Raw genomic sequence first — 57,671 nt, 5'->3', positions numbered from 1 at the left:
ATTCATCTGATTGCATTTCCAGCAGACGTGAACGGGTCCGTTCAATCTCGAAAGCCAGTTTTTCACCTTGGTAAATGTCAACGATATTGTCTTCAGAAGTGAGTAGCAATTTCACACCACGGTCATAGAATTCATCTACCAGGTAAATGAAACGGCGTGTACCATCATTCAAGAAGTCGGTCAGGTGCGGCACATTGCTGACCAGCACAGTATTATAGATATTGGCGATTTCAATAAAGTCAGCCGGACTACGCGGTTTCAGGCACAGTTCTGCAAATTCACACCATAATACATCTTCGGTATGTGCCACAGTTTCGACAATACGATTATTGATGATGATCGGTTCATCAGAATGCTGCTGGGTCTGGGTTAGTGCGCTAAAACGCTGTGCCATCCAGTTTTTATTATCATGCGTCAACGGGAACCTGAATAACTGTGCCTGTTTAAGTACACGCAAACGATAATCCACACCTGCATCGACATTTAGAATCACACAATTCTTTTTTACCAGCTCAATGGTCGGAATAAAACGGTCACGGTGGATGCCATTTTTATATAGGCCATCTGGGGCAATATTCGAGGTCGCGACCAAGGTAATGCCGCGCTCAAACAGTTTCTGAAACAGATCACTAAGGATCATGGCATCGGTTACATTCGATACGAAAAATTCATCAAAACAGATGACCACGGCATCTTTATAAATCTGGTCTGCCACTAAATCTAGCGGGTTACGTTGACCAGATAATTTGTTCAGCTCACGATGCACATGCTGCATAAAGTGGTGAAAATGCATGCGGATTTTACGGCGAAATGGAATGGAATCGTAGAACTGATCCATCAGCCAGGTTTTACCACGACCTACACCACCCCACATATACACACCCTTCGGTGAGGTTTGACGGCGGAAACGGCGGAATGCTTTCTTGGAAGCCTTAAAGCGTTGAATTAACTCCACCCAGACACGGTCTAGCTCATGTACTGCAATCGCTTGTGCATCATCCGGCATGAACTGCCCCGAAGACAGTGCCTGTGCATAACGTTCTGCAGGAGATAAGGGGCTAAAGGCGTTGTGCTGATGTGAATTTAAGTCGGACATAAGGTTCATTACTATTGAGATTCATAAAAATTATAGCGAAGATTTAACTTCAAGCCATAACACTTTGGCATTAGCAAACTTAGGCTATTTTACATATTGGCGCGGACTCTGACCAAACCAGCGTTTAAATGCGTGATTAAACGCCGCCGGTTCAGAATATCCTAGCAGTTCTGCAATCATTTCAATTGAATATTGTTTATATTCAATCATTCTTAAGGCTTTATCCTTAATGATATCCTCACGGATCTGCTTATAACTGGTATTCAGCTGCTGTAGCTGATGCCGTAAGGTCCGTTCCGGAATATTCAAGGCTTGCGCAGTTTCTGCCATGGTCGGCATTCCTCCACTTTGCAGCTCCAGATAGTCCTGCACCCGTTGGATTAATGAAGGTGTCTTTTCATCTTCACGCAATCGTTCCAGTTCAGCAATACACTTCTTTTCATACAGCTTGAAGGTCATCTCATCTGCTGAAGGAATCTTGACATTTAACACCGCTTCATCAAACCAGAAAGCGGCCTGATCGGCATTGAACTGTACCTGATGCCCATAATAATCATGGTAGAGCTGTAACTGTTTTAACTCTTCCGGCTTTGGAAATGGCAATTCAATCCTTACTTCAGGCACCGAAAGTCCCATCATCTTGTACAGGTCCTGAATAAACTTGTAAGTCCCAGAGATTTCAGCCTGCGCGACCAGCTGACCTAATTGGTCCTGCAAATTACTCGGACGATAACAAAGTGCAATGCGATGCCCCGCCTGCTTGAAACTCATTTCCCCAGTCAGATGGGTTAACTGCTGAAAACGGATACCATGAACTAGTGCATCTCTCACAGTAGGGCTAGTCACCAGTAGCATGAGCAGCGGGCCATATCCTGCCAGTGCATAATGCTGTCCGATCAAGATCCCTTTTTCTGGTACAACTCCCTCACCTACAACTTTGAGTACATCATATTCCAGACTGGGATGAATGATCGACGTAGGATCAAGGTCATCTATACGCAGCCCGATATTGTCCAGCTTATGCTCCAATGCAATGCCTGCCTTGCGCATCCCCTGAATCAAGTACATCAAACTGAGTATCGATCTCTTCATTGCGATTTGAATTTAATAGGATTGTTCCTGTTTTACTATAAATTTTAAAAATTCTCTATTGCCGTTTTGATCAATTTTGTCGTCTTATTAATCATGTTTGATCTTAGAACTTTACAATATTCTAATAAATCTGGATATGCACGGATTGCACGGCATGAATACTACAAAGAAAAATAACACAACCAAAATTGCTATTATTGGTGCAGGTTTTGGCGGAATTGCAATGGCCATTCGTTTGCAACAACAAGGAATTACAGACTTTATAATTCTTGAAAAGTCCAATGATTTTGGCGGTACTTGGCGTGAAAATCAGTATCCGGGTGCAGCCTGTGATGTGCAATCTCACATGTATTCTCTATCTTATGCACCGAAAGCTGACTGGTCAAAAAGATATGCAGAAGCGCCGGAAATCTTTGCCTATATTCAACAACTGGTCAAAGAATTCAATGTTCCTGCATTTACCCGTCTAAATACTGAAGTTAAAGCTGCACATTATGATGAAAAGCGTTGTCGCTGGGCATTAACTTTAAATGAAGATGAACAGCTGGAAGCACAATATGTCATTTTTGCATCCGGCCCTTTGCATGTCCCGCAAATTCCGAAGATTAGCGGAATCGAAAAATTTAAAGGTAAAGTCTTCCACTCCTCTCAATGGGATCACAGCTATAACCTCACTGGTAAAAATGTCACTTCGATTGGAACAGGTGGCAGTGAGTGCTATTCAGTACATTCCAGAAATCGCTCCACAATGCAAACAGCTCTATGTAATGCAGCGCACTGCAGCCTGGGTGATTCCACGTGATGAGCGGCTGTATCATGATTTGGAAAAGAAGCTTTTTGCACGCTTTGACTGGTTTCGTAAATTACATCGTATTCGTCTGTACTGGTCGAATGAATCCCGTGTCGTCCCTATCGTAAAACCGACCGTGATGAAATATACACAGAAACTGGCTGAAGCTTATATCCGCTATCAGGTCAAAGATAAGGAAGTTGCACAAAAACTGATTCCAGATTACATCATGGGTTGTAAACGGATTCTGGTTTCCAATAAATATTTCCCCACCTTTAATCGGTCTAATGTCGAACTGGTCACTAACACAATTCAGGAACTGACGGAAGACAGTATTATTACTGCAGATGGTAGAAAACGGCCGATTGACTGCCTGATTTATGGCACAGGTTTTATTACTGATCCGCGTATTTATCTGAAAAACTTTGAATGCACTGGTTTAAATGACATCAAGCTCAATGAGGTCTGGAAAGATGGTGCAGAAAGCTATTATGGTATCTGTATCAAGAGTTTCCCGAATTTGTTCCAGCTGCTTGGTCCAAATACTGTGCTGGCGCATAACTCGGTCCTGTTTATGATCGAGTCACAAGTAGAATATATTCTGCAGTTAATCCAGATGGTTGAACGATCGCATACCGAGGCAATCTTGATCAAAGATGAAGTACATGATCAGTTTAACGCACAGGTACAACACATGATGGAGAATACTGTCTGGCAATCGGGCTGCGTGAGCTGGTATCAACAGGATGGTGGCAAAAATTTTGCCTTATGGCCCACCTATACCTGGAAATACTGGCTGAAAACCAAGTGGGCTAATCCATCAGATTACCATTTACTGAGTAAAGCCAGTTAAAGCAACAACATATTCGTTAAAGGGATGGCATAATATGGAAAATTTTTATTTTTCCTGATTATGCAATCCTTTTGGCTTATCTTCCAATTACTGTTTTGTCTGGCGATCGGCTTTCTGTATGCCAGAAAGTTGCCTCAAACTGTTGTTAAAGTATCTTTTGCCGTTCTACCCTATTTTAGTTATGTGCTACTGATCTCGATTGCTTTTGAGTTTTCACAACTTCTCGATGAACTAAAGCACCCTTATCAAATTCTGAGTACCTCTCTCAGTATTGCAGCGATCACTTCACTCGGTGCCTTTACCTGTTGTTATCTACTGTTTAAGTGGGCAGGCTATCAACCTTCCTCAGGACGGGTTTCTACACAACTGGTAATTAAATCACTCATCAATATCAGTTATGCCTTTATTGCGCTCGGCATGGGTTATTTGCTGCATGCGGGTTTAGGTAGCTTAAATATTCAGGCACAAATCAGTACCTGGCATTTACTGCTTGTGTTTATGTTCCTGATCGGACTCGATCTTGCCTATTCCCCACTTGACCGCTCATGGCTAAACTGGAAAATTCTGCTGGTACCACTCGGTTGTATTCTTGGTTCACTACTGAGTGTACTGCTCTATGCGACATGGCAATCTGATATCAGACTTCAAGACCTGATTATGCTATCGCAAGGTTATGGCTTCTACTCGATGAGCGGTATTGTGGTAACTGAACTCAGGAATGCTGAATTGGGCAGTATTGCACTGATGAATGATCTGTTTCGGGAAATCTTTGCAATTCTACTGATGTATTGTCTTGGCTGGCGCTATCCACGTGCCGCAATTGCAGCTGCAGGTGCAACATCCATGGATGTCACCTTACCGATGGTAAAACAGGCCTGTGGTAATGATTTTATTCCGCATGCCATGTTAAGCGGTTTTATTTTGTCGGTATTGGCACCGATGATGGTCAGTGTTTTAGCAGCCATCTAATTCATTAACTTTCTTTAAATCTCTCCCAAAGAGAGAGAAGCGAAGCTTAAAATAATAGAATAAAGCCCCCCTTGGGAAATGAAGAGCCTCAAAATATATTTTGAGTTCGCAAAGGTGAGGGAAAATATTGAAGAATCATAATCAAATATTTAAGTTAATCTCCTGATAGCTCTTCCACTGTATCAACCATCTCTGAAGCCAGTTCCACAATATCAACACCATCAAGACGCGACATCCAATTCCATGAACTCGCAGAGTTATACTGTTTCTGGAGTCGTTGCTGTTCAAGCTGATCTGCTATTTTTTCCAATTCATGATTTTGTTCCAGTAATTTTTGTTCTCGCGTTTTCATTGTAAATTCCTTTTTTATTTTTATACTGTTTTTTCAATGTATAAAAAAAGCCTTTCGTTTGAAAGGCTTTTTATCGAATTGATAGAATTACAAGGTTGCCAGAATATCTTTTAAAGTCTGACGCATATTTTCAGATTTGGTAATTGGACGACCAATCACCAAATGTGTAGAACCATCCAACATTGCTTGTTTCGGTGTCACAATACGCTTTTGGTCGTCTGCATTTGAGCCTTCCGGACGGATCCCCGGCGTCACCAATGCAAAGTCTGCACCAAGTGTTTCGCGCAGCATTTTTGCTTCTTGCGCAGAACACACCACACCATCTAGACCACTGTCTTGGGTCAAAGCAGCAAGACGTTTCACATGTTCAAAGGGTTCAATATCCAGACCTATATCTTTTAAATCTTCACGGCCCATTGAAGTTAATACCGTTACCGCGATCAGTTGGGTATTATAATTCCCAGCTTTAAGACGCTCAACACAGGTTTCCATCATTTTACGACCGCCAGAAGCATGTACATTCACCATCCATACACCCAAGTCTGCGGCTGCACATACTGCCTGCGCAGTAGTATTTGGAATATCGTGAAATTTCAAATCAAGGAAAACTTCAAAACCTTTATCTTGCAGTGCTTTGACGACTAATGGGCCTTCATGGGTAAATAACTCTTTACCAACTTTTACACGGCAAAGCTCAGGGTCTAATTGCTCAGCAATCGTCAATGCGTCATATTGGCTTTTTGCATCCAAGGCAACGATAATACTCATAACAAGACCCTTCAAATTGACAAAATTAAGGCATTATACGGATTTCAGCTGTATGAACAAATATATAAATTATGAAAACTGTTTCTTAATTCAATTTAAATCTCTTATTTGTAAAACAATTTTTTTAATTAATTTTATTTTTAATGGGTTTATAAAACTTAAAGCATAAAAAAGCACCCTGAGCAAGAATCAGAGTGCTTTAAATATAATCAGGAGAAGTTTAAATAGTCAAAGTTATGACATCACATCCTTATAAAGGTGTCGAAGGTCGATCCTGAGGATGGATATCAACAACTGTCTTTTCATGGCGTGAATGAGCAGCTGCTTCTGCTGCCATCAGTTTCGCTGTATTCAGCTGCTCTTTACGAAGATGGTCTATGTCTTTACGCAGTCGCTTAATTTCCCAGCTGTTTTGGAAAACTTTAAATACCTGTACACCCAGCAGTAGGCCAAGAATGACACCCAATGACAGTGTCAACAACAATAACAGGCCTAAACGCATTGCAGGAACCTGAGTAAATAACAGGTCTACAGATAGTTCAGTTCCATTTTGCAATACCAGTGCCAGTGAATACCCAAATACAACGAGTAATAAAACGACGAGTACGTAACGCATAACACGCCCCTTGAATTATTTGTTTGCTGATTCGTTTACAGCATCACGTAGTGCCTTACCTGGTTTGAAGTGTGGAACCGCTTTTGCTGCGACTTCAACAGACTTACCGGTTTTCGGGTTTCGGCCAATACGTGGCTCGCGATGATGCAATGCGAAGCTGCCAAACCCACGAATCTCAATACGGTTGTCTGTCGATAATGCTTCGATCATTTGATCGATCATGATCTTCACAGCTTCTTCAACTAAAGGCTCAGCTAAATGCGGGTTCTTTAGGGAAATACGCTCTATTAAATCAGACTTATTAAGTGCTTCAGTAGTCATCTGCGACCTCTTTAATTATCAAGCTACTTGGACTCTCTATGGCGATAATAACCTGTTTAAATACAAAACGGTAGCGCAATAATTAAATACTACGCTACCGTTTACAGTAATCGTTCAGAAAATATTAGTTAACTTACATTAACAATACATTTCCTGTGCTTACTTAGTTGCTCATTTGCGCCTTAATCAGGTCACCAATAGTCTTAGGACCATTTTCTTGACCAGCAGCAGCTGTTTTCAAGTTAGCAACAGCTTCTTTCTCTTCAGCTTCGTCTTTCGCTTTGATAGACAAATTGATAGAGCGAGATTTACGATCTACATTGATGATCTTAGCTTCAACTTCTTGACCAACTTCAAGGAACTTAGTTGCATCTTCAACGCGGTCGCGGTTGATTTCAGATGCTTTAAGAGTCGCTTCAACTTCGTCAGCTAACTTAACTGTAGCGCCTTTAGCGTCAACAGCAGTTACAGTACCTTTAACAAGTGCACCGCGTTCGTTAGCAGCTAAGAAATCGTTGAATGGATCGCTGTTCAATTGTTTGATACCAAGGCTGATACGGTTGCCTTCAGCGTCTACAGACAAGATAACCGCTTCAACTGTGTCACCTTTCTTGTAACGACGAATCGCTTCTTCGCCTTGTTCGTTCCAAGAGATGTCAGACAAGTGAACTAGACCATCGATACCGCCTGGTAAACCGATGAAGATACCGAAGTCAGTGATAGACTTGATCGTACCAGATACTTTCTCGCCTTTGTCGTGGTTCTTAGCAAACTCTTCCCATGGGTTAGCACGAGTTTGTTTGATACCAAGAGAAATACGACGACGCTCTTCGTCTACTTCAAGAACCATAACGTCAACTTCGTCACCGATCTGAACTACTTTAGATGGGTGGATGTTTTTGTTAGTGTGGTCCATTTCAGACACGTGTACTAGACCTTCAACGCCTTCAGCGATTTCTGCGAAACAGCCGTAGTCAGTTAGGTTAGTTACGCGAGCTTTAACGATAGAACCTTTAGGGTAACGGCTCATGATCGCTAACCATGGATCTTCGCCTAATTGTTTAAGACCTAAAGATACGCGGTTACGTTCGCGGTCGAATTTAAGTACTTTAACAGTAACTTCTTGACCAACTTCCACAACTTCTGATGGGTGCTTGATACGTTTCCAAGCCATGTCAGTGATGTGAAGAAGACCGTCGATACCGCCAAGGTCAACGAACGCGCCGTAGTCAGTAAGGTTCTTAATCGTACCAGTAACTGTTTGACCTTCTTCAAGCTGAGCAAGAAGCGCTTCGCGGTCAGCTGAAGATTCAGCTTCCATAACAGCACGACGTGAAACAACAACGTTGTTACGTTTAGCGTCAAGCTTGATTACTTTGAATTCTAGCTCTTTGCCTTCTAAGTGAGTCGTATCACGAATAGGACGAGTATCAACTAAAGAACCAGGAAGGAACGCACGTACTGGACCGATGTCAACAGTGAAACCGCCTTTAACTTTACCAGAGATAACACCAGTAACGATTTCGCCGTCTTCAAAGATTTTTTCAAGTTTAGTCCAAGTCTCAGCGCGTTTAGCTTTTTCGCGAGAAAGAACAGTTTGACCCATACCGTTGTCAAGTGCTTCAACAACTACGTCTACAGTGTCGCCAACTTGAACTTCAAGTTCGCGTTGTTCATTTAAGAACTCAGCACGGTCAACAACGCCTTCAGATTTAAGGCCAGTGTCAACAGTTACCCAGTCAGAGTCGATGCTTACTACAACGCCTTGGATGACTGCACCCTTTTCAACGTTGAGGTTTAATTCGCTTTCTTCAAAGAGGGCTGCAAAAGATTCGGTCATGATATTTCCGATAAAGTCAGCGGTCTTGGATCAGACAAGGCCGGTTTAGTTAAGCGTCTACATAGTCCCATATAAAACTGATCGAGCTATGCGTCTGCTGAATTTGATAATTCGGTTAATGAGCTAACTGGCTGTCGATATAAGCGGTCATCAGATTAAATACTTCATCGATACCCAGTTCTGAGCTGTCGATGATATAAGCATCTGTTGCCGGCTTGAGCGGAGCGACCGTGCGTTCCATATCTCTTTTATCTCGAGCCTGTATATTAGCTAAAATGTCGCTTATTTTAGCATCCAGCCCCATGCCCTGCAACTGCTTTACTCGTCTGTTCGCACGTGATTCAGCCGATGCGGTCAAATATATCTTGGCTTGGGCATTCGGAAAGATACTGGTTGCCATGTCACGACCATCTGCCACCAGACCTGGTTCTTGTGCAAAAGCATGCTGACGACCCACTAAAGCAGCTCTAAGTTCAGGAATTGCGGCAACTTTTGAGGCAAACTCACCAACACGTTCAGTACGGATAGTATGGGTCACATCCTCACCTTCTAACCATACCTGTATTCCGGTTGCAGTACTTGTAAACTGGATGTCTAAATTTGTAGCAATGTGTACGCATTTTTCCAGTTCATTATCTAATGAGTCCAGCAAATCCTGCTGCTGCAATGACAATCCAAGCAGGCGATATAACGCACCTGAATCTAACAGATGGAAACCGTAATGTGCTGCAATTTTCGCAGCGAGTGTCCCCTTGCCCGAACCACTTGGTCCATCAATGGTAATAATTTGAACTGTCATTGCTTTTCCATTGTTGTTTAAACAGATTTTGCGAGTTTCGCGAAGCCTAGTTTAATCCCTGCTTTTAGCTGTGCAAGGATTAATTTGCTGACAAAGGGTGCACGAGTCTGTAATTCAATAGTATAGGTCACCAGCGTTTTATCATCTGAAACTGCTTCAAACTCAATAATACCCAAGTGATGTTTCACCAGCGGATTTTTAATAATTTTATATTCAATCCGCGAATTCGGCTCAAGCAGTGTGATCTGTTCCTTTAACGGTTTGATCGGCCCAATGCCCAGGCTACGAATTGACCCCAGACCATCAGGACGTTCAGGATCCGCAGAATCCTTGATACGTTCCACCTGAATCGGGGCAAAGGCTACATTATAAGTTGCGTGTTTAGACAACAGGTCAAACACCTGCGCTAAAGGTGCAGGAAATTCTTTTTTTACTTGTATGGCGTTCATCATAAGTCCTGGTTGGGGTTGTTATTTTTAAGGGCTAATATTAAACAGAATTCAGGCCTGATTCTGAGCATTCATTTGCCTTTCTTGTAACTTTAATTGTCTTTTCTGTTCCCGGCGCATTCTAAAGAAATCGCTGAGCTGCCCGGCACACTGAGCTTGCAAGCATCCCGATTCAAACTCAAAAACATGATTGTAGTAGCCAGTTTCAAAGAGCTTACGTGCACTGATCAGTGAGCCTGCTTTCGGCTCTGTGGTACCAAAAACCACGCGGGAAATCCGTGAATGTACCAGTGCCCCTACACACATGGTGCAAGGCTCCAAAGTCACGTAGAGAACTGCATCATCAGGCAGGCGGTAGTTTTGAATGGACTGACAGGCTTCACGAATGGCCACAATCTCTGCATGTGCGGTAGGGTCATTTAATGAAATTGGAGAATTGAAGCCTTGACCAATAATCTGGTTATTACTGACAATAATTGCACCCACAGGAATTTCTCCCTGCGCTGCTGCTAATGCAGCCTGCTCGTAGGCAAACTGCATCCATTCTGCATCGGTTTTAATATATTCAGTCATGAATCAGCTGATGACACCATACTGTCTTAATAGCGCATTCCAGCTGTCAATTTGAGTAACGGGTGGATTATTGCCAAAGATACCTTTCAGACTCAGGTCAGTACCTTTCTCCCATTCCGGAGATAGATCCTTATCGACCAGACGTGCCCGCACACCTTCGACAAAGTCCGGATGACGAATTTTCCAGTCGGAAATCTGGATTTCCAGCTCAAAAACTTCATTCCAGGAATGTACCTGTTTACCCCATTGCCATAACAGCCAGGTTAAAGCAGCAGTTGCTGGAGAGCCTTTTTGAAGATTTTCACTGGCTTGACGCAGCCAGTCGCTGCGCGCATCCCTTAAACCAACAATAGCTTCATAATCATGTTCAAAATTAACGCCACGGCAGACACTATGAATAACATCAAGTGAATTTTGCAATGGTCCAGGCCCTACAGGACGATGCATACTGTTTAACGTATCATCAATAGCGCGGAAATCTCCCGCCGGATAATGCTCCCAGTCAACATTGACCATTTTGTGCAGAACAGCATCACGCTGCATATCGCAGATATGGGTAGCCCAACCAATACCATACGCGCCAGCCGCGGTCATGATTGAACCTGTTAAACCGGTAAATAAACCAATTGCACCACGGTCTGCCAGAAAACGCGTTGCACCAACGTCTGGATACAGACCGATATTGATTTCAGGCATCGCCAGACGAGAATATGGCGTTACCAGGCGGAACGGTGCCGCCATAAATAAACCTAGACCACCCCCCATCACATAACCTTCGCCCCATACCAGCACTGGTTTGGCATAGTTATGTAGCAACAGATCTAAAGCATATTCCTGCTCAAAGAATTTGTTCGCAGTTGCAACTTCATCATTGATGACTAACTGACGCAATTTACGTACATCCCCACCTGCACAGAATGCTTTAGGGGTGGTCGAATCAAACCAGATTGCTTTTACATTGTCATCGTGATGAAAATCTTCAAAAACCTCAAGCAAGGCCGATGCAATGGTTTCATCCAGTGCATGTAGTGATTTCGGACGATTTAATCGAACGATGCGCCATCCATTTTGGGCTTCTTCGACAATCAGATCCGAGTGATATTGTTTTGATACAGGAGAATATGTCATGCGTCCAGCTGCCAATCTATAGGCTCAATGCCATGTTGTTTAAGATAATTGTTTGCTTTGGAAAATACCTTACAACCAAAGAATCCGCCACGGTTTGCCGACAACGGCGACGGGTGTGCGGCTTTAAGTACAAGGTGTTTATTCTGGTCAATGCGTTGTCCTTTACGCTGCGCGTAAGCACCCCAAAGAATAAAGACTACATTTTCACGTTGTTCATTAATGACATCAATCACGTGATCAGTAAATTCTTCCCAGCCACGTTTTTGATGTGAAGTCGGCTGGCCCGCTTCTACGGTTAATACTGCATTCAGGAGCAATACACCTTGCTCTGCCCAATGGGTCAAGTTGCCATGTTTAGGAATAGGCACGCCCAGCTCCGAGTGCAACTCATGAAAAATATTACGCAAAGATGGAGGCAATGCAACCCCTTTTTGCACCGAGAAACTCAAGCCATGTGCTTGATTTGGACCATGATAAGGATCTTGCCCTAAAATCACCACTTTCACCTGATCCAGCGGTGTCGTATTTAGCGCATTAAAAATCAGATGATTCGGTGGATAAATAACTTTATCTGCTTTTTTTTCTTCAATCAGAAAATTTTTAAGTGCATCCATTTTTGCACCGAGTAAAAAATCACTCAGGCTATATTTCCAGCTTTCATCCAGCTGGACTTTATTCAGTTTTGCAATTTGCTGTTCAGTTAATAAAGACATTTTTTCATCCTAAATTGATGTCATGCAGTTTAAAACTGAAACAGCTTAAACTTTTACCTGTAAGTCTACGGTTGGATTGTGGAATGGAATCCCCTGTTTCAACTTGCTGAACATATCAGGATCAGTCCATTCAGCTTGTACCTGTTCAGAAAATTCAATCTGATCCAGGTTAAGTAGCCCCATTTGCTCATTTTCGATATCTTCCAAAAAGCTTTGCGCGTAACCGGTATCGGTTTCATGCACAATCACGGAATACACCTCGACATCTCCTTCACCATTCTGGGTAATGGTTGAAGCCAGCACTTGCTGCGCTAAAAAGAAGAAAATACGCGAGAACTGTTCAGCAGACGGCGATACTGGCAATGACACCCAACGTGCACTAAAATTCTTGCAGGCCTGAATGTATTCGGGATTATCGTCCTGCCAAAAGCAGATAGCATGATCGAATGAATCAAAAAAGTCCTTGATGACACCTTTTAGCAAGCCAAAGTCATATACCATCTGACCATGATCGAGCTTAGAGGCTTTCAGTAATAATTCTACTTTATAACTATGACCATGGATCGAACGCTTACAGCGATCCGATGTGCAATTTCGCACGATATGAGCATTTTCAAACTTAAATAGCTTACGAATTAACATGTGCCGTAATGTCGTCAAAAAATAGGTGAATTCACTACAATTATAAAGCAAAACTAGAAGAAGGAGGATTAATTTTGCAGTTCACGTTAATAGACAAAACGGATCATATACAGCTTCTACGCACTCTGGCTGAAGTATGAAGATAATTTAAAATGGCGCCATACTGCGATACGAGACATAGACCTGCTTATCTTGCCGTATCAGATCACTGCTAAACTGACGCTTACGCTCATTCAGCATCACTTCAATCCGTGCTTTAAAGAACTGGGACTTTACGCCCAATAGTGTGGCAAACTGGTTACGATTTTCAGCAGCTATCTGATCAAAAGGAGCAACTTGCCAAAGTTCAGATACATTAGAAAAGTGCTCCTGTTTACCAAATTTAAGATCCAAAGCTTGTTGCACAGCATTCACATCCAGCTTGTCATCCAGACTTGCCAGCAAAGCCGCTGGTGCCGTATTGATATTCACTTGCGTATCCTTTAGCGGGGCTGCCGTTACGTATGGTAGCAGCAGTTTATAGCGGTTCTCTTCAAAACCTCGTACCAGCTTGAGTTGTTCTATACTATGAAAATTGGCATTGGGTGGCAATGCAGCATTTGGCAAACCTTGATAATGAATGGATTCTGCTCCCATAGCACCAATTGGCAGTTCATCTTGATCCTGCCAGTCAATCACTGCTTCACTTAATTGTTCCGGTAATCCAACCCGTTTCAAAATCAGTTCAAACCATTTTTTCGCCGGTTCATTTACGGTTCCATCTTCAGCCACCAGACTGTTCAGATTAAACTTGCCCGACTCATCCTCTAGCCTGCCAGCAATATAGCCATCATCCACAGGAAAAGGTGGCATCTGTTGTGCCCAGGTTTCGTTCAGATGATCAATATCAGCGGCATTTTCAGCATCATCTACAAGCAACTCGGAAAAGAAGGCTTCAGCACTTTTGGCATACATCAAGGACTGATTTTGGCGCATCAGATAAGCTGTACTTTCCGCAGTCGCAGCCTGACGTTTGGCAATCGTTGCCGCCAGGATGGTTGCCAGTGTAACCATCACCAGAATGGTTATTAATGCGATGCCATGTTGCTGCTTCATACTTTGATCCTATGAGCTGCCTATATTATTGGTATTATTTGACAGATAATCTGTGTTCAGCAGACTGAATAACCATTCATATTGCACACCCTGTACAATCAGATTGATCTTGATGCCTTTCGGTAAAAGCTGCTTGTTTTCAGTACGATTTAAATCCAGTCCACTTTCCGGCCATTGTGTGATTTCATTTGGATTCAGTGCAGTAATTTGAAACTGTTCTACATCGCTCAGCAATATGCTCGATTCCGGTTGATCGCGTCCGGTCTGGTTCAGGTTCCTGAATTTAAGCCGATAGACTTTTTGCTCATCCGCCCGATATTGATATTCCACCCGCTCATCCGGCGCGATGCCTTGTTCCAGCGGATCCGTAACACCAGTCTTACTAAAATTAAAACGACCATCTTGCAATACTAAAGCTGGCTGAATATCACCATTTACATTTGCGGTTAAGGGTACTGTTTGCACCATATCACGCAGAATCTGCTGATAGCCCTGCTGTAATTGATTTAGCTTTTGTTCATGAAGGGTATTTTGATCGCGCGTGACCCGAATATGATCAAAGACCTGCCATCCCAATGCAGACAATACAGCAAAGATCGCAATCGCAACCAGCAGCTCAACCAGGGTAAATCCATTTTTTTTCATTGTGTCTGATTCACCCGATGATTAAAAAACACCAGACTACTGACACCAGATTCCAGTTGCCCAGTATCAGCATCGACAATACCGACCTGAATATCAACACGCTGTACATTTGGGCTAATAGTTGGTTCAGATTTCTTATCAATCTGCCAGGACTCACCCTGCTGGGTAATCTGCCGGGATGAAGTTCCTGTTAGCCATTCCTGATTGACTTCCATTTGTGCTGCTTCATTTAAAGCAACAAACTGAGCTTTGGTGCGTAAGATGGCATGGGAAGTCGACTGGGTATATTGCATTGCCACTTTAGTCAGTGCCATGGCTGCGGTAGCAAAGATTGCCAGTGCGACCATGACTTCCAGCAAAGTAAAACCTGAGGCACGATTAAGTCGAGTAACACTCGACCTGAGTGGCATCGTCGCGCAAGAAAGTCCGAAAGCTATGCTTGAGGAGCAGCGATAAACAAAACAACGTTTCGTTCGAGCGCAAGATGACGAACTCTGTTCGGAGTGCATACGATTAAATCGAGCAATACTCGACTTGAGCGGCATTGTCGCACAAGAAAGTCCGAAAGCTGTGCTTGAGGAACTGCGATGAGTGTAATGCTGCTTCACCGCTGTGTAAGATAAAGAGCTATGCTCGAGGTACACATAATGAAATTGATCAGCACTCGCCTTAAATGACTTGATTGCATCAGCTCCAGCACTCTGCTTGAAATATTTAAATTTCATTGATTTTACCCAAGTGGTCGATTTCAATCGCAGAACCGACTTCATTATTATCAAGATAAAACTGAATCCGTACCGGCTTCACTTCCCCATTGCCGAGCCAAATCAATTTTGGCGCATCCTGCATAGTCAAATCCCGGTTTTGTGCATTTTCATAACGCTGGTCCAAGGGCTGAACCTGCAAAGATACTTTATCTGGCAAAGCTTGGGTCTTAAATTCAGTATAGTGAATCCATTTCTGTGATGTGCTACTTAAGCTAAAATCAGTATTGGCAGAATTTTTTTGATATTCCACCACAGTGTATTGAAATGGGCTGACATCCGTTGCCGGCTGGGTCTGCAAGGCGAGCACCCGAGCCTGATCATTCGCTTCACGTAAAATACGTTGTAAATCCAGCATAAACACTTCACGTGCCTGCATCGCTTTACGCTGATCTACCCCACCTATATTCAGCATCACCAGAGATGCTAGAATTCCCATAATGACAATCACCACCATCAATTCAATGAGTGTAAAACCACGATTTGATGATAGAGACTGGATTTTCATGGAATGCCTTTAAGCAAACTGCTCAACCGAATTAATTTTTTTGGGTAAAGCCAGAGCCTGGTCGATATAGGCCACACGTAAAGTATCACGAGAACCAAGGTAACGCTGATAGAAACTGGAGTTCAGGATTGCAGCTGCACCATGAGTTAGCGACCAGATCGAAGCAAGATAATCACGTACTGGCATACTGCTTTGAATTGATTCCAGATAGCTTTCTGTCATGCGAATAATCAGACGTAAACGCTGTTTCCGGATCTGGTAAAGCTCAGTAAATAATTGCTGAATACCCACCCCAGTCGTCGATAAGCGCTCCTCAATCTGATGAAACAGTACCGTACGCTCCGGATGATGCAGATGATGCAACATGAAGAAAGCCAAATGTTCTGGAAAAGCCTTTTCCGCATCCTGGATCATTTCCAGCAGCATACGTTCATTACGGATAATGAGCAGCATGTACAGCTCATCTTTGCTTTGGAAATGTTTATAGAGTGTGCCTTTAGCCAAATCCAGTTCTGCAGCCAACGCATCTAGCGTCATACCGGCTTCACCATTTTCAAGTAGCAGCTGTTCTGCCACTTGAAAAATCAAGGTTTCTCTTGCTCGAAACTGAGCCTGACGATCCATCTTCACCCTATAACTCTCTTCTGCTCTTATTTAATTCGTATTACTTAAAACTTAGAAGATTTTCAAAATTCTGCATTGTGATTGCAGCCATTTCTTCCAAGCTCTTATCATATACATCACATAAGGCTTTGGCTACAAATGGAACGTATTTCGGTTCATTTGATTTACCCCGATAAGGCACGGGTGCCAGATAAGGACTATCTGTCTCTATCAACACGCGATCCAGTGGAACCTGTTTCGCCACATCACGTAAATCCTGCGCATTTTTGAAAGAAACAATGCCTGAGAAAGAGACATAATAACCACAGTCAAGAACTGCTTTGGCTGTTTCCCAGTCTTCGGTAAAACAGTGCAAGATGCCATGTGTAGATTTTTCAGCGCGAATGATATCTACTGTGTCATGCTTGGCTGAACGGGTGTGGACCACCACCGGTTTTTTCACGACTTGTGAAGCATGGATGTGGCGTGCAAAACATTCTTTCTGTTCCTGGATAAAATCAGTGCTATGGAAATAATCCAGACCTGTTTCACCTAAAGCCCAAACTTTTTCTGGTTGTGCCAGCTCAACCAGATAATCCGTAGTTGCGCGCGCCATGGTTGCAGCATCTTCACAAGGATGCACACCCACGGTGTAGCCTACATCAGCATGTCGTGCCGCAATCTTGGCCAGTTCGATATGATCATCAAGATCTACCGAAATACTCATAAACTTGGAAACACCTGCTTCACGTGCCTGTGCCAATGCTAGATCCAGATCACCGCTGTAAGGCGTTAGGTCGAGTAAAGTTAAATGACAATGCGTATCTACAAACACGGTGTAGTCCTTTTCAGCAGGGAGAATCTACATAGTGTAGCTTCTACGCCCTGCAGATTTAAGCCCCGTAATCAGTCGTTCGGCCTCATTTTTAAAGAAAACGCCTTTATCACCGCTTAACTGGATACCAAAACCTTGTGGTTTAATGCCATTTTGTTTTTGTGATACCCAGATGACTTTACCGGTTAAAGGAATTTTTTGTGATTGTTCAGGTAAAGTCGTCAGGACGAAAACCTCATCTCCGAGCTTTACTGTCTGATTGGAAGGAATAAAAAGACCACCGCCTGCAACAAATGGCATATAACTGGCAAATAGAGTTTCAATATCAGGAATATTCGCCTGAATAATACCCCCCATACGTGATTGCATATTCTTCTCCTTCTTCGTTAAAGATTCATCAGTCGAATACAGAGTTGGTCCAGAACCAGATTGCTTTGTACATTCTGTTCCAGATACTGTTTGGACTGCTGAAATTCCCCGTAAATATCAAAAAGCTGTTCTAATGAATAATATTCAGCCAATACCTCAAATTCCAAATCGATGTTTTTAATGGCCTGATTTAGCTTGACACAAATCAAATCCGACAACAAGTATTCAAACATCTGCCCAAAATCATTAAAACTTAGGCTTTTGTTCCATCGCGTCGCAATTGCGATCGGCATATTTTTTTCTATGACCAGTTTTTTCCAGTCTTGCAAAAAATCCTGACGCATCGGCATCCAGGCACTCTGAGCCACTTCAATCGCCTGTAACGGCATCTGATTGGCCAGATTCATTAATAATTGCTGTTGGGAAGATCCTGCATCTGGTAAATATTCATTTAAATAATTTGTGGCCTGATCTGATGTAATGCGATCCAAAGCAAAATGCTGTAAACGGCTGCGAATTGTCGCGGGTAATTTTAAGTAATGATCAGCCAGCAGAATAATGACAATATTTTCACCTGGCTCTTCCAGGGTTTTCAGCAAAGCATTGGAAGAGGCAATATTCAGTGCTTCAGCAGGCTCTATGACAATAACACGCCAACCATCAACAGTTTGCTGCACAAATGGCAATAAATCCCGGATCTTTTCAATCTTGATTTTGGCATTCTGTTTTTTGTTTTCTTCATCGGTACTGATATAAACATAATTGGGATGAGTATCTGCTTTAAGCCACTGACAACTGCCACATTCACCACATGGCAAATTGCGCACATGACGATTTTGACATAGTACCCATGCCAGAAATTGCTGGGTAAAAGCTTCCTTACCACAGCCCTTTTTGCCATAAAACAGTAGTCCATGCCCAAGCCGGGGAAAACGCCCAGTAAGCGTATCCCAGACTTGTTGTTGCCAAGGATAGATTTGTGCGGTGGCATCAAGCGGCATGCTAAATTCTCAAATTAGGCGAATACAGATGGATCAAGCTGGTTCAGACGATCCAGATCTTGCTGGGTATCTACACCAGGGGGCAAACTCACTTCAGCAACAGAGATGGCAATACGGTGACCATTTTCCAGCACACGCAACTGTTCTAAAGATTCCAGCTTTTCCAGAACGCCCATTTCCCAAGTTACATATTCCTGAAGCAACTTCACCCGATAAGCATACAGCCCCAAATGGCGATAGGCTTGATCATGCAGTTTCTGCTCAGCTTGTTTTGCTCCATCACGGTCATAAGGAATCGTTGCACGGCTAAAATACAGCGCCTGATTGTGCTTTGATATCACCACTTTTACGATACTGTCACGCTGAAATTCTTCAAGCTGATGAATCGGCTCACAAAGTGTCGACATAGACGATTCTGGCTGATCGACCAGTAGCTGAGCCACCTGCTGAACCAGTTGCGCAGGTAATAACGGTTCATCGCCTTGGACATTAACGATAATATCATCACTTGCCCAACCTTTAATTTTTGCTACTTCACTTAGGCGGTCGGTTCCCGATGGATGATCAGGTGAAGTAATGACAACATCCACACCTTCAGCACGACATACTGCTGCAATATGTTCATCATCCGTCGCCACACATAGATCATCAAAACCTTCTACTTTACGCGCCTGATCAACCACACGCAGAATCATTGGACGACCATGAATCTCTAATAAAGGTTTACCCGGCAGACGTGAGCTGGCAAAGCGTGCAGGAATAACAATGTGTTTCATAATGAATAAACCTTAAGAAATAGAAATACCGTATTCACCAAGTTGTTGCTGCAAGGTCGCATAACAGGCCGGCGATAATATTGCCTCAACAGGCACCACCCAGATATCACGATTAAATTCCGGATTCTGTTTGAGTAAAGCCATAATCTTTACTGCATCTTTTTCAGTGGTAATGATCGGATAATTATCTTCAAACTGCAGATCTTCAATTTCATAGTCATGATGATCCGGAAACTCATGGCACTGGAATTGCTGAATACCCAAGCTCTCCAAGGTCTGATAGAAACGCTGTGGAAAACCAATCCCGACGACGGCATAAAAAGGTAAGTTCGGATCAAAAGTCTGCGACCCTGCCCGATTGAGTAAATACGGCTGTGAGGGAGCCAAATGCATATGCAAGTCAGATTGCGGATGAGCCGTATGCTCAATTACAGTACCGGTTTCTAGACGTTCAACCGGCTCACGTAAATAACCTTCAGGTAAAAGTTTCTGATTGCCCAGACCACGATTATTATCTAGTACGATCCACTCAATCTGACGATTCAAAGCCCAATGCTGTAAACCATCATCACAAATAATCAAATCCAGATTATGTTTGGACAATAGCAGCTCTATACTCTGCTGACGATTAGGACCAACAGCCATCGGTACACCCGTCGACTGGACAATCAGTGTGGGTTCATCCCCCACATTTTCTGCGGTCGCCTGTGTATCGACATAGCAAGGAAATGGACCTTTACCTCCATACCCCCGGCTGATCACGCCAACCCGGACATTTTGTTTTTCTAGATATTCAACCAAATGAATCAGTAATGGAGTTTTCCCACTCCCACCCACAGTGATATTACCAATCACCATCACAGGTACAGGTGCGGTATAACTTGCTTTAAAACCTTTATCATATAAGGCTTTATTTAAGCTAAATCCGATCTGGTACAGCCAGGACAATGGCCGAAATATAATGAGCCATTTAGCCTGTGTATTCCAGGCATCCTGAATGACCTGTGCCAGTGACATACTTATTGTTCCTCGAAGTTGCGTTGATGCAACTGGTAATAAGCACCCTTGCGGTTGATCAATTCCTGATGGGTTCCCTGCTCCAGAATGCGACCTTGATCCATGACGACAATACTGTCGGCATTTTCAATCGTAGATAAACGGTGAGCAATAACGATAGTGGTACGATCCTGCATTGCCGCATCAAAAGCACGCTGAATGAAGTATTCAGATTCATTATCCAGCGCACTGGTTGCTTCATCCAGAATTAAAATTGGTGCATTTTTCAGAATAGCACGCGCAATCGCAATACGCTGGCGCTGACCGCCAGACAGATTCAGACCTTGTGCGCCCAGCTCAGTATCATAACCATTTGGCAAAGCCATAATAAAGTCATGGGCATAAGCAGCTTTAGCCGCGGCAATAATATCTTCTTCTGCAGCATCTTCCAGCTGACCATAAGCAATGTTTTCACGCACGGTACGGTTAAATAGCACCACTTGCTGGTTTACCATCGAAATCTGGGTACGCAAAGCATTCAGCTCAAAATCTTTAATATCTTTGCCATCAAACAGGATTTGACCGGAGCTTGCTTCCTGATAGCGCATTAAAAGGTTCACCAGTGAAGTTTTACCTGCACCTGAGCGACCTACCAATGCTACTGTTTGTCCGGCTTTTACATCAAGATTCAGATCGGTTAATGCCTGGTACCCATCAGAATAAGTCAAGTTCACATTTTTCAGCTGGATATTACCTTTTAAAGTATCTTTAAAAGTACCTGCATTTTTTTCTTCCGGCATATCCAGTAATTCAAACACTGAATAAGCTGCCGCCATACCACGCTGAATTTTTTCATTGACTTCAGTAAGTGCCTTGATCGGTTTAGACAACATACCTGCCACGGTAATATAAGCGACAAATTCACCTGCAGTCGTGTCACGTAAAATTTCCGGGCGCAAAGCCAGGAACATGACAATACTCAGCGCAATAGACATAATGAGCTGTACGATCGGGCTGTTGAGCTCTTTCACCACAACCATTTTCAAGCCACGACGCAAGTTTTCTAAAGAGTGCTTTCTAAAACGTTCCTGCTCGTACGTTTGACCGCCAAAGGCTTTTACCACCATATTGGCATTTACAGATTCCTGTACCACATGGTTCACATCCCCCATGGTGTTCTGCACTTGCTTGGACAGCTTACGCATACGCTGTGCAGCTTTGCGAATAAGCAGACCAATGATCGGTGCAAAGATCAGAATAATTAACGTTAAACGCCAGTTTGTATAAAGCAGATAACCAATCAGCGCGATTGTGATCAGACCTTGCTGCACAATCACTTTAAGTGAATCACTTGAGGCAGCAGTCAGCTGCTCAACGTTATACATAATTTTAGCAGTAATATGCCCACTGGTATTATCCAGAAAATATTGCGAAGGCAGACGCATCAGCTTGGCAAAGACTTCCTGACGAATATTAAAGACCAGATTTCGGGAAATGACTGCAGTAAAATAGCCACCCAAAAACAAACCCACACCGCGGAAAAAGATCAGCAAGACCACCAGAAACGGGAAGATCGTTGTAAAACCCTGATCACGAGTCTGAATCGCTTCAATAATATATTCCAGCAACTTGGCAACGGAGACTTCTGTTGCAGCATTGATGGCAAAACCCAGGATAACCAGTAAGGCCAATCCCCAAAATTGTTTTAAATAACTGAGAAGACGTAAATAGACTTTTAAATCTTGCTTCACTAATAACCTCGGGTAGGTACTTTCGTACTGATGTTGATGTTCACAAAGCCAAGTTGCCCTGCAACATCCATAACGCGAATCACATCCTGATGTGCTGCTTTTGCATCAGCAGCAATCACGAACATTAAATCACGTCGTTCGTTAGAAATCTGTTTAATTGCGGTATTTAAATCAGCCACTTCTTTGCTCGCCAGTGACTGCCCATTCACTGCATAGTGCCCATTTGCATCCACAGTGACTTCAACCTTTTGATCAAAGTTTTTCGGTGGAACTCCTTGCGCGTCTGGCAAGGTCAAATTCATACGGCTGAGTTGACTGAAAGTCGTAGAAAGCAATAGAAATACCAAGATAAATAACAGACAGTCAATCATCGGAGTGAGGTTGATATGAACATCTTCAACCTGATTGCGTTTGAATTTCATGACTCACCTCAGCTCGCCTTCTGAAGACTTTCATCCGCTTCTGAAGCATGCGAATAAAACAGGTCAGCATGAAATAAAGTCGCCTGCTGCTCCAGCTCGGCCACATATTCCTGTACCAGACGCTGGAAATAACGATGTGCAAATAAGGCAGGGATCGCGATCAGCATCCCGGCAGCTGTCGTAATTAACGCCTTGGAAATCCCCGGCATCATCAGCACTGGGTCGCTGGTAGTACCCACGTCAATCATAAGAAAAGATTCAATAATTCCGATCACTGTACCGAGCAAACCCAGCAAAGGTGCAACTGCACTTAAAGTTCCCAAAAAATTAATATTTCTTTCCAGATAACCAATTTCCTGCGAAGCAACGACTTCCATCTGGGCACGTGCATATTGCTCGGTCTGTTGCTGGCTGGCAGCACCTGCTGCAAAAACACGGCCTAATGTACTCCCTTGCAGGGATTTATCTACATTTAGTTTTTGCATCACCTGATTGGCATTTTGCCCGGGACCTATCAAAAGCGCTTTAGGTAATATCAGGCTCTTTTTCAGGCGAATAAATCGCTCTAACGAGATGGCCACCATGAAAATCGAACATAATACGAGGGGTAGCATCAGCCACCCACCTGCTTTTACCAATTCCCACATCTGATTTATCCCCAATCAAGAATCAAGTTTTATTCGTCATCCAGGATCGAAAGAATACCGTCTAGCTCTTCCAGTGAATGATAGCTAATGACCAGTTTGCCTTTGCCCTGCTTGTTATAATCAATTTTTACTTCTGCACTAAAACGTTCTGACAGACGTTGTGTCAGTTGTTGAATATCCGGCGCTACGACTGGCTTTGGTTTATCCTGTTTTGGGGTATTGAAATCACGCACTAATTGCTCAGTCTGGCGTACGGACAGGCTCTTCTCAATTACCATTTCAGCCACTTTCAGCTGGTCTTTGGCTTTCAAAGTCAGGATCGCACGCGCATGCCCCATATCAAGCAGCCCTTGCTGCATAAAGTCTTTGACCTCTTCAGCCAAGGTCAGCAAACGCAGTAAATTACTGACTGTCGTACGCGCCTTGCCTACTGTATCGGCAATCTCCTGATGGCTTAGACCAAATTCTTCATGGAAACGTTGCAGCGCCATCGCCTGATCAATTGGATTCAGGTCTTGACGCTGGATATTTTCAATCAAAGCCAGCGCAATTGCCACCTGATCATTCAGATCACGCACAATCGCAGGAACTTCTGTAAGGCCTGCCAATTGTGCTGCACGCCAGCGACGCTCACCCGCAATAATTTCATAAGGATGGCGTTCATCATCTACCGGACGGATGACGATCGGCTGCATGATGCCATGCTTCTCAATTGAAGCAGCCAGTTCCTGCAAATCCTGTTCATTGATATAGCGACGTGGCTGGTATTCGCCACGTTTCAGCAGATTCACATCAATCTGTTTCAGCTGGCCATGATCCAGACCTTGTGCTTCAAGTTGTAATTTTTCTTTTTGAATTGACCCCAGTAATGCATCCAAACCACGACCTTTGGCGAGTCCACGTTTCTTCACGGTCATGCTTTACTTCCTTTTTTCACTTTGCTTTTCTTTAACATTTCAGCCGCCAGATTGAGGTAAGCAACTGCACCCTTGGAACTTTTTTCAAAATAAATCACTGGCAAGCCATGTGCTGGTGCTTCAGCCAGACGGATATTACGTGGAATCACGGTGTCGTAAAGTTTCTTGCCAAAATATTGTTGTAATTCTTCAGAGACATCACGTGTCAGTGCATTACGCGCATCATACATGGTACGTAATACACCCACGATTTGTAGATCAGGATTTAAAGCCTGCTGAATCCGGTCAATGGTCTGAGTCAAGTCAGCCAATCCTTCTAATGCATAATACTCACATTGCATTGGAATAATCACGCCATCGACGGCAGCTAAGGCGTTCACGGTAATCAGGCTTAAACTTGGTGCACAATCTACAATAATATAATCAAATGATTTTTCAATTTCCTGCAGGGCATCACGCAGAATAAATTCACGGCCTTCCTGTTCGGCAATTGCCAGCTCTACGCCAGCCAGATCACGGTTAGCACCTAATACTTTATATCCAACTTCCGCCTTGGTAATTGCCGTTTCAATCGGCACTTCACCAAGCAACACATCTGTTACTGAATAAAGTAAATCATTTTTCTGTATGCCCGAGCCCATCGTAGCATTACCTTGTGAATCCATATCCACAAGCAGCACACGTTTTTTTAATACTGCGAGAGATGCCGCCAAATTTACTGCGGTTGTGGTTTTGCCAACGCCACCCTTCTGGTTTGCAATCGCAATAATTTGTGCCATGTTGACCCCAATTCCTTTGAAAATCTTAAATACGTTTTAATAAAAGTAAATGACGTTGTTCGTCTAAACGCGGAACTTTTAGTTCAATAATCTCACAACTGAATTCATCTTTTAAAGCACTAACTTCATCTTGTGGAATCAGACCTTTCATGGAAGCAATAATACTTTGCTCATGCATATAAGGTTTTGATGCATCTACAAAATCGGTCAATGATGCAAAGGCACGACTGGTAATCACATCAAATTGACCGAGTTCATTAATACTGTCTTCATTTTCAACGCGTGTTTGCACCGCAATCACATTTTGCAATTTCAGGTCAGCAATAAATTGCTTCAGGAAACGGATTTTCTTGCCATTTGAATCTAATAGTACGCAGTTACGTTCCGGCTGACATAATGCAATGATCATGCCTGGCATCCCGCCGCCGGTACCAATATCGAGCAGACGGCCTGATGGTAGATCCTTTAAAATGCTTAAGCTATCTAGCAGATGCTTGACCAGCATTTCTTTCGGGTCACGAATGGCAGTCAGATTGTATGCCTTATTCCACAGCACCAAAGCGTCCTGGTACTTGAGTAATAAATTTAAAGTTTCATCACTCAATGCTAAACCTAAAGCCTGGCTACCCTGCTTTAATTCCTGAAAAAACGTATGCATAAACAATTAACGCTCGAAAAAATTAGAAGAAAGTATACCGCTTTCTCTATATTGGCACAGTAGGGAGTGCTTAGTGAATATTCACTTAAGCATATTTCCCTTCACGAATTTCAGCATCTAGTGCAGCTAAACGCTCTGGCGTCCCTACATCAACCCAATTACCCATCAGCTTTGATGCAGCAACCTGATTTGCCAGCATCGCCTCTTTAAGTAATGGCGCCAGTGGGCGCTTACCTGCTTCCAGACCTACAAACATTTTTGGATCAATCAAAGAGACACCACTAAAGGTCAGATTTTCACCCTGAACATTCTGATCAAAGGTATAAGCTTTACCTTCAGCCAGGCTAAAATCCCCTTGTGGGTGCTGAGGTGGATTTTGCACCAACACCAGATGTGCCAGGTTTTCACCCAGCTCCACTGTCAATAATGGCGCAAAATCCATGGTGGTCCAGACATCACCATTCACCAGAATAAAAGGCTGATCCCCCAATAAAGGCAAAGCGTTGATAATACCACCAGCAGTTTCCAGTCCCTCACCTTCATGTGACCATAAAATCTTGACACCAAACTGCGAACCATCACCCAAAGCTTCCACAAGTTTTTCACCGAGCCATGCAGTATTGATGACAATTTCATTGACACCGATCGCCGCCAGCTTTTCGATATGCCAGACGATCAGAGGCTTGTCACCTACTTCCAAGAGTGGCTTTGGTGTATGCAGCGTTAAAGGGCGCATGCGATTACCTAGGCCTGCAGCCAGAATCATCGCTTTCATTTATGCAGCCACCTCATATGAACCATATTTTTCTTCAAAGGCTGGCAATACGCGCTCATTGAGAAATTGCATAAATGGCTGCAATTCTGCATAAGGTTTACTTTCTTCCAGCAGATACCACATCACACGCGGCAAATCTTTCAAATATCCCGATTTACCATCACGCTCAAACAGGCGCACAAAAATACCCAGGATCTTGATATGGCGTTGAATTGCCATCATATCGGCATCTTTCTTGAACTGTCCAAAATCACGACCCTCTTTGGCAGAAGCCGGCAATAAATTGTAGAAAGTTTCAAACCAGCGATAGACACGGTCAGCATTCCACTGCACATAGGCATCGCGGGTAATCGAGATTAGATCATAGGTATCCGCACCAATCACGGCATCCTGAAAATCGATCACGCCCAGATCTGTTTCACCCGCTATCTGCATCAGGTTACGGCTATGGAAATCACGGTGCACAATCACTTGAGGTTGGGCTAATGCTGCATTCGCCAGAATGGCAAAGGTACGCTTAATCAGCGCACTTTCCGCTGCGGTCGGAATGACTTTTAAAGCCGGTAACATCCAGTCAGTTAACAATTCCATTTCCGAGATCAGTTTCTCATAAGAATACTCAGGGAAATGACCTTGGCCTTGAATAGACTGTAACTGAACTAACTGTTTAAAACTCTGCTCATAATAAGCATCGACAGTGTCGTTATTGAGCAGATCAGACAGCATTACATTGCCGAAATCTTCGAGCAGTAATAGACCATTTTCCAGATCCTTCGCCACAATGTGCGGCACGCGAACACCATTCGCATCAAGAAATTCATCTATCGTCACAAAAGGCACACAATCTTCTTTTTCTGGTGGTGCATCCATTAGCATAAATGTTTTATTATTCAGTTTGATTCGTGCATAACGACGAAAACTGGCATCGCCTGCTAAAAAATGAGTTTCAAATTGATCTGAACCGAGTACAGAAGCAATCCAAGATTGTATCAATTGTTCGCGTTGAGTATTCATTTGCAATAAATTCTAGTACAGGCTGAGTTTTTAAAGTGCTAAGTGTAGCTACTTATCAACTTTTTCTCTATGATGCGACAATAATTAATTGCGATAAAAGCATGATTGGTTAATGAGACAAATGAAGCATCAGTTTAAATATAATCCTTTAGCGACTGCGATCTTAACTTTGTTATGTGGTAGCTCAATTTCAAGCTATGCTGCAGAAAATGACTCATCCAATAGCAACAATCAGCAGCTTAAACAAAGCTTACAGGAAACCTATCCTGGTGAAGCATTTTTCTCTCAATATTATGTTGACAAATCCACGCCTGAAGCACAACAACGACAGGGGCAGTATTTAAGTTCTGCTTATTGTCAAGGCACCTGGATTACTCCAGTTTCACCTGAAGTTGAAGCAGTTGCTCCAGATCAAGCAACCTCTACTGTTACTGCTGACTATGGCCACTATAATCCGAATGGCGATTCCTACTTAGAAGGCAATGTCATCATTGATCAGCAAGGTCGTCAGATTCGTGCAGATCAAGTGACTATTGACCAGACCCAGACCTACGCCAAAGCTCAAGGTCGAGTACAGCTAGCACAAGCAGGTCTGCTCTCACAAAGTGATGACATTAATTACAACCTAAAAACCCAACAAGGCGACTTAAATAACAGCTTTTATATTGCAGAAGAACAACATGCGCATGGGCGTGCAGAAAAGATCGCCAGAACTTCCACTGAAACAGTTGAACTGGAAAATGCGACCTATACCACCTGCCCACCTGAACAAAAGCCAACCTGGAAAATTAAGGCGGATCGCATCAAGCTGAATCAGGAAACAGGTCGTGGTGAAACTCGTAATACCAAAATATACGTTAAAGATGTGCCTGTTCTTGCAGTACCTTATTTTAACTTCCCGATTGATGATCGTCGCACCACCGGGATTCTGACCCCTAGTTTTGGTTTTACCAATGATGGTGGTTTAGAACTGGGCGTTCCAGTATATTTAAATCTAGCACCAAATTACGATGCTACCATTACACCACGTTATATCGCTGACCGTGGTGCAATGCTGGATGGACAGTTCCGTTATTTGACCGAGAACTTTGGCTATGGTCAAATCTGGGGGGGTATTTTACCTTCAGATCGTAGCTATGATGATCAAGACCGTAAAGACCTGCATTTCCGTCATGACTGGCAGATTAACGAGCAGTTCTCAACCAATCTTGAATATAACTATGCATCAGATAAAGATTTCTTCTCAGATCTAAATAACAACCCAAATTCTAAAACTGATCTGAATTTACGTCGTGCCTGGGAAATTAACTATAAAAATGGTATTCCTGGCTTAAAAGCACAGTTAAAAGTAGAAGATTTCCAGACCCTAGACCCAGAAGTTGCAGATGAAGACCGTCCTTATGCGCGTTTGCCACAATTCCTGGTCAACTATAAAACGGGTAACCCACTCGGCTGGCAATTCGAAGCCAATCACGATACTGCCTATTTCAAAAAAGATGTTAATAATATAAATCCAGCTACAGGCAGCTACGAACCGAGTGGTACACGTATCTATAACGATCTGGCAGTTCGCTATAATCATCGAACACCTGGTTTATTCCTGCTTCCTCAATTGTCTTTGCGCAACATTAATACCTTCTATGACAAGGACACAATTGATCTTTTAGACCAGAACCAAACTAATTCTTCAAGTGAAGATAAATCTATTGTGGTACCAGAATTCACTCTCGATGCTGGTTTGATTTTTGAAAAAGAAGGTCGCTATTTACAGACACTAACACCTCGTCTGTTTTATGCTTACGCACCTTACGAGAATCAAGAAGGTCAGCCAAATTTTGACTCAGTGAATGCTTCGATCAGCTATGATCAGCTATTCAGCCCACGTCGTTTCTATGGTCATGACCGTTTAGAAGACAATAACTTTGCATCCGTAGGCTTAAGCTACAGCCTGTTCAATGATGTTGGTTTAGAACGCCTGCGTGCCAGTATAGGCCAAAGTTTCTTCTTCGAAGACCGTCGCGTGACTTTAGAACGGGATATTGATGAATATGACCGTGAAACGCATACTGGCCCTGTAATTCAACTATCCAGCCAGCTTTTCAATAATTTCCATGTCAACTTTAACTCAGCATGGATGTCGAATGGGCAGAATGCACAACGCGATGTGCAAGCCTATTACACTGGTGAACAAGGTAACCTCTACAATGTAGGCTATTTCTATCGCAAAGAAATTACTGACCGTCAAAAAAGCTACGATCAGGTGGTTGGTTCATTCATTCAGCCTGTTTTCAATAACTGGCGTCTGATTGGTCATGCTCAATACGATCTGGAAAACAACGTTGCACGTGAATATTTACTTGGCGTGAACTATGAGTCATGCTGTTGGGGTGTTTCCGTCTATGGCCGCTCATATTACAATGATCTGGATGACATCAATGAAGCGGGTGTTAAACCAAAACGCATGATCATGGCAGAACTCAGCCTGAGAGGCCTGGGTGGATTCAACAATAAATTGGCATCACTACTGGAAAACCGTATTCTGGGCTTTAATAATATCAATCAGACTTGGACAGAACGTTAATGAAGACAAAACAGTTAAAACATTTTTTTAAAGCAACCACACTTGCGCTATGCCTTTCTGCAGCAATACCTACTTTTGCTGTTGCACAGACCAAGGATGAAGTTGTAGCTGTTGTCGACAATAGCGTGATTCTTCGCAGTGACCTAGATCAAAGCATTGCAGAGATTTCTCATCAACTCGAAAAGCAAAAGAAGCCTGCGCCGTCACAACAAATCCTGCAACAACAAGCTTTGGAACAACTGATTTTGCGTCAGGCTCAACTTGAACAGGTAAAGCGTTATAATGTTCGTCCTGATGAAAAAGCGCTTAATGATGCAGTATTAAAAGTTGCACGCGACTCTGGTTCTTCCAGCCTGGAAGCTTTCCAGCAAAAGCTGGATTCAATTGCACCAAATACTTATGCTGCTCTACGTAACCGTATCGCAGAAGACCTTGCGATTAACCGTTTACGTCAACAGATTGTGACTTCCCGTATCAAAATCAGCGATCAGGATGTGGAAAACTTCCTGAAAACCCCGCAAGGTCAGGCATTACTCGGTAGTCAGGTTCATGTACAACATGTCCGTGTTTCTGGTGACAATACAGCTCAAGTTGCAGCAGAGGTAAAGAAAGAGTTAGAAAGCTCTACCGACCTGAAAGCAATTGAGAAGAAATACTCCAAAAATGGTGTCAAAGTTGAAGCTGCTGACATGGGCTTCCGTAATATTTCAGATATTCCAGATGAGCTCGCATCACGTGTAACCAGCCTTCAGCCTGGTCAAACTTCTGAACTGATTGAAGCCCGCGATGGTGCTCACATCCTTAAGCTAATTGATCGTAAAGCGGGTGAAAAGCGTGCACTCGTACAACAATATCAAACGCGTCATATTCTGATTCAGCCTTCGGAAGTAGTGAGTCCTGAAAATGCCAAACAGATGATTGACAGTCTGTATACCCGCCTAAAAAATGGTGAAGACTTTGCCGTACTGGCGGCTACCTTCTCCAATGATCCTGGTTCAGCACGTGACAGTGGTAGTCTAGGCTGGGTGAATCCAGGTGTGATGGTCCCAGAATTTGAAGAACGTATGAAAAAAACACCTGTGGGCCAAATCAGTGAACCGTTCCAGTCTCAGTTTGGCTGGCATATTCTACAGGTGACAGATACGCGCCAACAGGATATGACTTCAGAATACCAGGAACGTATGGCACGTCAGCTTTTAGGCGAACGTCAGTTTGATACAGAACTGGATAGCTGGTTACGTGAGACCCGCAGTAATGCCTTTGTTGAGATTAAAGATCCACAACTGGACCGTAAAAAGAATTAATATTCAGCATCTTTAAAAAAACCGGCTTTTGGCCGGTTTTTTATTATCTATATAAGACTATTACCATAAAAAAACCTCTCATTTCTGAGAGGTTTTTTAGATTCTTAAATCAGATTAACGGTTGTTTTCGTCATCTTGAGAATCTTCGAATTTTGCATCGTCACTAAAGCCAGCACCTTGACCACCAAAGCCGCCTTGACCACCGAAGCCGCCTTGACCACCAAAGCCGCCAGGTTGACCGCCACCGAAGCCACCTTGACCACCGAAGCCGCCAGGTTGACCGCCACCGAAGCCACCTTGACCGCCGAAGCCGCCAGGTTGACCGCCACCGAAGCCACCTTGACCGCCAAAGCCACCAGGTTGGCCGCCACCGAAGCCGCCTTGACCGCCGAAGCCAGCACCTTGAGGACCAGCAGGAGCACCAGCAGGACGTGGGTTACGTGCAGGAACTACGGTAGAAATTGCATGTTTGTAAACCATTTGGCTTACAGTATTTTTTAATAATACAACGTATTGGTCAAATGATTCGATATGACCTTGTAGTTTGATACCGTTAACCAGGAAGATAGAAACAGGAATACGTTCTTTACGTAGGGAATTCAAGAACGGATCTTGTAAAGTTTGACCTTTAGACATGTTATAACTCCAAAAAATTTTAAAATCAGCGCAAAAAACTATCTTTATTTTTCAATTAAAAATTATAAAAAAGATAGTCTGTAAATTTTGCTTTATCCGTAACAGTTTCGCAAGTCTTCTTGAGCCTGCTGTGCGGTAAAATATGTAGTAAATTTATGCTTATCTTGCAAAGATCTTAACCATGTGTATTGACGTTTAGCCAGTTGTCGTGTTGCAAACAATGCTTTGTCTTCCATTTCTCGCTGTTTTTCAACACTTCGATCACTGTTTTTTATAAATTCGATCGCCTGACGGTAACCAACGGAACGCATGGATGGAAGATTTTCATCAAAATCGTATTTTTTCATCAAGCTTTCCACTTCATTTAAAAAACCGATTTTCCACATAATTTCTAATCGTTTTTCGATATGCTTGTGTAATTCTACTCGGTCTGGGATCAGCGCGTAATTATGAAAACTGTAACGATATGGTTGATTTTTTGGTTGTTCTGCTTGTAGTTTTGTTATAGCTCGGCCAGTCAGCTTATAAACCTCTAAGGCACGAATAATACGCTGTTTGTCACTTACTTTAAATTTTTGCCCTGCAATTGGGTCTACCGTACATAATTCCGCATAAACTGCTTCCCACCCTTCCCGTTCGGCTTTTGCTTCAATTTCCGCACGTACCTTATAATCTGCACTGGGTAGATTATCAGATAATCCTTCTAATAATGCTTTGAAATAAAGCATTGTTCCACCAACCAAAATTGGGGTTTTGCCACGTGCATGCATATCATCAATCAGGCGACAGGCATCTTCGACAAAATTGGCTGCTGAATAGACTTCTAAAGGACTAATAATATCAATCAGATGATGCGGATATTGCTCTAATTCTGCTTTGGTTGGCTTGGCTGTACCAATGTCCATTTCCCGGTAAACCAGTGCAGAATCGACGGAAATCAGCTCAAAATTTCCTTGCTCATAGAGTTCACATGCCAAAGCGGTTTTACCACTTGCAGTTGGTCCCATTAAGTTGATGACCGGCAATTGATTTGACATGTACCACTACTCTCCTCGAGCAAAAAGTTTATCTAGTTGAGCCAGTGGGAAAGCACGCCATGTTGGACGTCCATGATTACACTGGCTGGCAAATTCAGTTTGTTCCATCTGACGCAATAAGGCATTCATTTCAGACAGGCTTAAAATACGGTTTGCACGTACCGCACCATGACAGGCCATGCCCGCCAAGATCTGGTCACGCTTTTGCAACAGGCCTTGCGCCTGATCCGTTGGGTCCAGATCATCCAGTAATTCAGGAATCAAGGCATCAAAATCTGCCTTGTGCAGGATCGCAGGAACTCCGCGCACGATCACCTGTTCATCACCATACTGGTCAATCTCCAGACCAAATCGGGCCAGCTGTTCCTTCAACTCTTCTACACGCATGGCCTGCATACGACTGATAGACACCACCTTAGGAATTAAAAGCTGCTGCGATGTCCAGAACTCCGGTTTATCCCAGGCAGACTTCATTTGCTGCAAGACGATACGTTCATGTGCTGCATGCATATCTACAATAATCAGACCTTCTGTGTTTTGTGCAAGGATATAAATCCCATGCAGCTGTGCAATCGCAATGCCTAAAGGATGCTCATCTACTTTGGCCTGCACATGTGTGTGAAAAGACTGCTCAGGGCTCAGCTGCTCAGTTTCAGAGTTTGCTCTAAGTGGTGCCAAATAGCTTTGTAAGGCATTGTTAAGCTGCTGTGAACCACTATAAGGCTTGGTATAATCCTGCAGATAATGCACAGTTTTTGGACGCGATGATTCAAAGTCAGTCAGCACATCTGAAGCTTCAGCTTCTATATATTTATGTGTATTATGAGGATGTAGATGCTGCTGAACTGCATAAGGTTCAGGAGGGGACTGCGATGCAGCCTGATGCAGGCTAAATTGTTCCTGATAACGCGGCTGAGGCGTAAGTGGTACAGGCTCCTCAGTTTTCATTGCATCAGCCAGATTAGCTGTTGCGGTCTGGAACTGTGCTAGCGTTTCTTTGGCATAATGACGTACAAACTCATGTACTTCACGCTGATTTAGGAAACGGATTTCATGTTTGGTTGGATGTACATTGACATCAATATTTTCCGGATCCACTTCCAGAAACAGCAAATAAGCTGCATGCTGGTGTCCATGCAGAATGCCGTCATACGCCATACGCAATGCATGAGAAATGGTCTTGTCTCTTACGATACGACCATTTACATAGACATATTGCATATCGGCTTGCGCACGCGCATCCGAAGGATGACCGAGCCAGCCAGACAAACGCATGTTGATACTGTCTGCATCCATCCAGTAAGCATTTTCAGTAAATTGGCGCCCCAATAACTGCTGCACACGCTGGAAACGTAATGCTCCACTGTCTGCCACAGGCAGATTCAGCTTGATACTTTCATTATGTTCCAGCACAAAACGGATATCGAAATGGGTCAGTGCCAGACGGCGTACAATCTCTTCAATATGACCAAATTCAGTGCCCGGTTTTTTCAGAAATTTACGACGTGCCGGTACATTAAAGAACAGATCCTGCACCCGGATATGGGTACCACGTGAAGTAGCAACTGCCTGAATTTCCTGATGGTCAAAAGCAGTACCATTCACTTCAACCTGATAACCAATGCCATCTTCGCTTTGGCTACTGGTCAAGGTTAGACGCGATACGGCTGCAATCGAAGCCAGCGCCTCACCACGGAAACCCAGACTGGTGATGGCATGCAATTCCTCTGCTGTCTGAATTTTACTGGTGGCATGACGCATGACCGCCAGCGCTAAATCTTCCGGGTGAATTCCTCGACCATTGTCAATAATTTCGATCAGTGTACTACCGCCCTGTTCTACACGAATCACCAGTTCAGTCGCACCAGCATCAATCGAGTTTTCAAGCAGTTCTTTCACTACAGATGCAGGTCGTTCAATCACTTCACCCGCTGCAATCTGGTTCGCCAGTGCAGGATCAAGTGAACGAATACGGCGTACGCTTAAATCATTCGACATGTGGAAATTGCTGCTCCAAAGCCTGCTGTAATACTGAGTTTGATGAAGTCAACGCTGCAGTCCGAGTCAACTCATCTTCGGATTTAAGAATTTCAATGATCAGATCTGCTTCAGGTATTTCACTGCCACCTTTAGAGGGCCATTCAAACAAGAATAATGCCTTTGGGGTTTCAAGATAATCCCGAATGCCCATTAGTTCCAGTTCATAGGGATCATTTAAACGGTACAGGTCAAAGTGGAAAATATCCTTTCCTTGAATATTATAAGGCTCTACCAGTGTATAAGTTGGACTTTTGACCGAGCCCTGATGACCGAGCTGTTGTAAATAATAGCGCGTCAATGTCGTCTTGCCTGCTCCCAGATCACCGATCAGATAGATCACTCCCGTACTAAAATTCGCGGCCAATACCTTAGCCAGCTGTTGGGTATCTTCTTCATGATTTAAGGTGACAGTAAATGAATAAGGCATATGACTCACGACATGATTCAAAGGAACAAATATGATAGCATCGCCGCAGTTTAAAAGCCTATTCCGCCGCATGAGAAACTGTATTTTTTCATAGCATTTGTTTCCTGAATGAGATCCACTTCCCCATATGAATACTTCTGCTGAATTTATCCCACCGATGATCAACGGCGTCAGTGCCAGCAAAGTTTTCTTGCAACCATCCACTGCTGCAACAGTGTATGAATATTTATGTACACAGTTTCCACATATCGAGACCAGTGAATGGCAATCCCGTTTTCAGGAGGGTCTGGTTTATGATGCACAGGGAAATAGCTTAAATCTAAATAGCCTCTTTCAGGCGAATAGCCACTGTTTTTATTATCGCTTTCTGGTACACGAAGTGCATGTTCCTTTCGAACACCAAATCCTGTTCGAAAATGAACATTTTATGGTGATTGATAAACCACATTTTCTGACCATGAGCCCGACCGGACAATATGTACAGGAAACCCTGCTGGTTCGTCTAAAGAAACAGACCGGAATCGAACATCTCACTCCGATTCACCGACTGGATCGGGAAACGGCTGGCGTAGTGCTTATCTCTAAAAATGTAGCTTCTCGTGGACTTTATCAGCAGTTGTTTGCTACACGCCAAGTACAGAAAACCTATCATGCGATTGCAGGTTATCGTGAAGGACTTCGCTTTCCGCAAATTGTGCGTTTACGCGTGGATAAAGGTCAGCCTTTCTATACTATGCAGGTTTTAGAAGGTGAGCCTAATAGTGAAACCGAAATCACCTTATTAGAACAGAAAGATCATTTAGCCAAATACGAACTGAAACCGTATACCGGCAAGCAGCACCAATTACGTGTGCACTTAAACTTTTTAGGTATACCGATTCTGAATGATCCGTTTTATCCTAGCGTTGCACATAAAGCAGATAATGATTTTTCTGCGCCCTTACAGTTATTGGCCAAATATATCCAGTTTGTTGACCCTATTACCCAGCAATTGATGCAATTTTCTTCCGAGCAAGTGCTGACACTGTAATGCAGCTGTCATTACGATTTATTTTCAGAATTGATTCGTATAAGGATTGTATTTCAAATGTAATGGATTAAAATGAATGCGAAAAGTTAAGTATTTTAAAGTCTTGAATATATTATGAGAAAAACTGAAGTCTACCAAATACGCCTGGATTCTCAAGAAAAGAAACAAGCCTTTGCCGTATTTAAGCAATTGGGAATTACACCAGCTCAAGCAGTCCGCCTGTTTTTTAAGCAGGTAGTGCTGACTAAATCTATCCCCTTCTCTATTGAAAATCAGAATATCAACTTGGAACAATTAATCAAGCTGCGCAAACTAAAGCAAAGCGAATCCAAACCTGCATCTGCCGGATTGATTGCAGACACTGCAGAACAGGAAGCATTGGATCTACATGCTGATGATGATCATTTTGATTTATTTGAAGAACTGAATGCCATTCTGGGTGAAAGTGACAAAATTTAACACTGTCGCATTTTCAAACAATTTCATACGCTACTCCTCCCCAAAATTTCGTTATGCTCCATGAATACATAATAATAAGACATGGAGTAAGGAATGCTTGTTCGACGTGCTCAGGTAGAAGACCTGCAACAGCTTTCAGTTTTATTTGATGAATATCGCCAGTTTTATGGAGCTTCCTCAAATCAGGAACTTTCTTATCAGTTTCTAAAACAGCGATTTGAAGACCAACAGACGGTGATTTTTATCAACACCAAGGATGATATTTTTACCGGATTTATCCTGCTTTATTTAAGATTTTCCTCAGTAGCTTGTTCAAAGTTTTATGTGCTGGATGATGTGTATATCACTCCACTGTATCGCCGTCATGGCGCTGCACGACAACTGATTGATACCGCTATTTTATTTGCCCGACATGAAAATGCACTTCGCATTAGCCTGGACACCCAGAAAAACAACCACCAATCGCATAAACTGTATGAATCAATGGGATTTATGCGAGATGATGAATTTGTCACTTTCCATTGTTTTCTTAAGTAAATCCTAAACTTTATTCGGCACGGTATTTAGCTTGAATCACTTGATCTTCAGTTAAATAAATCCACTCTCCTTCTGGCAAATCATTCAAGGTTAATTGACCTATTTGAGCCCGATGCAGTTTTTCAACTTTATTCCCCACAGCTGCCAGCATACGTTTCACCTGATGATAAACACCTTGATGAACCGCCATTTGCAAGCGCTTTTCTTCAAGACGAATGACATCTGTAGCAGCATAAATACCTTTTTCATTACGTAGCTCAACACCTTGTTCCAGCTGCTTGATCTGCTCATCCGTAACAGGGTCTGCGGTATCCATCTGGTAAACCTTGGCAACATGCTTTTTAGGATGAGTTAATGCCTGCAAAAATTGACCATCATCAGTCAGTAACAGCAAGCCTGTCGTATCCTGGTCTAAACGACCTACACACTGAATTCCACGATTCATGAGCAAGTCATCAAACAACTCAAAGACACTAAAATGATGGGTTGCCTGATGCGAACACTCATAACCTTGTGGCTTGTTTAAGGCAATATAGACTTTTTCCCGATATTGATAGATTTCGTCATACACATTGAACTCTAGCTGATCCAAATCAAGTTTATGTTTTGGATTATCAATGATTTCACCCTGGATGCTCACAGCGCCATTCTTGATCATTTGCTGGCAATACTTACGCGAGCCAAAACCTTGTGACTGCAACATTTTTTCCAGAAGCATCTGTTCATACCTGTATCGAGTGAAGACCTGTGCATTCTATCCTGAAACAATCATGATTTTGTTTTCTTCCGCTGTTTTCTAGGTATCATGCGTTGAAAAGCTCTACAATAGCTTTATTTTTCACTCTATCTCTTCCACTTATGTCGCAACTTGATCTAAATCTGATTGTTCTTTTGGTTTTACTGGCTTGCGGTATTTTTAGTCATAATAGTGCCGTCACCATTGCTGCAGCGGTGTTAATCGTTTTAAAAATCACGCCTCTCAGCAGTTTATTACCCTATGTACAGGCGCACGGTTTAAATATCGGGATTATTATTCTGACCATTGGTGTTCTGACACCGATTGCCAGTGGCAAAATTTCAGGAGAAAGTATTCTCAAATCTTTCCTGAGCTGGAAGTCTTTACTGGCAATCGCCATTGGCGTCTTTGTCGCCTGGCTGGGAGGACGTGGAGTGAAGCTGATGTCCAACCAGCCAGATGTGGTAGCCGGACTATTATTAGGCACAGTGGCAGGTGTAGCAGTATTACGCGGGGTTCCTGTCGGTCCTTTAATTGCGGCTGGAATTTTATCATTATTGATTAGTACGCAATAAGTTTGAAATAAAATTTCTATTTAGTTAACCCTAACTCAAACATCCATTCTCCCAGGATTTGTAAAAATACTTCGATATCAAATCATATGACTAGCGGCATCGAAGTCGCACATTGATTGCCTTTCGCAAGCTATAAAGCAGTAATTAAAGCTTGCTCAGGATATGCTGTCAGATCAATAAAGGGCTTTTATCTTGCGAAACGATGTTTCTCATGGCCTGTCAAAAGTAAGATAATTACAACCTGCCAAATCTTGAACTTATTAACTAAGAATAAGCAAATGATAATAATTACTACAATTACCCTACAAGCTAGAAATCCATCACGCTCATAGAAGTTTTTATATCAAATAGCTTTTCTTATTCAACAAACAATAGCGCCAAACGCACCTGATCATAGCCCATACGCGGACTGGTTAACTCGACAATCGGACGCAGTTTAATAAACCCATCATCATTGAAATGATCGGTATCCTGGCGCTTGGTCAGACGTTTATAGATTTTACGCACTTGTTCAACCACTTCCTCACCCGGATGAGCGACAGATATATCTAAACCTTGCTCTTTATGCAGTCGACCTAAATGGTTGATAATCGTTGCCGGCGTTAAACCACGCTCAGTGGCGATATCGGCAATATCATAACCTTCTTCAAACAGTTCACGCGTTTCATCCAGCGTTGCGGCAGCATAATTCTGCTTGCCGCCATTTTTCGCCAGTTTTTTTTCATTACGCTGAATTTCAATTTCATTCAGCGTACCACCGCAATGACGGATAAAGGCATTATGTTGTTTGGTTAAATCAATATTTTCAAAGTGTTCTTCGGCTTCACTCGACAACTCCTGAAAACGGCGGTCTGCCTTAATTGCCAGACTATCCAGCTCCAATGCCTGCTCATTAAAACCTTTTAGACGTAGACCATCTAAAGTTTTTAAACGCGAAAGTGCCACATAGCCCTGACCTTTTTCAAAAGTATGGCTCAGGTCAATTTCGGCAGCTTCCAAGGTCATACCTTGTGATTTATGAATCGTAATCGCCCATGCTAGACGTAAGGGAATTTGCTGGAAACTGGCAATGGTCTTACCGGCTTCATTGTCTACTGACCAGGTTTCTGGCTCAACCAGCAACGTCGTCCCATCTGTGAGTTTGACTTTAGGCAATACCCCAAATTCATCATCTTCTTCAAAACCAATAACTTCACCCAAACTGCCATTGATATAGCCCAGATCAAAGTTGTTTTTGACAAACATGACTTTAGCATGCTTTTTCAGCGTTAAGGTTTCTGGTGCACGCACTGAAGATTTCAGCGTTTCGATCAACTTGTCATTGCCGTCGCACTGGGCATCAAACTGGCGCGGCTCATTATCAATTTCATTTAAATGCCGGAAGTTGATACTGTCCACATCCATATTATGCGTATACAGACGCGTATAAGTGTCGCCAATCTCCTGATGACGTGTTCCTTGCAAGGCATTTCGATGTTCTGTACCAATCGCCTGCGCACGGATTGCATTCAGAATATCATTTAGATAGTCATTGCCCTGACGGTGCTGCTCGGTCAGATAACAAACGCGAAATTTGGCTTCAACCCAGGCATCTGACATAAAGCAGAATTTATCCCGGTTGCGTTCATCATTTCTGCCCACTGGAGGCAACTGAAAGAAATCACCAGCAACAATCACCTGAATACCACCAAAAGCTTCATCAGATTCTTTGAAATACTTTAATACCTGATTAACCAGATTTAGCTGCTTGGCATGCAGCATAGAAATCTCATCAATAATCAGTACCTGAGCATTTTCCAGATGTTCTTTCAGATATTTGCGCTCTTTCATACGCTTCAGGTCTTCTTCTGACAAGAAGTCCTTAATCCCGATACCGGCCCAGGTATGAATGGTCATGCCATTCATGTGCGTTGCCGCGATACCTGTAGATGCTGTAATCGCAACAGATACCTTACGTGCTTTCAAATAATTGATATATTGATTCAGGGTATAGGTTTTCCCTGCACCAGCCGAGCCTGTTAAAAATACATTTTCGCCCGCTTTGAGTAACTTAAGTGCAGTTTCCTGTTTCATATGACCTATACCGTGAAAGAACGGCTATAGCCTAACGACTTTTCCGGCAAAAGTTAAGTATTCAGGTCCAAATCAGAATCTATACACGACGTATGCAGTCGTCTGTTAAACCAGCTGATGAAATGAATTGCCATATCGATATATTGCGGATCTGCTTTTTGGTTGTGGGGATATTCCAACTGATCGAAAATAATTTCCTGATCGTGTATATGACAACCCAAGAGCAGTGGCGTAGATAATTCTGCATGACTGACATGAAAAGCAACGTATTCCCCTTCTATGATCCGCTGTGCATAACTGGCGGCCAGACAGTTCTGAAAAATCCGAGCTTCCTCAATAATCTGGTCTATATTTTTTAGCTCTTCAAATTTCCAGTCAAAATAATAGAAATTTGCTTCATTCGTCAGAGTTTTCCAGTCCTTAAGTGCAAAGTCCTTTTTCAGTCGGGCAATAATTTCCTGCTTCTGAATCTGGTCATGCCAGGCAATGGCCTGAATAAACAAACCCTTCCAGGTCAGACTTTTTGGAATATTTTTATATATAGCCAAATATTCTGCCAGATAGTCACGTACATAACTGTCAAAAATTGATTCGCGCACATTGGCATCTTGCAGATAAAACAGCTGTCGAAACTCAGTCAACTGAATCCGATAACGCTGCAACTCGGTATAAAAATCGCGATTTTGTTGAGTAGCTGGCCGGATATATTGCTGTACCGCTTCAGGCAGATGAGAAGTTGCTTTATGTAAATGCTGCATATAGGCCTGCATGACCCGGCTTAAACCCATATATACCTTCTTGGTGGTGCAATCATCCATCTTGACTACTTCGCGCATCAGGCCAATCCACTCGTCCAGATACAGAATTGACGGACTGATAGCAATACGGTGGTCATTAATCGCCTGACGTGTTCCTTTTAATACTACGGATTTGTTATCCGGATGCGTGAACCATTTATACTGTATGGCATACTGATGCACACTATGAATAAATAACCGCGCTGAAGTATATTGAAAATATTGCAAGGTCGCCAGCAGCACCTGTGGATGTACCTGATGAGTATTCAGGAAACTGATCGCCGTGACTGTAACGCGTACACTACTGTGCTGAATATTCGTGCTAATCCAGTCCAACACTTCAGCGGACTGCTTGAACAGCCAGTTGATCGCCCGATTACAGTCAAACAATGGCAGTTTCGCGACTTTTTTCTGCCATAACTGATAATTATTTTCCAGAAAATGCTTCTTGCTTAGCAGATCCTCCCGTCCCCAGGTATCACGGTTCATCAAACGCACGAAACCCAGCATATTGCTATGCTCCAAGGCGTGCCTGAACAGGAGTTCAATATCGTTTACATGATCATTCAGCTCATGCAGATTAAAACGCTCCTCAAAGGACAAACTCATAATACGGTAGATTGCCGGATGCAAAAATTGTGCTGTGCTAAAACAGAAGTCATCCAGACTGTGCATAAGTCCCTGAATCGAAAGAAAGTCAGCGGGCGCTAAATATTCTAAGGAAAAAATCTTTTGCATTTGCTGCAAGATGTTTTGAGATGGCTCTTTTCCATATAAGACATAGTCACTCATTACTGGCGTGGTATACAGACCCGCTCTTCTCATCAGATGATCAATGATTTCTGCCTGCACAACGGAAAGTTGCTGCACGAATTTCAGCACACGTGCAGGCCCATTGACCCATTGATAGACCTGCTGGATCAGCAGCTTACGTAACTGTTGCGCTTTATCACGCAAGAATAGGGAATGCTGGGGTTTAAAATCACCAGTCAGGAAATGGATATCCTGTAAAAAGAACTCTTCCAGAGTGTCTGACTTGTGATGCTGCACACTAAAATGTGGTTCTGCCAGCAATTGCGCTGTGCCCTGCTGAATGTGCTGAGGCGTATGCAGCTGGATATGAAACAGGCCATTTGCCAAGACGATCCGATATCGCTCATGATCCAGCTTGAACATATTCTGGGCATTTAAATTCCCCACAATGTCCCACTGATCCTGATAAATATCATGCAAGCAATCTGAAATACGAAGCAACTGCTTGGCGAGCTGCTGATACTGCGGTACTAAACTCTCCTGTTCCATACACGCACCTAAAATGGACTATAAACTCATTTAAGCATATTCAAGTCATCTGACACAGACCAGTAAAATAGCTCATATAGAAAAATAATTCACAAAATAAAATAAATCAGATAAACAGCTCGCATTTAAACCCAGTTCATTTTTATTTTTCAGGATTTAGGTGATAGCTCGGATGCCCGGATATTTTTTAATTCTTCAATTGCCTGATAGATCTGTTGCTGAATCTGATCACGGAATAGTGTCATATCTTCTTGGCTTTGGATATGAGAGACAGATAAAGCTGGCTGGAACTGAAAATAGAAAGGTAACCGTTTTGGAAAAAGACTTTTCGGCAAGGAAGGAATGACATCCCCTTTACGCAAGAGTTTATTAAGTGCAGAAACTTTGAGTAATTTCTGGAAATATTTATTTTCCACGACCTGACGGGCATCAAAGCCAATTTCGAAAATTTCATCACCGCCCAGAGCAGCAAACGGTATGATATCGTAGTCAAATTCTTGCGCCAGCCTTAAGAAGCCATAACGCTGTTTTCAGATCAGCTGGTACTGCTCGCCTTGACGTTTCAGCACTTCTCGCCCTCCACCCGGGAAGACCAGAATCGAATAACCTTGGCGCATAACTTCGCGTACATATTCCTGCACACCATCAATCGCACCAAACTTCCTGAAGATTTCCCGCCAGAGCGGAATATAAAAGTGGCTGTGGTCCGCAATACTGACCACAGCCACTTTATGCTCGTTGTACAGGTAATCAATGATCATGGGTGAATCAAACACCCCATAGATCGAATGATTACCGACATACATTGCTGGTCGCGAAGCATCAATGTGCTCAGCACCGAAAAAAGTCGGCGTAAAATACAGTTTGGACAACCCGCTGAAGCGTTTGATCCAGGCTGCATCATGCTGAACCTGCAAGATGTCTTCCAGCTTAAGCGACGTGCTTTTTCACCAGGATTGAGCCTACAGAGTAGCCCGCACCGAATGAACATAACACACCATATTCGCCGTCATTCACTTCATTTGCCGTACGGTGCAATGCAATGATGACACCTGCTGAAGATGTATTTGCAAACTCGTCCAAAATCAATGGTACCAGTTCTGACTTCGCGTGTTCTTTACCTACGATCAGTTTCAGAATCAGCTCATTCATGTTCACGTTCGCCTGGTGCAACCAGAAACGTTTTACATTGGTCGGTTCAATCTGGTTCTTTTCCAGCTGCTTGGTGATCATCTTCGCAACCAGCGGACAAACTTCCTTGAACACCTTACGACCGTCCTGACGGAAACGGTTATTGTCGATATCAGCATCCACTTCGCTTAGGTTCAGGTAACCAAAGTTATTGCGGATGTTGTTCGAGAACTGGGTGAACAGTTCAATATCTTCAATTTCGAAACCAGTTTTAGTTTCAGTCTCTTCAATGATTGAAGCAGTAGCGACATCACCAAAGATGAAGTGACAGTCACGTGAACGGAAATCGGTATGACCAGAGGTGATTTCAACATTTACCATTAATACGCGACGCGCGCCAGACTTGATCGCATCAGCGGCCTGCTTAATCCCGAAAGTCGCTGCAGAACATGCCACATTCATGTCATATGCATAGCCTTGAATACCCAGAGCGGTCTGGATTTCAATTGCAAGTGCTGGATAAGCACGCTGAATATTCGAACATGACAGAATCACAACATCGATGTCTTCTGCAGTTACACCTGCATTTTCCATCGCCTGTTTCGCTGCAGCCACGCCCCACTCTGCCTGAATAGACAACTCATCATTTGAACGTTCATGCAGTAAAGGACGAAGACGTTTTGGATCCAGAATACCGGTTTTCTCAGCGACATAACGGCGTTTGATGCCAGAAGCTTTTTCAATAAATTCTGCACTCGAACCACGCAATTCTTCAATTTCGCCCGCAGCGATTTTGTCAGCATTCTCGAGGTTATACTGTTCCACATAAGCATTTAAACTTTCAACTAACTCTTCATTGGTAATGAAATCTGTTGGATGGAACAGACCAGTACCTGTAATGCGGATGCCCATGTAAAACTCCTTTTAGAAATTACCTATATGTTAACTGATTCCAAGACGATCCCATACTTTTTGTAGGCGATTCGGAGAAACTGGTGCTTTAGTTTTCATCGGTTGTGAAAATAAAGAGATCCGCAATTCCTCAACCATGAAATACAGTTCTTTCAGGCGAGCGTCATTTTTAAACTGGAACAATTTTTCCATCCAAGGGTCAATTTGATCAATGGCAGAATCATCCCTTTGTAAATTATTTGGCAAACGGTCAAGACGCAAAATCAGTGCCTTGAGATAGCGTGGAAATTCAATCCAGACATCCGCCGATACGGAATAAACAAAGTCAGAAAGATTCATCAAATCTAGCTGATCCTCAATATCATCAATGTTCTTGCCAAACACAGAACCGTCTAAAACCAACAATTTCCGGCGTATTTCCTGCCACTGGGTATAAATATCGGTGATATCCCGTAAAGCAGCTTGACCATAAGTCAGGAAAGATTTTTTTACATCTTCTAACAACTTTTGGAACTCTTTCGCATTGACAGGAAGCTCTTTTATTGCCGTCTGGAGTGTGGCATAAACTAACATTTGTTCCAGTTTAGCTTTATCACCTAATGGTGAATATGCCAATGCCAGTGGTTTAGAAATCTGTTTTTTCAGTTGGCGAATCAGATCACCGAGCTCCATATGTACCAGACGGATTACCCCGGCACGATGTTGACGAATCGCTTCAGCCTGATCATTAAAGGTCTGAATCACCACACCAGATTCATCTTTTTGCTCTAGGGCAGCAAAGTCTTTAGTGGGTACAAGAGCCTGGTATTGTTTCACCACCACACCTGTCACTTTTTGCGATGCTTCAAATACGAAGCTTTCCGGGAAAGTTTTATATTCACCTTTCAGTTGTTTGACTGGACTATGTGTTTCAGTACGGCAACGAGCTTTCAACTCTTCCAGATCGCGGCCCTGCTCAATCACACGGCCTTTCTCATCAATCACCTTAATTAAAGGCAACAGATACTGCTCAACGCGTTCCAGCGAAAAGTCTTTTTCGGTAATCTGTTCACCACGCAACTGGAATGCCAGAAAGCTAAAGATATGCTTCTGCAAATCAGTCGCATCAATACGTGCCATTAACTTACGTGCAGTATCCGGAATTGGTACCAGATTACGTCGTTTATCTTTTGGTAAAGCTTTTAATAAAGCTTCGATCAGGTCCTGACGCCAGCCTGGAATCCCCCAAGACCAGAGATTTTCATCTACCTGGGGCAAGGCTTGTAGCGGAATACGAACGGTCGCGCCATCTTCATCATGGCTTGGGTCAAAACGATAACTGGCTGCCAGACGTAACTCACCATTACGCAAATAGTCCGGGAACTGCTGCGTGGTCGGACGGTCATTCAACCATAATGCATCATCATCAATAAACAGATATCGCGGATCTTGAGGTTCTACCGTAGCACGCCAGTCTTCGAAACTACGGCGACTTGCTACTTCTGGCGGCACTTTGGAAGCATAGAACTGATAAATGGTTTCTTCATCCACTACCAGATCACGACGGCGCAGCTTGTCTTCAACCCGCTCCACTTCTTCAAGCTTGAGTAAATTATGCTTCAAGAATGGTGGCGTAATTCCCAGATGACCTGTGGTCAGTGCATCACGCAGGAAGATTTCATGTGCAGCTTCCTGATCCACTTTCTCATAATTGATCTGACGTTTGGGTTCAATGATCAGACCAAACAGTGAAATCTGGTCATAGGCATTCACCACACCGGCTTTTTTAGACCAGTGTGGTTCAAAGTAATGGTGTTTTACCAGATCACGTGCAGCGAGCAGAATCCATTCCGGCTCAATTTTGGCAAGCGTCCGTAAATACACCTGTGAGGTTTCCACCATTTCAAAGGCCATCACCCAGGGGGTATTGGTCTTATGCAAAGTCGAAGCCGGAAATACACGCGCCTTCTGCTGACGCACCGCCATAAACACATTACGTTCATCAGTCTTGTTGGCAATGAAAGACAACAGACCGGTTAATAAGGCACGGTGCAGATTTTCATAGCTGGCTTTCTTTTCATTAAAGGAGAGGTTCAATCCCTTAGCAAGGTCAACCAACTGTTCATGGGTTTTCTTCCATTCACGTAAGCGTAGCCAACTGAGGAAATGATTCCGCGCAAAAGTACGGCGCTTGTTCTCGCTCATATTTTCACGATTGGCGTGCAGGGTTTCCCACAATTTGATATAAAACAGGAAATCTGAATCTGCTTCACGGAACAGCGCGTGTTTTTGATCAGCCTGCATCTGCTTGTCAGCTGGACGTTCACGTGGGTCTTGGACAGCCAGCGCAGCAACAATCACCAATACTTCATTCAAAACGCCGAAATGCGCTCCACCGAGAATCATCCGTGCCAGACGTGGATCAATCGGCATTTTTGCCATTTGATAACCAATTTTGGTCAGCTCATTTTTCTTCTCGGACATTGCCCCAAGCTCAATTAAGAGCTTACGACCATCATTCACTAAACGGTGATCTGGTGGCTCAATAAAGTCGAATTCTTCCAGTGAACCCAGTTTCAGACTTTGCATTTGCAAGATGACTGATGCCAGGTTAGTTCGCTTGATTTCCGGCTCAGTAAACTCAGGACGACTTAAAAAGTCTTCTTCTGAATACAGGCGAATACACACACCCGGCGCAATACGACCACAACGACCTTTACGCTGATTCGCTGCGGCCTGGGAAATCGCTTCAATTGGCAGGCGCTGTACACGTGAGCGATAGTTATAACGCGAGATACGGGCAAAACCGCTATCAATTACATAACGGATGTTCGGCACTGTCAGTGCAGTTTCCGCCACGTTGGTCGCGATAATAATGCGTCGACCACCACCAGATGGGTTAAAGATTTTTTGCTGTTCAGCTAAAGCCAGTCGCGCATACAACGGTAAAACTTCAGTATGTCGTGGACCATGCTTGATCAGAGTCTCCTGAAGCTCACGAATTTCCTGTTCAGTACTGGCAAAAATCAGGATATCGGCATGTTCCGGATGACCTTTCTCTTGCGCATCCTGGAAACATTCTTCTACGGCGGCTACGACTGCACGGGGCAGGTTTTCTTCAAAATCATCAAATTCGTCGTCATCACTACCGCCAATCGTCATTTCCGAAATTGGACGATAACGCAGTTCAACCGGATAGCTACGACCTTCGACTTCAAAGATTGGTGCACCATTAAAGTAGTTACTAAAGCGGTTTACATCCAGTGTTGCTGAGGTAATGATAACCTTCAGATCTTTACGACGTGGCAGTAACTGCTTTAGATAACCCATGATAAAGTCGATGTTCAATGAACGCTCATGTGCTTCATCGATAATGATGGTGTCATATTTGGTCAGGAAGCGGTCATTGGCCAGTTCAGCCAGCAAGATACCGTCCGTCATCAAACGAACCAGAGAATCCTGTGAACCCTGCTCATTAAAACGGACCTTAAAGGAAATTGACTCGCCGAGCTTTTCCCCAACTTCTTCTGCAATACGTTGCGATACACTACGTGCAGCCAGACGACGTGGCTGGGTATGACCAATCAGGCCGGTCAGACCACGTCCGGCCAGCATGGCAATTTGGGGTAACTGCGTAGTTTTACCGGAACCCGTTTCACCAGCAACAATAATAACTTGGTGTTCTTGAATCGCTTCAATCAGTTTATCGGCATATTGGGTGACCGGAAGTTCCTGATTCAGCTTGATATTCGGAATACGTTCAACACGCTCTAGAACTTTTAAATGCGATTTTTCGAATAATTCTTGGTATTGTTTTTCATTGGCATCCTTACCCTTACGTAAACGATTTAAACGGTGGAGGTCACGTGCCATCACCCAGTTTTCGACATTTAAACCTTTCGCAGCCAAGTCAGCGCCCTACTACTATTCTAAAACATACTATTCTACTCACTTTCATGCATTTTCCCAATGTACTTATGCGCACTTAGATCGTAATTTGGTTGTTGCAGCGTGACTAAAAGCTATGATTTACATTGCGCTCGGATCTGGAGCTGATTCGTATTTTTAAAATATTGCCAGCAAGTAAATAAACACTCAGGCTTCTCTCTCAATACCCAGAGCTATCCATTTCAAGTCAAAATTTTAAAATAAGCCATAAAATGCTTAGGCTATTTAAGCAAGACACCTTTGCTTACGACTGATACGGTTTACTTTTCACATATCATCAAACTACAAGGATATTTATAAAATCAGGAGCTTCCAAGGCTTTATATTCTCAAATTAACTCAATTTATTTGAAAAAAATAAGATTTTTTTAAGCTTTACCCTTGAATTTTGTCGCGTAAAACATCATGTTCTTATGCAGGTTGATGACCGAACATGTTTTGTCATCCAGGCAGCTCTGGCTATGCCGAATGTACATAAAGATGACTTGGGTAAACTGGCAGTCAGTTACATAATTCGGTTTTTCCGATTTTTGTAATGTAAAAATACCATTTTAGCTAAGACCCAAAGTTCGATACTCTTATTCAAAATTAAAGACTAACCTCAATCATGGAGACAATGATGAGCTTGATTAATACTGAAGTTAAACCATTTAAAGCAACTGCTTTCCACAATGGCCAATTTGTTGAAGTTACTGAAGCTGACCTTAAAGGCAAATGGTCTGTAGTATTCTTCTACCCAGCTGACTTCACTTTTGTTTGCCCAACTGAACTGGGTGACCTTGCTGACAACTACGCTGAATTTCAAAAACTAGGCGTGGAAATCTACGGTGTTTCTACTGACACTCACTTCACTCACAAAGCTTGGCACGACACTTCTGACGTAATTGGTAAAATTCAGTACCCATTAATCGGCGATCCAACTTGGACTCTTTCTAAAAACTTCGAAGTTCTAATCGAAGCTGACGGCCTTGCGGACCGTGGTACTTTCGTTATCGATCCAGAAGGTAAAATCCAAATCGTTGAAATCAACGCTGGTGGTATTGGCCGTGATGCTCAAGAACTTCTTCGTAAAGTTAAAGCAGCTCAGTACGTACACGCTCACCCAGGCGAAGTTTGCCCAGCTAAATGGAAAGAAGGCGAAGCGACTCTTGCTCCTTCAATCGACCTAGTTGGTAAAATCTAATCTGTATTAGATTGTACTGATTGAAAAAAGCCACGCATTTGCGTGGCTTTTTTATTTGAACAGTATCAGGCAACTTTACGCTGTGCACCGGCTGTCGTCTGAATCACATCATGGATGAATTTCAATTTCTGTTGCACGACTGGATTAATTAGGAAAGGATAAAAGTCATCCTGCCCCATACTGCGGTTCAAGCTATTCATGGCAAAAGCTACGGGTAACCAGGCCTGATAAATTTCATCAAAATTACAGGTGTAATAAGGATTTATCCGCTTTACCAAGGTCATGAACTGATCATCACGTTCTTCTACTACATGTGGGTGGATCTGCATGCCGAAGGAATCAGCGGTTTCCAGCACATCGACGATGTGCAGATAGTGTGCCCAGGTTTCAGCCCAGTCCTCCCAAGGATGCATGGTGGCATATGTGCTGATATAACGCTCCATCCAGTCTGCGGGTGGTCCTTGATGATAATGCCGATCTAAAGCTTCCTGATAGTCCATGCGCTCGTCCCCAAACAGTTGCCGGCAAGGCTCCAGAAATTCGGTGTTATCTACCAATACATCCCAGTAATAATGCCCAATTTCATGCCGAAAATGCCCAAGCAAGGTGCGATAAACCTCCTCCATATTCTTGCGTTCCATGGCGCGTTCGACATCATCTGCTTCTGCAATATTAAGGGTAATCACTCCATTATCATGTCCAGTCATGACTTTAGGTTCATCAGGACTATTTGGATTGGCCTTAAAATCAAAAGCTAAACCAGATTCAGGATTTTCCTGCCGAGACTGCAACGGCAACTTCCAGCGCAATAAAGAATAAACCAGGCGATGTTTTGCGAGTTCAATTTTATGCCAACGCAGTCGATACTGGGGTTCATTTAAATTGGGAATCACACGATTCAGGCGACAGGCCAGACAGAAGTCATGAGGATCTTCTTGCGGAATCACCCAGTTACACACCGCATACTCGGCATTAGCACAATAACGGTATTTGGCCTGTGTATCTGGTTCTGTCAGTATTGATCCATCTGTATTGGATTCTAAAGCCACCATTAACATGGTCGAGCTATCAAACCCCAGCAGATGTTGACATGCAGTACAGTAATTATTATCAAAATAAACAGGTTGCTGGCAGTGGGAGCACTTAAATAATTGCATGTAGAAATAACTCTGCTTCGTTCTTGTTTTCCCCTCATCTTAAAGCAGTTTTTTTTGACTACCTTAAATTTTTTGTAGCATTTTCTTGCAACAGGTATCAAGAGTTTGCATATTTTTTACTTAATTGAAATGTATCGTTTCTTGAGGAAGATTTTACCCTGAGCTATTGATTGAATTGATCATCCTGGAAAGGCTAAGAAAGAGAGTAAATTTACAAAGCAACTATATAGAACTCAGTGCCCTTGAATTAAGTTCAAAAGATAGACCAATAAGAATTAAATCTAAATCTTCCTGTCTATTGGAGGTGTAGTATGGCTCTACTTTTAACAGTAATTTCCTGGAAATATAATCCTTCAAGCCGCCAGCTTAAAATTTTCTATGACAATGGTTTAACCGAGCTTTATCATCCAGTGCCCGAATATATTTATGACAACTTACTCAGGCGTCATGACAAGGCGGCCTTTGTGAAAAAATACCTGGAATATGATCTTAATTTTACCCGGATTTACAGTGATTAAAACGGACTATTTACTCGAAACTATTATTGAAAAGTAATCAGGAGTAAGCCTGCACCGATATCCACTGTAGAAGAAACAAAACGCTTATCCAGATCGACCAATGCCTTGAATACTGCTACCTGTTCTGCATGAGAAAGTACATTATCCACTACAAGTAACCCACCCTGCCGTTGCAATAATTGCGGCAGGTAACTCCAATATTCAACATAAGCATCACGCTCAGCATCCAGCAGAATAAAATCGAACTGCTGCTGACAGGATTGTAAATAATCCAATGCATCTGTTACCTGAAAATCAATATAACTGTCCAGCTTTAAATGTTGAGCATGTAACTGGGCTTCTTTCGAACGCTCGGCATCAATTTCCAAAGTTACCATGCGACCTTGCATGCTTGATAAAGCTTCGGCCAACCATAAAGTGGAATAACCCGTAGATGTTCCGATCTCAAGCACACATTTAGACTGTTGTGCACGAATAAGTATAGAGAGAAACTGCGCCGATGCAGGTTCGATATTACGATAGCGCTGTAACCGATCACTCAGACCAGCATCATGCGCACTAAAGCGAGCATATAATTCACAGACATAGTTTTGAAAATGACTTTTGTGTTCCACGCTCTACCCTCTTATTCAAATGATTAGGTTTTATAGTGCTTTAATCAGTTTAAAGCGCTCTAATTCACGGTCGTCATCTAAAGTTATCACCTCAGTGAACATGCTGAGTGGACGCACCCAGATTGAATAGTCACCGTATAGACATTGATAAACCACCAGTTTTTCTTCAGTCTCACTATGCGTGGCGACATGCAGAACTTGGTATAATTGACCTTTGTAATGCTGATAGATTCCGCGTTGAAGTTCCATTATTTTACTCATTCGATTGAAGCAGATTCATCTTAACTGAAAATTATCACAATACCGCTAGATCACTTGAAAATTCCATTATTAGCCCGATATAAGTTTGATATTAATGATGAAATTTCTATTTCATCTAAATTTCCGATTGAATAAATAAAAACTACCTGTTTTACCTATTCATCTATTTCACTTAATATTCTTTCATCGAATAAATTATTACTCCTTTGGAGACGTTAGCAATGTTAGATCAAAATACAGCAGCCCAATTAAAAACCCTTTTAGAACGCCTTGAAGGGCCAATCGAACTGGTAGCCACTCTAGATGCTTCGGATAAATCTGCAAAAATCAAAGAACTTGTAGAAGAAATCGCTGCACTGTCTGATTTAGTGACTGCCCGTTTTGATGGTACCAACAAACGTGCACCAAGCTTTGGTGTGGCTAAAGCCGGTGAACAGCCTCGTGTGTTCTTCGCAGGCCTGCCAATGGGTCATGAGTTCACATCGCTGATTCTGGCATTGCTGCAAACTTCGGGTTATGCACCGAAAGTATCGGATGAAGTTCTTGAGTCGATCAAAGGTTTAGGGATCAAGTCTGACTTTGATGTGTTTGTCTCTTTAAGCTGTCATAACTGTCCGGATGTGGTTCAGGCACTCAACCTGATTGCTATCTATAACCCGGGTACAACAGCAACCATGATCGATGGTGCTTTCTTCCAGGAAGAAGTTGAAGAACGCAAAATCATGGCCGTACCAATGGTGTTCCAGGACAACAACCATATTGGCCAGGGTCGTATGACTTTGGAAGAAATCATTGCCAAACTGGATACCAATTCTGCTGCCAAAGATGCGGAAAAGCTCAATGCCAAAGAAGCGTTTGATGTTCTTGTGATTGGTGGTGGTCCTGCAGGCAATACCTCTGCAATCTACGCAGCGCGTAAAGGCATCAAAACCGGCATCGTGGCTGAACGTATGGGCGGTCAGGTCATGGATACCATGGACATCGAAAACTTCACTTCAGTGCAAAAGACCCAAGGTCCAAAATTTGCTGCCGAGATGGAAGCACATGTACGTGAATATGGCGTAGACATCATGAACCTGCAACGTGTCTCTGACATCAAAGGTGCAGATGAAACAGCCAATGGTCTGGTTGAAGTGACTTTAGAAAATGGTGCTAAACTGGAATCGAAAACCGTAATCCTGTCGACAGGTGCGCGCTGGAGAGAGATGAATGTTCCGGGTGAGCAGGAATACAAAACCCGTGGTGTTGCCTACTGCCCACACTGTGATGGTCCACTGTTCAAGGGCAAACGTGTTGCGGTGATTGGTGGGGGTAACTCGGGTGTAGAAGCTGCAATCGACCTTGCTGGTATTGTTGAGCATGTCACCCTGGTTGAGTTTGATACCAAACTACGTGCGGATCAGGTACTTCAGGACAAACTGAACAGCTTGCCGAACACCACGGTGATCAAGAATGCGCTTTCAACAGAAGTAGTGGGTGATGGTTCACAGGTAACTGCACTGAAATATAAAGACCGTGCGACCGATGAAGAACATACGGTTGAGCTTGCAGGGATCTTCGTGCAGATCGGTTTGTTGCCGAATACCGACTTCCTGAAAGAAACCAAAGTTGAGTTAAGCAACCGCGGTGAGATAGTGATTAACGAGCGCAATGAAACCAATGTGAAAGGTGTATTTGCAGCGGGTGACTGCACCACAGTACCTTACAAGCAGATCATCATTGCTACAGGTGAAGGCGCGAAAGCATCACTGTCTGCATTTGATTACATCATCCGTTCGGGTCAGTAATCATTTGAATTAAATAAAAACAGCCTGTTTTATGCAGGTTGTTTGCAATTCAGAAACTACATTAAATAAACGATATGCTTGAATAGAGTCATTGAGGATTTTTAGAGGGAATTCTGTTCATCATCAGATGATTTAAATAAATTAAAATACCTTCTGGATAAGGCCTTGTCCACAATCGCTTACACGCTTAACCTCACTATGCACTATCGAATACAAACATTTCCTCACATAATATAAACACACAATTCAAAATTGATGTTTAAAAATAATAATCATAAAAACTAGTAAAATAAGGAGAAGAATATGCAGTATCAATATCATTGTGCATGTTGCAATAAAGCTGTTTCATCTACCGATACCTCATGTCCAAATTGTGGCTCACACAGCATCAGAAGTCCTTATAGTTTCTGGATGTTGTGCCTATTGGCCTGCTTAGCTGCAGCAGTCATATTTAAAGTGGTTCATGTCTCTTCACAAGCCCAACAGGATGTACCCACCAAAGACACTATTTTCAATGCATTACAACTCGAAGTAAAACAATCTTCCTAATTCAAACAGTGACGATTTTCATGGTTCATTTTCCTCAGAGGCCTGATATTCAGTATCAGGCCGAATCATTTTATAAACACTGATTCTTGCAAGACTAGGTATATACCTTAGAAATTCCGCAATGCTCTGCCCAGTTGATTTACAATAATACAAGTCTTGTAGAGGTTTTGAGTATGGTGCAGTTAATTCGCAAAGGTGGTTTAAGAGAACGTGCGAACCGCAGTCGCAGTTATCAAGGTTCAGAAAATACAGAAGCCACGTTAAAACCAAACCGTTATAGCTCTTCACAAAAAACAGATGAAAAAAAAGAGGAAACTACTGTTTCCCCTATTTTAGTTGACCAAGATCTCTCTCGTCAGGATTGATCTTCTTAATTCATTAAAAACAATGCGTCATACCAAAGCCAGATTGCAAAGATCAGGAACAGTATGCCCGAAATCAAATCTATATAGTTGCCTGCACGTTGGTACAGCACTTTGATTTTCGGTTGAGAGATAAGTAGCATCAGCAAAGCAAAAGTCAGGAAAGTTTGTAGTGGAATAATCACTGCCAGCTGTGATTTCAGATAATCTGAAGCTGATGAGCTGAGGGCCAGTGAAAAAACACTGCTAAAATAAATCAGTGTTTTGGGATTAGACAAATTGGTCAACAAACCTAAAGTAAAATAATTTTTAGGTTCATTCATCACTACTTGATCATCGCTGGCTTCATGGCGCTGTTTAAATGCCTGTAGTCCACCTTTAAGCATCGCCCAGCCCATTCTTGCCAGAAATGCTCCACCCACAATCATGAGTACTTGCTGAATCCAGGGGAATTGGTCAATCAGCACGGTAAAACCAGCAAGGGTCAGCACTACCCAAACCACGATCCCTGCCGAAATGCCGGCAATAATTTTTAAGGTATTGGCACGGGTAGTAGATGCTGCACTTCGTGCAATCAGCAGGACGTCCGGTCCGGGGCTCAGTTGAGCAATAAAATGCAAACCACAAATGGTTAACAACAAAGACATATTTCTTCTATTAGCAATGACTGAAACCGCAGCATTATAACTTTTGTTTAAATTTTCGCAGTACTTTTATCTTAATTTACTCACATAAAAAAGCCGAATCATGGGATCCGGCTGCATAAATGTAAATCGAAATTATTTTGGATTCACATCTTTCATTTCAATCTTTTTCGCTTCTGGCGTCACTTCACGTGCTTCACCATCAATAATGGTTGAATCGCCACGACCACCTTGCTGATTTTGCATTTCCTGCATCTGACGCATCATTTCTGCAAATGGATTCTGACCTTGAGCACCGCCCATATCGCCCATCATGCCACCCATCATTTTTTCCATCATGGCTTGCTGGCGTTTCATCATGACTTTCATCATCGTCGCTTTAAATGCCTGTTGTACAGCGGGGATCAGCATTAATACCGCCAACACGTCTGTAATCAGACCTGGAATCAGCAGGAAAAAACCAGCTAGAATTTTCGGCAGATTATTGGTCATGGCCGGATCGGCACTCATCTGGCCCATTTGCATTTGTTGCATCTGCGGCATGAGTCCGGTGGCATATTTACGAATCAGGTTCATACCGATAAAGAATGCGGCCACAAACCAGAAAAAGACGTACCACATGCTCCCGACGAGGTCGCCCACGCCAATCCACACAAATACTTCCAGGATTACGCCAGCAAGGATAATAAGAAATAATTTCATGAAAATTAATCTAATCTCTATTCAATAATTAAGGATGTAATCAACTGCTTCATCAGGATCAAGCTTTTTTGATACGCTTATGTAACAATATGGGCATTATTTTATTTTTAAAGTGCAGGCATGTCATTAATTATTGGGATTGACCCAGGTTCACGTCTTACAGGGTATGGCATTATTCAAAAAGAAGGTTCCAAACTGTCTTTTGTGGATGCAGGAACCATCAGGACGGAAACTGTGGAAATGCCTGAGCGATTAAAGCGAATTTTTGCCGGGGTTGAACGTATTGTTAAATTCTATGGTCCGACAGAAGCGGCCGTAGAACAGGTGTTTATGGCACAAAACCCGGACTCTGCCCTGAAACTCGGCCAGGCCCGTGGTGCGGCCATTGCAGCACTGGTCAATCTGGATCTGCAAGTCGCTGAATATACGGCACGTCAGATCAAACAGTCTGTGGTTGGCTACGGTGCAGCAGAAAAAGAACAGGTACAGATGATGGTCATGAAAATTCTAAACCTCAGCATCAAACCCCAACAGGATGCAGCGGATGCCTTGGCTGCGGCAATCTGTCATGCCCATGCTTCGGGTAGCATGAGCAAGATGGCAGTACTGAATGCTTTAGGTGGCATGGCACGTGGACGTAGCCGTGCCAGCAGACGTCGTTAATCATTATATGAATATTTGATCTGAAAATTTTCAAACTGATATTCAGCAGGATTTAATTCAAGTTGTTGAATATCAGCCACATCTGCATGAATTGGTCCCTTTTGACTACGTATAATCATCTCTTGAATTTTTCTCTCATCTCCAACCACTACAGCCTCTACCTGTGCAGTTG

At 43.0% G+C, this 57,671-nt stretch carries 59 protein-coding genes and 2 pseudogenes (2 of these 61 cut by a window edge); 14 read left to right on the top strand and 47 right to left on the bottom strand.

Translation table 11 applies throughout. From position 1 onward, the window contains the following. Together zapE and F955_RS06865 are read right to left on the bottom strand one after the other, a co-directional pair. Window positions 1-1,096, bottom strand: the 5' portion of a protein-coding gene (gene zapE / locus F955_RS06870) for a cell division protein ZapE (RefSeq protein WP_004892833.1). 56 nt of this gene lie to the left of the window's left edge; the window shows 1,096 of its 1,152 coding nt (coding positions 1-1,096); it begins with the start codon at window positions 1,094-1,096; the stop codon falls past the left edge of the window. Between the two features lie 84 nt (window positions 1,097-1,180). Then, window positions 1,181-2,188: a helix-turn-helix domain-containing protein gene (locus F955_RS06865; RefSeq protein WP_026056729.1), complete on the bottom strand. Its 1,008-nt coding sequence runs from the start codon at window positions 2,186-2,188 to the stop codon at window positions 1,181-1,183. A 154-nt stretch (window positions 2,189-2,342) separates the two neighbouring features. On the opposite strand from F955_RS06865, the pseudogene F955_RS06860 reads away from it, so the two are divergent. Then, window positions 2,343-3,831, top strand: a pseudogene (locus F955_RS06860) (flavin-containing monooxygenase). A 60-nt stretch (window positions 3,832-3,891) separates the two neighbouring features. Next, window positions 3,892-4,800 (top strand): LysO family transporter, encoded by a 909-nt coding sequence (locus F955_RS06855; protein WP_004892822.1) that lies wholly within the window; start codon window positions 3,892-3,894, stop codon window positions 4,798-4,800. A gap of 154 nt (window positions 4,801-4,954) precedes the next feature. Here F955_RS06855 and F955_RS06850 read toward each other — a convergent pair whose 3' ends face one another. The 29 genes from F955_RS06850 to F955_RS06710 all read right to left on the bottom strand — a co-directional run bounded on the left by F955_RS06850 (window position 4,955) and on the right by F955_RS06710 (window position 27,556). Beyond that, window positions 4,955-5,152 (bottom strand): hypothetical protein, encoded by a 198-nt coding sequence (locus tag F955_RS06850; protein ID WP_004892820.1) that lies wholly within the window; start codon window positions 5,150-5,152, stop codon window positions 4,955-4,957. 87 nt (window positions 5,153-5,239) lie between these two features. Beyond that, on the bottom strand, window positions 5,240-5,920 hold the full coding sequence (gene pyrF / locus F955_RS06845) for an orotidine-5'-phosphate decarboxylase (protein ID WP_004892818.1): 681 nt from the start codon (window positions 5,918-5,920) through the stop codon (window positions 5,240-5,242). 250 nt (window positions 5,921-6,170) lie between these two features. Beyond that, window positions 6,171-6,536: a lipopolysaccharide assembly protein LapA domain-containing protein gene (locus tag F955_RS06840; RefSeq protein WP_004815608.1), complete on the bottom strand. Its 366-nt coding sequence runs from the start codon at window positions 6,534-6,536 to the stop codon at window positions 6,171-6,173. 15 nt (window positions 6,537-6,551) lie between these two features. Further along, window positions 6,552-6,857 (bottom strand): integration host factor subunit beta, encoded by a 306-nt coding sequence (locus tag F955_RS06835; protein WP_004815605.1) that lies wholly within the window; start codon window positions 6,855-6,857, stop codon window positions 6,552-6,554. Between the two features lie 163 nt (window positions 6,858-7,020). Then, complete coding sequence (gene rpsA / locus F955_RS06830; protein ID WP_004815604.1) at window positions 7,021-8,697, bottom strand: 30S ribosomal protein S1; 1,677 nt, start codon at window positions 8,695-8,697, stop codon at window positions 7,021-7,023. A gap of 115 nt (window positions 8,698-8,812) precedes the next feature. Then, window positions 8,813-9,496: a (d)CMP kinase gene (gene cmk, locus F955_RS06825; RefSeq protein WP_004892814.1), complete on the bottom strand. Its 684-nt coding sequence runs from the start codon at window positions 9,494-9,496 to the stop codon at window positions 8,813-8,815. Window positions 9,497-9,513: 17 nt separating this feature from the next. Then, entirely contained in the window at window positions 9,514-9,945 is a 432-nt protein-coding gene (locus tag F955_RS06820) for an SRPBCC family protein (protein WP_004892812.1), read from the bottom strand. Window positions 9,946-9,996: 51 nt separating this feature from the next. Continuing rightward, on the bottom strand, window positions 9,997-10,518 hold the full coding sequence (gene tadA, locus F955_RS06815; protein ID WP_004892810.1) for a tRNA adenosine(34) deaminase TadA: 522 nt from the start codon (window positions 10,516-10,518) through the stop codon (window positions 9,997-9,999). Window positions 10,519-10,521: 3 nt separating this feature from the next. Beyond that, window positions 10,522-11,646 (bottom strand): enoyl-CoA hydratase/isomerase family protein, encoded by a 1,125-nt coding sequence (locus F955_RS06810; RefSeq protein ID WP_004892809.1) that lies wholly within the window; start codon window positions 11,644-11,646, stop codon window positions 10,522-10,524. After that, a complete protein-coding gene (gene ung, locus F955_RS06805; protein ID WP_004892807.1) occupies window positions 11,643-12,359 on the bottom strand; it encodes a uracil-DNA glycosylase in 717 nt (238 codons plus the stop codon). Before ung ends, F955_RS06810 begins: the two co-directional genes overlap by 4 nt. Before the next feature lie 45 nt (window positions 12,360-12,404). Beyond that, window positions 12,405-13,001: a 6-pyruvoyl trahydropterin synthase family protein gene (locus F955_RS06800; RefSeq protein ID WP_004892805.1), complete on the bottom strand. Its 597-nt coding sequence runs from the start codon at window positions 12,999-13,001 to the stop codon at window positions 12,405-12,407. Between the two features lie 147 nt (window positions 13,002-13,148). Next, a complete protein-coding gene (gspK, locus tag F955_RS06795) occupies window positions 13,149-14,096 on the bottom strand; it encodes a type II secretion system minor pseudopilin GspK (RefSeq protein WP_004892802.1) in 948 nt (315 codons plus the stop codon). Between the two features lie 9 nt (window positions 14,097-14,105). Then, window positions 14,106-14,741, bottom strand: a complete 636-nt coding sequence (locus tag F955_RS06790; protein WP_004815587.1) for a type II secretion system protein GspJ — start codon at window positions 14,739-14,741, stop codon at window positions 14,106-14,108. Beyond that, on the bottom strand, window positions 14,738-15,466 hold the full coding sequence (gene gspI, locus F955_RS06785; RefSeq protein ID WP_307188363.1) for a type II secretion system minor pseudopilin GspI: 729 nt from the start codon (window positions 15,464-15,466) through the stop codon (window positions 14,738-14,740). Before gspI ends, F955_RS06790 begins: the two co-directional genes overlap by 4 nt. Continuing rightward, window positions 15,456-16,013 carry a type II secretion system protein gene (locus F955_RS06780; protein ID WP_004892797.1) on the bottom strand — a complete coding sequence of 186 codons (558 nt, stop codon included), beginning with the start codon at window positions 16,011-16,013 and terminating at the stop codon, window positions 15,456-15,458. The genes gspI and F955_RS06780 overlap by 11 nt, the downstream gene beginning before the upstream one ends. Before the next feature lie 9 nt (window positions 16,014-16,022). Further along, entirely contained in the window at window positions 16,023-16,637 is a 615-nt protein-coding gene (locus F955_RS06775; protein WP_004892793.1) for a TetR/AcrR family transcriptional regulator, read from the bottom strand. Window positions 16,638-16,677: 40 nt separating this feature from the next. Then, window positions 16,678-17,451: a TatD family hydrolase gene (locus F955_RS06770; protein WP_004892792.1), complete on the bottom strand. Its 774-nt coding sequence runs from the start codon at window positions 17,449-17,451 to the stop codon at window positions 16,678-16,680. A 27-nt stretch (window positions 17,452-17,478) separates the two neighbouring features. Next, a complete protein-coding gene (locus F955_RS06765; protein WP_004892789.1) occupies window positions 17,479-17,820 on the bottom strand; it encodes a PilZ domain-containing protein in 342 nt (113 codons plus the stop codon). 17 nt (window positions 17,821-17,837) lie between these two features. Then, the gene (locus tag F955_RS06760; RefSeq protein WP_004892786.1) at window positions 17,838-18,821 is read right to left on the bottom strand and encodes a hypothetical protein; all 984 of its coding nucleotides are present in this window, start codon (window positions 18,819-18,821) and stop codon (window positions 17,838-17,840) included. Between the two features lie 14 nt (window positions 18,822-18,835). Further along, a complete protein-coding gene (gene kdsB, locus F955_RS06755) occupies window positions 18,836-19,597 on the bottom strand; it encodes a 3-deoxy-manno-octulosonate cytidylyltransferase (protein WP_004892784.1) in 762 nt (253 codons plus the stop codon). A gap of 12 nt (window positions 19,598-19,609) precedes the next feature. Continuing rightward, window positions 19,610-20,614 carry a tetraacyldisaccharide 4'-kinase gene (gene lpxK / locus F955_RS06750; protein ID WP_004892780.1) on the bottom strand — a complete coding sequence of 335 codons (1,005 nt, stop codon included), beginning with the start codon at window positions 20,612-20,614 and terminating at the stop codon, window positions 19,610-19,612. A 2-nt stretch (window positions 20,615-20,616) separates the two neighbouring features. After that, window positions 20,617-22,344: a lipid A export permease/ATP-binding protein MsbA gene (gene msbA, locus F955_RS06745; protein ID WP_004815568.1), complete on the bottom strand. Its 1,728-nt coding sequence runs from the start codon at window positions 22,342-22,344 to the stop codon at window positions 20,617-20,619. Next, entirely contained in the window at window positions 22,344-22,766 is a 423-nt protein-coding gene (locus F955_RS06740) for an ExbD/TolR family protein (RefSeq protein ID WP_004815566.1), read from the bottom strand. The genes msbA and F955_RS06740 overlap by 1 nt, the downstream gene beginning before the upstream one ends. Before the next feature lie 8 nt (window positions 22,767-22,774). After that, on the bottom strand, window positions 22,775-23,413 hold the full coding sequence (locus F955_RS06735; RefSeq protein WP_004892777.1) for a MotA/TolQ/ExbB proton channel family protein: 639 nt from the start codon (window positions 23,411-23,413) through the stop codon (window positions 22,775-22,777). 29 nt (window positions 23,414-23,442) lie between these two features. After that, a complete protein-coding gene (locus F955_RS06730; RefSeq protein WP_004815563.1) occupies window positions 23,443-24,330 on the bottom strand; it encodes a ParB/RepB/Spo0J family partition protein in 888 nt (295 codons plus the stop codon). Continuing rightward, window positions 24,327-25,109 carry a ParA family protein gene (locus tag F955_RS06725; RefSeq protein ID WP_004815561.1) on the bottom strand — a complete coding sequence of 261 codons (783 nt, stop codon included), beginning with the start codon at window positions 25,107-25,109 and terminating at the stop codon, window positions 24,327-24,329. Before F955_RS06725 ends, F955_RS06730 begins: the two co-directional genes overlap by 4 nt. A gap of 25 nt (window positions 25,110-25,134) precedes the next feature. Continuing rightward, window positions 25,135-25,767 carry a 16S rRNA (guanine(527)-N(7))-methyltransferase RsmG gene (gene rsmG, locus F955_RS06720; RefSeq protein ID WP_004892773.1) on the bottom strand — a complete coding sequence of 211 codons (633 nt, stop codon included), beginning with the start codon at window positions 25,765-25,767 and terminating at the stop codon, window positions 25,135-25,137. A gap of 85 nt (window positions 25,768-25,852) precedes the next feature. Continuing rightward, a complete protein-coding gene (gene murU / locus F955_RS06715; RefSeq protein WP_004892771.1) occupies window positions 25,853-26,542 on the bottom strand; it encodes an N-acetylmuramate alpha-1-phosphate uridylyltransferase MurU in 690 nt (229 codons plus the stop codon). Next, window positions 26,543-27,556, bottom strand: coding sequence for an aminoglycoside phosphotransferase family protein (locus F955_RS06710; protein ID WP_004892769.1), 1,014 nt, complete (start codon window positions 27,554-27,556; stop codon window positions 26,543-26,545). It lies immediately after the preceding gene. Between the two features lie 121 nt (window positions 27,557-27,677). Here F955_RS06710 and F955_RS06705 point away from each other — a divergent pair, with 121 nt between their 5' ends. Both F955_RS06705 and F955_RS06700 read left to right on the top strand, forming a co-directional pair. Next, window positions 27,678-30,137, top strand: a complete 2,460-nt coding sequence (locus tag F955_RS06705; RefSeq protein ID WP_017401430.1) for an LPS-assembly protein LptD — start codon at window positions 27,678-27,680, stop codon at window positions 30,135-30,137. Next, the gene (locus F955_RS06700) at window positions 30,137-31,441 is read left to right on the top strand and encodes a peptidylprolyl isomerase (protein ID WP_004892764.1); all 1,305 of its coding nucleotides are present in this window, start codon (window positions 30,137-30,139) and stop codon (window positions 31,439-31,441) included. The genes F955_RS06705 and F955_RS06700 overlap by 1 nt, the downstream gene beginning before the upstream one ends. A gap of 114 nt (window positions 31,442-31,555) precedes the next feature. Here F955_RS06700 and hfq read toward each other — a convergent pair whose 3' ends face one another. From hfq to tsaE, 4 genes are all read right to left on the bottom strand, one after another. After that, window positions 31,556-32,077: an RNA chaperone Hfq gene (gene hfq, locus F955_RS06695; protein ID WP_004892762.1), complete on the bottom strand. Its 522-nt coding sequence runs from the start codon at window positions 32,075-32,077 to the stop codon at window positions 31,556-31,558. Between the two features lie 92 nt (window positions 32,078-32,169). Next, window positions 32,170-33,114, bottom strand: a complete 945-nt coding sequence (miaA, locus tag F955_RS06690; protein WP_004892760.1) for a tRNA (adenosine(37)-N6)-dimethylallyltransferase MiaA — start codon at window positions 33,112-33,114, stop codon at window positions 32,170-32,172. Window positions 33,115-33,120: 6 nt separating this feature from the next. Beyond that, entirely contained in the window at window positions 33,121-35,112 is a 1,992-nt protein-coding gene (mutL, locus tag F955_RS06685; RefSeq protein ID WP_004892758.1) for a DNA mismatch repair endonuclease MutL, read from the bottom strand. Next, window positions 35,102-35,581, bottom strand: coding sequence for a tRNA (adenosine(37)-N6)-threonylcarbamoyltransferase complex ATPase subunit type 1 TsaE (gene tsaE, locus F955_RS06680; protein WP_017401664.1), 480 nt, complete (start codon window positions 35,579-35,581; stop codon window positions 35,102-35,104). Before tsaE ends, mutL begins: the two co-directional genes overlap by 11 nt. A gap of 127 nt (window positions 35,582-35,708) precedes the next feature. Here tsaE and F955_RS06675 point away from each other — a divergent pair, with 127 nt between their 5' ends. The 3 genes from F955_RS06675 (at window position 35,709) to F955_RS06665 (ending at window position 37,607) form a co-directional block, all read left to right on the top strand. Then, window positions 35,709-36,611: a pseudouridine synthase gene (locus F955_RS06675; RefSeq protein ID WP_004892752.1), complete on the top strand. Its 903-nt coding sequence runs from the start codon at window positions 35,709-35,711 to the stop codon at window positions 36,609-36,611. Window positions 36,612-36,725: 114 nt separating this feature from the next. After that, window positions 36,726-37,070: a type II toxin-antitoxin system RelB/DinJ family antitoxin gene (locus F955_RS06670; RefSeq protein WP_004892749.1), complete on the top strand. Its 345-nt coding sequence runs from the start codon at window positions 36,726-36,728 to the stop codon at window positions 37,068-37,070. Window positions 37,071-37,163: 93 nt separating this feature from the next. Next, window positions 37,164-37,607, top strand: a complete 444-nt coding sequence (locus F955_RS06665) for a GNAT family N-acetyltransferase (RefSeq protein ID WP_004815539.1) — start codon at window positions 37,164-37,166, stop codon at window positions 37,605-37,607. Between the two features lie 10 nt (window positions 37,608-37,617). Here F955_RS06665 and F955_RS06660 read toward each other — a convergent pair whose 3' ends face one another. Next, on the bottom strand, window positions 37,618-38,325 hold the full coding sequence (locus F955_RS06660; protein ID WP_004892746.1) for a pseudouridine synthase: 708 nt from the start codon (window positions 38,323-38,325) through the stop codon (window positions 37,618-37,620). A gap of 140 nt (window positions 38,326-38,465) precedes the next feature. On the opposite strand from F955_RS06660, the gene F955_RS06655 reads away from it, so the two are divergent. Continuing rightward, complete coding sequence (locus F955_RS06655) at window positions 38,466-38,918, top strand: DUF441 domain-containing protein (RefSeq protein ID WP_004645490.1); 453 nt, start codon at window positions 38,466-38,468, stop codon at window positions 38,916-38,918. Window positions 38,919-39,275: 357 nt separating this feature from the next. Here F955_RS06655 and F955_RS06650 read toward each other — a convergent pair whose 3' ends face one another. From F955_RS06650 to hrpA, 5 genes and pseudogenes are all read right to left on the bottom strand, one after another. Beyond that, a complete protein-coding gene (locus F955_RS06650) occupies window positions 39,276-40,991 on the bottom strand; it encodes an AAA family ATPase (RefSeq protein ID WP_004892743.1) in 1,716 nt (571 codons plus the stop codon). A gap of 53 nt (window positions 40,992-41,044) precedes the next feature. After that, window positions 41,045-43,090 carry a hypothetical protein gene (locus F955_RS06645; protein ID WP_004892740.1) on the bottom strand — a complete coding sequence of 682 codons (2,046 nt, stop codon included), beginning with the start codon at window positions 43,088-43,090 and terminating at the stop codon, window positions 41,045-41,047. 149 nt (window positions 43,091-43,239) lie between these two features. Next, window positions 43,240-44,007 (bottom strand): annotated as a pseudogene (locus tag F955_RS06640) (lysophospholipid acyltransferase family protein). A 13-nt stretch (window positions 44,008-44,020) separates the two neighbouring features. Further along, a complete protein-coding gene (locus F955_RS06635; RefSeq protein WP_004892730.1) occupies window positions 44,021-45,133 on the bottom strand; it encodes a beta-ketoacyl-ACP synthase III in 1,113 nt (370 codons plus the stop codon). Between the two features lie 30 nt (window positions 45,134-45,163). After that, complete coding sequence (gene hrpA / locus F955_RS06630) at window positions 45,164-48,985, bottom strand: ATP-dependent RNA helicase HrpA (protein WP_034429645.1); 3,822 nt, start codon at window positions 48,983-48,985, stop codon at window positions 45,164-45,166. 693 nt (window positions 48,986-49,678) lie between these two features. Here hrpA and ahpC point away from each other — a divergent pair. Next, complete coding sequence (gene ahpC / locus F955_RS06625) at window positions 49,679-50,242, top strand: alkyl hydroperoxide reductase subunit C (RefSeq protein ID WP_004815527.1); 564 nt, start codon at window positions 49,679-49,681, stop codon at window positions 50,240-50,242. A gap of 65 nt (window positions 50,243-50,307) precedes the next feature. On the opposite strand, the gene F955_RS06620 is transcribed toward ahpC, so the two are convergent. Continuing rightward, a complete protein-coding gene (locus tag F955_RS06620; protein ID WP_004892724.1) occupies window positions 50,308-51,399 on the bottom strand; it encodes a zinc-binding metallopeptidase family protein in 1,092 nt (363 codons plus the stop codon). Window positions 51,400-51,710: 311 nt separating this feature from the next. Here F955_RS06620 and F955_RS06615 point away from each other — a divergent pair, with 311 nt between their 5' ends. After that, on the top strand, window positions 51,711-51,917 hold the full coding sequence (locus tag F955_RS06615) for a KTSC domain-containing protein (protein WP_004892722.1): 207 nt from the start codon (window positions 51,711-51,713) through the stop codon (window positions 51,915-51,917). A 23-nt stretch (window positions 51,918-51,940) separates the two neighbouring features. Here F955_RS06615 and F955_RS06610 read toward each other — a convergent pair whose 3' ends face one another. Both F955_RS06610 and F955_RS06605 read right to left on the bottom strand, forming a co-directional pair. Then, window positions 51,941-52,531 carry an O-methyltransferase gene (locus tag F955_RS06610; protein ID WP_004892720.1) on the bottom strand — a complete coding sequence of 197 codons (591 nt, stop codon included), beginning with the start codon at window positions 52,529-52,531 and terminating at the stop codon, window positions 51,941-51,943. A gap of 30 nt (window positions 52,532-52,561) precedes the next feature. Then, on the bottom strand, window positions 52,562-52,780 hold the full coding sequence (locus tag F955_RS06605; RefSeq protein WP_004892718.1) for a DUF1653 domain-containing protein: 219 nt from the start codon (window positions 52,778-52,780) through the stop codon (window positions 52,562-52,564). A gap of 233 nt (window positions 52,781-53,013) precedes the next feature. On the opposite strand from F955_RS06605, the gene ahpF reads away from it, so the two are divergent. The 3 genes from ahpF (at window position 53,014) to F955_RS06595 (ending at window position 55,493) form a co-directional block, all read left to right on the top strand. Then, a complete protein-coding gene (gene ahpF / locus F955_RS06600; protein ID WP_004892467.1) occupies window positions 53,014-54,579 on the top strand; it encodes an alkyl hydroperoxide reductase subunit F in 1,566 nt (521 codons plus the stop codon). A 303-nt stretch (window positions 54,580-54,882) separates the two neighbouring features. Further along, window positions 54,883-55,128 (top strand): hypothetical protein, encoded by a 246-nt coding sequence (locus F955_RS16315; RefSeq protein ID WP_004892715.1) that lies wholly within the window; start codon window positions 54,883-54,885, stop codon window positions 55,126-55,128. Between the two features lie 173 nt (window positions 55,129-55,301). After that, window positions 55,302-55,493, top strand: coding sequence for a hypothetical protein (locus F955_RS06595; RefSeq protein ID WP_004892713.1), 192 nt, complete (start codon window positions 55,302-55,304; stop codon window positions 55,491-55,493). Between the two features lie 5 nt (window positions 55,494-55,498). Here F955_RS06595 and F955_RS06590 read toward each other — a convergent pair whose 3' ends face one another. Both F955_RS06590 and F955_RS06585 read right to left on the bottom strand, forming a co-directional pair. Continuing rightward, window positions 55,499-56,137, bottom strand: a complete 639-nt coding sequence (locus F955_RS06590; RefSeq protein ID WP_004892711.1) for a LysE family transporter — start codon at window positions 56,135-56,137, stop codon at window positions 55,499-55,501. A gap of 132 nt (window positions 56,138-56,269) precedes the next feature. Then, a complete protein-coding gene (locus F955_RS06585; protein ID WP_004892709.1) occupies window positions 56,270-56,836 on the bottom strand; it encodes an FxsA family protein in 567 nt (188 codons plus the stop codon). A gap of 120 nt (window positions 56,837-56,956) precedes the next feature. On the opposite strand from F955_RS06585, the gene ruvC reads away from it, so the two are divergent. After that, the gene (ruvC, locus tag F955_RS06580) at window positions 56,957-57,499 is read left to right on the top strand and encodes a crossover junction endodeoxyribonuclease RuvC (RefSeq protein WP_004892706.1); all 543 of its coding nucleotides are present in this window, start codon (window positions 56,957-56,959) and stop codon (window positions 57,497-57,499) included. On the opposite strand, the gene F955_RS06575 is transcribed toward ruvC, so the two are convergent. Continuing rightward, on the bottom strand, window positions 57,496-57,671 hold the 3' portion of the coding sequence (locus F955_RS06575) for an acylphosphatase (protein WP_004892703.1). 115 nt of this gene lie beyond the right edge of the window; 176 of the gene's 291 nt are visible here — the last part of the coding sequence; the start codon falls outside the window, past its right edge — the gene reads right to left on this strand; its stop codon occupies window positions 57,496-57,498. The genes ruvC and F955_RS06575 overlap by 4 nt on opposite strands.

Origin of the sequence: Acinetobacter schindleri CIP 107287 (assembly GCF_000368625.1) — a bacterium.
GTDB classification, from domain to species: domain Bacteria; phylum Pseudomonadota; class Gammaproteobacteria; order Pseudomonadales; family Moraxellaceae; genus Acinetobacter; species Acinetobacter schindleri.
Note: the sequence above shows the minus strand (reverse complement) of the source record. Positions and strands in the feature narration are given on the sequence as shown.

Excerpts from the sequence above, each read along its gene's own strand:
- F955_RS06865 (WP_026056729.1), bottom strand. The coding sequence starts at position 2,188 with ATGAAGAGATCGATACTCAGTTTGATGTACTTGATTCAGGGGATGCGC.
- F955_RS06855 (WP_004892822.1), top strand. The coding sequence starts at position 3,892 with ATGCAATCCTTTTGGCTTATCTTCCAATTACTGTTTTGTCTGGCGATC.
- F955_RS06850 (WP_004892820.1), bottom strand. The coding sequence starts at position 5,152 with ATGAAAACGCGAGAACAAAAATTACTGGAACAAAATCATGAATTGGAA.
- pyrF (WP_004892818.1), bottom strand. The coding sequence starts at position 5,920 with ATGAGTATTATCGTTGCCTTGGATGCAAAAAGCCAATATGACGCATTG.
- F955_RS06840 (WP_004815608.1), bottom strand. The coding sequence starts at position 6,536 with ATGCGTTACGTACTCGTCGTTTTATTACTCGTTGTATTTGGGTATTCA.
- F955_RS06835 (WP_004815605.1), bottom strand. The coding sequence starts at position 6,857 with ATGACTACTGAAGCACTTAATAAGTCTGATTTAATAGAGCGTATTTCC.
- rpsA (WP_004815604.1), bottom strand. The coding sequence starts at position 8,697 with ATGACCGAATCTTTTGCAGCCCTCTTTGAAGAAAGCGAATTAAACCTC.
- cmk (WP_004892814.1), bottom strand. The coding sequence starts at position 9,496 with ATGACAGTTCAAATTATTACCATTGATGGACCAAGTGGTTCGGGCAAG.
- F955_RS06820 (WP_004892812.1), bottom strand. The coding sequence starts at position 9,945 with ATGAACGCCATACAAGTAAAAAAAGAATTTCCTGCACCTTTAGCGCAG.
- tadA (WP_004892810.1), bottom strand. The coding sequence starts at position 10,518 with ATGACTGAATATATTAAAACCGATGCAGAATGGATGCAGTTTGCCTAC.
- F955_RS06810 (WP_004892809.1), bottom strand. The coding sequence starts at position 11,646 with ATGACATATTCTCCTGTATCAAAACAATATCACTCGGATCTGATTGTC.
- ung (WP_004892807.1), bottom strand. The coding sequence starts at position 12,359 with ATGTCTTTATTAACTGAACAGCAAATTGCAAAACTGAATAAAGTCCAG.
- F955_RS06800 (WP_004892805.1), bottom strand. The coding sequence starts at position 13,001 with ATGTTAATTCGTAAGCTATTTAAGTTTGAAAATGCTCATATCGTGCGA.
- gspK (WP_004892802.1), bottom strand. The coding sequence starts at position 14,096 with ATGAAGCAGCAACATGGCATCGCATTAATAACCATTCTGGTGATGGTT.
- F955_RS06790 (WP_004815587.1), bottom strand. The coding sequence starts at position 14,741 with ATGAAAAAAAATGGATTTACCCTGGTTGAGCTGCTGGTTGCGATTGCG.
- gspI (WP_307188363.1), bottom strand. The coding sequence starts at position 15,466 with ATGAAATTTAAATATTTCAAGCAGAGTGCTGGAGCTGATGCAATCAAG.
- F955_RS06780 (WP_004892797.1), bottom strand. The coding sequence starts at position 16,013 with ATGAAAATCCAGTCTCTATCATCAAATCGTGGTTTTACACTCATTGAA.
- F955_RS06775 (WP_004892793.1), bottom strand. The coding sequence starts at position 16,637 with ATGGATCGTCAGGCTCAGTTTCGAGCAAGAGAAACCTTGATTTTTCAA.
- F955_RS06765 (WP_004892789.1), bottom strand. The coding sequence starts at position 17,820 with ATGCAATCACGTATGGGGGGTATTATTCAGGCGAATATTCCTGATATT.
- F955_RS06760 (WP_004892786.1), bottom strand. The coding sequence starts at position 18,821 with ATGCCGCTTGATGCCACCGCACAAATCTATCCTTGGCAACAACAAGTC.
- kdsB (WP_004892784.1), bottom strand. The coding sequence starts at position 19,597 with ATGAAACACATTGTTATTCCTGCACGCTTTGCCAGCTCACGTCTGCCG.
- lpxK (WP_004892780.1), bottom strand. The coding sequence starts at position 20,614 with ATGTCACTGGCACAGGTCATTCAGGATGCCTGGAATACACAGGCTAAA.
- F955_RS06740 (WP_004815566.1), bottom strand. The coding sequence starts at position 22,766 with ATGAAATTCAAACGCAATCAGGTTGAAGATGTTCATATCAACCTCACT.
- F955_RS06735 (WP_004892777.1), bottom strand. The coding sequence starts at position 23,413 with ATGTGGGAATTGGTAAAAGCAGGTGGGTGGCTGATGCTACCCCTCGTA.
- F955_RS06730 (WP_004815563.1), bottom strand. The coding sequence starts at position 24,330 with ATGACCGTGAAGAAACGTGGACTCGCCAAAGGTCGTGGTTTGGATGCA.
- F955_RS06725 (WP_004815561.1), bottom strand. The coding sequence starts at position 25,109 with ATGGCACAAATTATTGCGATTGCAAACCAGAAGGGTGGCGTTGGCAAA.
- rsmG (WP_004892773.1), bottom strand. The coding sequence starts at position 25,767 with ATGCATACGTTTTTTCAGGAATTAAAGCAGGGTAGCCAGGCTTTAGGT.
- murU (WP_004892771.1), bottom strand. The coding sequence starts at position 26,542 with ATGAAAGCGATGATTCTGGCTGCAGGCCTAGGTAATCGCATGCGCCCT.
- F955_RS06710 (WP_004892769.1), bottom strand. The coding sequence starts at position 27,556 with ATGAATACTCAACGCGAACAATTGATACAATCTTGGATTGCTTCTGTA.
- F955_RS06705 (WP_017401430.1), top strand. The coding sequence starts at position 27,678 with ATGAAGCATCAGTTTAAATATAATCCTTTAGCGACTGCGATCTTAACT.
- F955_RS06700 (WP_004892764.1), top strand. The coding sequence starts at position 30,137 with ATGAAGACAAAACAGTTAAAACATTTTTTTAAAGCAACCACACTTGCG.
- hfq (WP_004892762.1), bottom strand. The coding sequence starts at position 32,077 with ATGTCTAAAGGTCAAACTTTACAAGATCCGTTCTTGAATTCCCTACGT.
- miaA (WP_004892760.1), bottom strand. The coding sequence starts at position 33,114 with ATGTCAAATCAATTGCCGGTCATCAACTTAATGGGACCAACTGCAAGT.
- mutL (WP_004892758.1), bottom strand. The coding sequence starts at position 35,112 with ATGTCGAATGATTTAAGCGTACGCCGTATTCGTTCACTTGATCCTGCA.
- tsaE (WP_017401664.1), bottom strand. The coding sequence starts at position 35,581 with ATGCCTTATTCATTTACTGTCACCTTAAATCATGAAGAAGATACCCAA.
- F955_RS06675 (WP_004892752.1), top strand. The coding sequence starts at position 35,709 with ATGAATACTTCTGCTGAATTTATCCCACCGATGATCAACGGCGTCAGT.
- F955_RS06670 (WP_004892749.1), top strand. The coding sequence starts at position 36,726 with ATGAGAAAAACTGAAGTCTACCAAATACGCCTGGATTCTCAAGAAAAG.
- F955_RS06665 (WP_004815539.1), top strand. The coding sequence starts at position 37,164 with ATGCTTGTTCGACGTGCTCAGGTAGAAGACCTGCAACAGCTTTCAGTT.
- F955_RS06660 (WP_004892746.1), bottom strand. The coding sequence starts at position 38,325 with ATGCTTCTGGAAAAAATGTTGCAGTCACAAGGTTTTGGCTCGCGTAAG.
- F955_RS06655 (WP_004645490.1), top strand. The coding sequence starts at position 38,466 with ATGTCGCAACTTGATCTAAATCTGATTGTTCTTTTGGTTTTACTGGCT.
- F955_RS06650 (WP_004892743.1), bottom strand. The coding sequence starts at position 40,991 with ATGAAACAGGAAACTGCACTTAAGTTACTCAAAGCGGGCGAAAATGTA.
- F955_RS06645 (WP_004892740.1), bottom strand. The coding sequence starts at position 43,090 with ATGGAACAGGAGAGTTTAGTACCGCAGTATCAGCAGCTCGCCAAGCAG.
- F955_RS06635 (WP_004892730.1), bottom strand. The coding sequence starts at position 45,133 with ATGGGCATCCGCATTACAGGTACTGGTCTGTTCCATCCAACAGATTTC.
- hrpA (WP_034429645.1), bottom strand. The coding sequence starts at position 48,985 with ATGGCACGTGACCTCCACCGTTTAAATCGTTTACGTAAGGGTAAGGAT.
- ahpC (WP_004815527.1), top strand. The coding sequence starts at position 49,679 with ATGAGCTTGATTAATACTGAAGTTAAACCATTTAAAGCAACTGCTTTC.
- F955_RS06620 (WP_004892724.1), bottom strand. The coding sequence starts at position 51,399 with ATGCAATTATTTAAGTGCTCCCACTGCCAGCAACCTGTTTATTTTGAT.
- F955_RS06615 (WP_004892722.1), top strand. The coding sequence starts at position 51,711 with ATGGCTCTACTTTTAACAGTAATTTCCTGGAAATATAATCCTTCAAGC.
- F955_RS06605 (WP_004892718.1), bottom strand. The coding sequence starts at position 52,780 with ATGGAACTTCAACGCGGAATCTATCAGCATTACAAAGGTCAATTATAC.
- ahpF (WP_004892467.1), top strand. The coding sequence starts at position 53,014 with ATGTTAGATCAAAATACAGCAGCCCAATTAAAAACCCTTTTAGAACGC.
- F955_RS16315 (WP_004892715.1), top strand. The coding sequence starts at position 54,883 with ATGCAGTATCAATATCATTGTGCATGTTGCAATAAAGCTGTTTCATCT.
- F955_RS06595 (WP_004892713.1), top strand. The coding sequence starts at position 55,302 with ATGGTGCAGTTAATTCGCAAAGGTGGTTTAAGAGAACGTGCGAACCGC.
- F955_RS06590 (WP_004892711.1), bottom strand. The coding sequence starts at position 56,137 with ATGTCTTTGTTGTTAACCATTTGTGGTTTGCATTTTATTGCTCAACTG.
- F955_RS06585 (WP_004892709.1), bottom strand. The coding sequence starts at position 56,836 with ATGAAATTATTTCTTATTATCCTTGCTGGCGTAATCCTGGAAGTATTT.
- ruvC (WP_004892706.1), top strand. The coding sequence starts at position 56,957 with ATGTCATTAATTATTGGGATTGACCCAGGTTCACGTCTTACAGGGTAT.